Here is a 57,671-nt window from a genome sequence, read left to right as displayed (position 1 = left end):
TGGTGTCGGGTACATCTGGTGAGCCAGCAAGCTTCTCGCTAAGCCAAGCCACTTTGCTACCATCTGCTGATATAGATGGATGCAGAGCAAATTCTTGGAATTTGTTTTCGCCCTCGATATCGTCGGACAGTTTCTTTATATCGGTGCCATCTGTGTTGGCAACAAAGATTACTGCGTTTCCTGTTCTGGGAGAACGTTCCCAAGCTATCTTCGAGCCGTCTGCTGAAAGGGATGGAAAAGCATCATAAAGTTCCGCGAAGAAAGTAGCTGTGGCAGAATCATCCGTAATTTGTTTAATTCCTGTACCGTCAGTATTGGCAACAAAGATTTCTTCCTCTGAAACAGACTCTCCCACTTTAACCAGCCCACTCCAGGCTATTTTCGTCCCATCGCCTGAGAGGGAAATTTTACCGTGACCTGTAGCTACTGCACCTAGTTCAAATGTGGTAATTTTTGTGATGCCAGTACCATCAGTGTTGGCAACAAAAAGGTCAGCTTCCTGACCCCTATATTCTGTCCAAGCTACCTTGCTGCCATCGGCTGATAAAGAGGAGCCATTAAAGTTCGGATTAGTAACAGTATTGATTCTGAAAGGTGGATTTGAATTACCGACCTTTTTAACCCACAGTCCCTCTTCATCTGTCCACGCTACTGTCGTGCCATCGGTTGATAGAGCAACGTCATAGTGAGTAGTGCTGTTGCCAATATCAACTGTCAGGGGTGTTCCTACACCATAAGCGTTTGCCACAAAGACATCCCATGAAGAGGGATCTGTTGGGTCAATGTCTCTCCATGCGACGGCACGGGTGGGTAAAGCGGAATAGTCCACAACTAACTGGTCGGTTCCCGTTCCCCCATCGATCGTATCGTTACCTAAACCGGGGGTGAGGGTGTCGTTTCCGTCTCCGCCGTTGATGGCATCGTTGCCTCCACCACCATCTATGAAGTCATTCTGGGTGCTACCTGACAGAATATCTCCAAGTTCTGAGCCAGTTAGTTTTTCAATGGAGTGCAATACATCACCGGCTGCGTCTCCGCCGGAACTTTTACCAGATGTCAGATCGACGGATACTGCTTCACCGGAGGAGATATAGGAGACAGCATCAATACCCTCTCCACCATCAAGAGTATCGGCTCCGGCTCCTCCGGCAAGGTAATCGTCGCCAGAACCAGCCAAAAGTTTGTCATCACCTGCTTCCCCAGAAAGGCGATCACTTCCATCATCTCCAAAGAGGCGATCGCTGTTATCGCCACCTTTCAAATTATCGTCGCCGCCCTCACCAAAAAGCTCATCGCTGCCTGCACCACCGACCAACTGGTCATTCCCCTCACCGCCGTGGAGTGTTGCCGAGCCAGTCCCCCGATAGTACAGCTTATCGTCACCAACCTCGCCTGAAAGGTCTGCCGGAGTTTGGACGCCAGCCTGAATATTAATTAAATCGTTGCCAGCACCGCCGTTGCCAACAATCTTGCTGCTGACATTGTGCTTCTGCCTGGTCTCGAATGCTGATATGTAAACAACCCCGCCTGAATTTGGATCTGGCGAAATGGTGAATATCTCATTTCCATCGTTGAGATCGCCCCTAGTTCTAGCACTTGCATTTGGCCCCATATTCAGCCGCAACAGGCCACCGCCAACATCTTCCGCCAGCTTCAAACCTGTTTTATCATCGCACTTGGAATCAAAGCTGATTAGTGGCGGAGTTTTGGCCAGACCGATTTCTTCACGACCTCCTAAAAACTTATAGTAAGCGTACAACCCAGCAGTAACTTCACCGCTAGTCTTAAACAAACACAGCGGATCTTCTTTAATTTGCTCCAGAATTTTATTGACCCGAACCTTGCCATCTTTATTGTGCAGATTATCGTCCAGATCGAAGTTAACTTTGGTGCGAACGCTTGCTTCTACACCAGCACTAGCTAATACTGCATTGAGTTCGCCAGAGCCTCCAATCCCTCCAGTCAGACTAACTTCTGGAACCTCTTCAGTCGTTCCGTCGGGGTTAGTGCGGAAATCGTTCACAAAAAATCCGTTGAAAATATCAGCAGTTTTGCGACTATCTGCGAACTGCTTTAGCCCTTCTGTATCAAAGCCAAAAGCTAAATCGATGTTGGCACTAAGGTCAAAGCTGAAACGAGCTCCCAAAATATAAATGATGGGGTAAAACTGACTGTATCCCAACTTGAATTTCAGCTCCGGCATATCGTATGTAAACAAATCTGCCGTTTGCCCCAGCAGCAGCTTAAACGCATTCGTTGAATCGTTTAAGAGTGGAAATTTGAGTTGACCTGCCTTTGAGCTTTCAAAACTGCTGACCAAGTTTGTGGCTTTTGTTTCTCCTTTACTTTCTAGCTGCGATTTGATGTCGGGAATTCCCTGACTTGGGCTCGGCGATACATTTTTAAGGTCGGGGACCGATCGGATATCCGTGCTGCCTAAATTAAAGCTGCCAAGGTCAACAATCAGCTTGTCAGGGCTAGTTGAAATATCGTCGATTTTTTCAATCAAAACAGCGATTTCGCTGACGGCTTTTATGTACCCCAAATTGAAATCTGGATCGATAGCTGGTTCGATAGTTTCGATGATATCCAAGAGCGTAACATTACCATCCTTATCTTTATCTAAGGCAGCTTTGATAGCTCTGACATCAGAGAACCCCGGTAGCGGTTCTTCCAGCACTTTGATGACAGGTTGAATTGGATCTGTAACCTGCTTGATCTTTCCCAAAATAGGTTTCGCAAAGTCGCTGAAGAATGTACCCATATCCATCTGTACGTTGTTGAACGCAATAGTGGGTACATCGCCAAAACTGCTAGGATTGTCTGGATCTGCATTGCTGCTATTAAATCCCCAGTCAATATTGATGTCCGTACTAAGCGATGGCAGTACGGCAGACTCTTGAAAACTTGTGGCAGCATTCAGATTGATATTTGCTGAACCATTAAATTTGACATCTACGAGGCTTTTTAAATTAACTGATGGCAGTTCCGAAAAAAACAGTTGATTATCTGAGTCCTTTAAATCAACTGTAAAATCGCCGTTAAATTGGGTGCCTTTATCTTTGACATTGAGTTGCAGAAATCCCAGTTTGCCAGTTACCTCTAAGTTGGGAAGAGAGGCATTGAAATTAATTTTAAGTTCGTTGGCATTTGATGTATCGAAATAAAAGCCTTTAGTCTTATTGACACCAAAATCCAGATTTAAATCATAGCCAAGACCGATTTTGGCCTTGCCATTGATATCCAATTTCAAAGCTGGTAATCCAATCCCAGCATCCAAGGCTGTAGAGAATGAGTTAGCCGCCTGTTCTTTTTTGAGCCTTAAGTTAAACTTAACATCGTCGGTTGTTTCCACAAAGCTAATCGCCTGGTCAATTTCTTGGGCATCAACTTGACCATCATTATTCAAGTCGGGAAGCAACTTTAACCCACTGGGCCCCAAAGCTTCTGCTAGAGCTTGTTTGATTAGCTCCGGTGTTTTAGTTACTGCTGTATCGAGTTTTTCGTGCAGTTTATTGAGAACATCATCTTCAAAATTGCTGATAAACTGTACGCCACTTTCAGCGGAATTCTTCAGTTTATCTCCTAAAAGTGGCAATTTGTTCCCGTATACTCGGTTATTGACAGCAGCTTGAAGGGTATCTAGAAGAGCATCGAAACCTGTAATAATGTCTCCCAGATTTTCTCCGGTGTAAATTGTTGCTTGTTCAATCTGAAGAACTTGTTCATCTAAGGTAAGGGTAGCTGAATCATCCTCAGCTAAAAGCAGTTGTCGCTGTTGAGAGTTCAATGTTTCTCCACGCACTAATGCTGAGAAAATTGCCCCTTCATCTCCAGGGGTATCTGAGTTATTCAATTGCCAGTCTATTGAGTGACCGATTTCTTCTAAAATAACATTGGCGATCGCATCAATATTATTGGAATTTTCATCAAGAAACTCTCGCGATAGATAAATTGTGTTATTTGCTCCAGCAAAAGCTCCCTTGGCTCCATTAATTTCTGCTGAAGAGCGAATCTCTATCAAGGGAAGTTTTTCAAAGTCTCCATTCGCCCAATCTAGAGCTAAGCTTTTGGCAATATCAGCCTCAAAGTCGTTACCAAAAGCTAACGCCATCTTGGCAGTAAAATCAGCATCTGTTCCTAAAGCTGCGAGGAAGCTATGAGTTTTTTGTAGAGATTGCTCTAAACTATGAGTAACGGTAGTGCTATCTAGTGATAAATTCATACTGTTCACCTTTTCCCTGTAAGTATTTCCATGTATCTGCGATCGCCCTTTCTTTATCCAACTGACACAAGAGCGATCGCCCTCTACTATTCCAGATAATCAAGAAGCGTTCAAGAAGTATTTGGCTTTAGGTTTTTAGGAGAGCAACGAGCTCGATAATGACTGCGCTACATAGCCAAGCCCTGCAACAACGATGATGAACTTGGGTATAGCACACCACCGAGCAATCTGAGGCCAGGGACTTTTTACAGCGCCGCGAAGCATTTTCTCAAGCGCGAAATTTTCAGTTCGATCGAGTAGCGCTGCTAGCCATTGCGCCCAAGCCAGTAGAATCGCTAAGTTGTACTCCAAAGTTCCAGGCGCGTGCAGCCTATCAGCAGCCATCACACAGCCTAATGCGATCGCCGTTGAATAAGCCAGTAGAAAGAAATTATCCCAGTAAAGACTGCTTAAAGCCTCGTTGAGTGCCCCCTTCTCCCAGGAGGCAATAATGGCGCTAGCTTTCTCCTCATTGCCTGCCAATTCAAGAGAAAGTATACCGCAGGGAGCTTGTTCGGTTGTAAGCGATGGGTGGTTTGTCTTTGATGCCAATCCCAAAGTGAGAGCAACCAACAGTCCCAATACTAGCCAATCAGTTAAACCACTGGGGATTAAATGGAGTGGATGCCACAATTGCATTTTCTTGCCTCCTACAGTTCTGGTGTCACTCGTAGTACAGGATCGGGGCGTGGAGTTTCTTCGTCAATAAGAGACACATCACCCCAACCTTTCACAAAATCCTGAATGTATTTGACGCGAGCCAATGCTTCGTCGCACCAAGCCTCGGAGCGAGGGTAGGGATATTTATCATTCTTATGCTGCTCATTTTTATCCTGCTGCTCTTGGGCCAGCTTCTGGCAATCTAAACTCTTGTCTCGCAGCACCTGTTCCACCTTTGTCAGTTCAGTCTCCAGTAATCCCATCAGTACCTGAAAACGCACCCATTGATGATGTTCCAACTTAAAATCATTTACTATTTTTTCTCCAGCTATCTCCCCCTTTTCCATCACTCGCTTGATAATTTTCTTGTCCATAGACAAATTCAGTCCACCTTCAGCTTTATCTAAACGAACCTGCACCACCCGTTCCCTGTAACTTGGCAGCATTGATTGGGTGTTGTCGCGGTAGTTTTGCGCTGTTAACCAAATTGCCCGGATAAAATCGCTCAACTTGGAAATTTGTGCCCACACCTGAACAGGGGGATCGTTTGCCTTGGAAAGGTAAATTGATTTATAGAGTTCATCTCTATCCCCATCCAACGTATCTAATTGCCGGCCAAGGTTTTCTGTATCTGGATTGGTAACGACGCTGACAGCATCTGCCTGTATCTGAGTCTTATTTTCGTCCTTCTTAAATGCGTTGGGTGGCAGCGAGGTAAGGTTAATTCCAAAAGTCGGGCGGCTTGGCAACCACTCATCAAAAAGGTGGATCGGAAAGTTGCTAGAGATGCCTCCGTCACTAAACCAGTTCAGTTGCGAATACTGTTTCCAATCCTTTTCCTTGGTAAGATCGAGCTTTTTTTTGCCTTGGAAAGCAGCGCCATTAATTGTGTAGAGAGGAACGGCACCGATTAATATAGGAAAGCTGAGGCTCATCCGCATCGCGACTACCACTGGCAAATTGTCCGCTTCAGGCAAGAAATGAAAACCTTCAGGCAACTCCACGCTTTTGCTTCGGTAAGCACATCGCGTCATATATTCTACGACGTTCGACGGGAATAGCTTGGAAAACTCTTCCTTATTAAAAATAAAAGCGTGGTTTTTGAAAGGCAGTATATAGGGTTGATTGTGACTCAGGTTAGATGTCACCAGCTTGAGGTCAATGGGCTTTTGCTTTTGCTTTAGCTTGCCAAAGGTAAGTGGCTCACCGTTTTCATCAATTCCGGCAACATAGTTGATTTTTGCAGTCAGCCAATCGGTCAGCGCTTCTGGGCCTTTAGATGTGCGATTGTTTTTTCGCCCACTGCACATTCCAAAAAAGTTATTCGGCACTTTTTCAGTGAGGATGCCGTACAAATCGTAGACGCCAACACCCAAAGCGCCCATCCACCATCCTATCCAAGCCAACGGTACGCTTAGTAGCAGCAAGAGTATAATAAAGCTCCCTCCGCTTAAACTACCACCCGTCAACTGAGCCATTAAAAAAAATACTAGAAAAGAGAACCCTGATAAGAACAACGCCAGGATTAAACCGATCGCAAAGCCTCTAAGCGATCCAATTGCGAACACCCTCTGGTGTTTAGAGCGAAAAGTTTTGCGAAGAAATCGAGCAAACTGGAAAAAGCCCAAGAATTTTTGCAGCGGAGTTGACTCTTCCTGCTTTTCATGGTTGTTTTTTTTCGTTTCTTCTTGTTGTTTACTGTAAATAAAAACAGCCTCCAGGGTATCCATTAAGGGTTGGGTTTCTTCGGAAGGTTGAAATAGGTTGCGTAAGAACTTTTCTTGACTAAGTTGGTCGCTGATCTCCTTGAGCTTTGTAAAGCCTCCCGTGTCCCGTCCGTATTCTGCTGCTGCTGTAACTGCTGCTGCGATCGCTCCTGCAGAAGTGCCTCCAATACTACGAAACCGATACTTTTCTGCAAGCTTTAGGACAATCGGAGGATAAACAATTCCACTCGTCACACCCCCTTTCATTACCAAATCACATTCTTTTTTTTTCTTACTCAAAAACTCTGATTCTTCTGTTGTATTCAACAACTGCCTTGGCATTTTGTTTCTCCTTTTAAAAAAAATTGCTTGCGAATAGGTCGAGGCTACCCTAATAAATTATTGAATCAATCTAAGTTCAATAAATCTCTAACTTAGGAGTAAACTAAATCAACAAGGGTTAACTATATTCGCTTTTTTTGGTGTGTTTGTGAAACTTGCGATCGTACCCTCTTAAGATTGAAATTCACTGCTTAAATCTACCTTGATTCAGTGATAACCCGGATGCGCCGATCGCGTCTGTGAGAAATAGTTATAAATAGTTATAACTTGCGCGCAAAATATGCTATCATCTTGAGTATAATTGCTTAATCTTCTGTGCCGTCAAGCAGGAACCACCGCTTTTTCGCTCACACACCCGATAATTTTAAATAAATGACGATCGACGAAGCATTGCTTTTCCTCGACTCGGTTCTCAAACAACAGCATCTCAACGATATTCAGATATTAGTATTGCGACAGGCTTGGGAAGGACGCTCTTATTCAGAGATTGCCAAAAGCGCGGGTTACGATGCAGAATATATTAAGTTTGTTGGCTTTCAGTTATGGCAAGTTCTCAGTCGGCTATTCGGAGAAAAAGTCACCAAGAGTAATGTTCAGTCAGTTATGCGACGGAAAGCGCAACAGGCACAAGTAACCGTCGCACTACCAAATAGCCAAATTAGTCACAATATCAACGAACAAATCGATCGGAGTGGTGCGATCGCCGATCGAGTTACACCTGACGTAACAAAACTCAACAAAACCATTAATTGGGGAGAGGCAATTGATGTTTCTATTTTCTACGGACGTGCAGAGGAATTAGCTTTATTAGAACAGTGGCTAATCGGCGATCGCTGTCGCCTAGTGACGCTGTTGGGGATGGGTGGCATTGGTAAAACCTCTCTCTCTATCAAGGTAGCAGAACGCATCCAAGAACAATTTGATTATATTATTTGGCACAGTCTCTACAATGCTCCATCGCTCCTCGACTTGTTGGCAGAATTGATTCAATTTCTCTCGAACCAACAAGAAACAAATTTACCGGAAACTGTGGATGCTGGAATCTCGCGCCTGATGCACTATCTGCGACAGCATCGGTGTCTTTTAATATTAGATAACTTTGAGTCAATTCTACAGGAAGAAGAACGCACGGGTTGTTATCGACAGGGATATGAAGCCTACGGTCAACTTCTGCGATGCGTAGCCGAAATCAACCATAAAAGTACCCTGCTACTAACCAGTCGAGAAAAACCGATCGGTTTAGCAGCTAAAGAAGGTAAAAATTTGCCAGTTCGTTCATTACAACTGACAGGTTTAACAACCCCAGAAGCACAGGAAATTGTCCAAGATATTGCTTTTTTTCAAGGATCAGACTGCGAATGGGATATTTTGATATCCCACTATGCGGGAAATCCCCTAGCTTTAAAAATGGTTGCTCCAGCCATTCACGACTTTTTTGAAAGTAGCCTGACCAAATTTTTAGAACTTTTAAACCAAGGAACTTTAGTATTTGATGATATTCGGAACCTATTAGACCGACAATTCAATCGTTTATCAGATATAGAAAAAAAGGTGATGTACTGGCTAGCGATCGAGCGGGAGCCAGTCTCGCTGAGAGAGTTACAACAAGATTTAGTTTCAAAATTAACTGTCAAAGAATTACTAGAGGTTTTAGGTTCTCTCGTTAGACGTTCTCTCATCGAAAAAACCTCAGACGGCTACACTCAACAACCCGTCGTCATGGAATACATGACGGAACGATTAATCGAAAAAGTCTGCACTGAGATAACCAACAGCGAAATTGACCTTCTCAGAAGCCATGCTCTTCTCAAAGCTACAGCTAAAGAATACCTTAGAGATACGCAAGCTCGTCTTATCCTTAAACCTATTGCCGATCGACTGCTTTTTACTTTTGAAAGCCAGCAACTTCTAGAAAACCAACTCAAACCCATTCTGGCATCACTGCGCGGTAAACCAACACTAGAAACTGGCTATGCTGCGGGTAATATTATAAATCTATTGCGTCAGATGCAGCCAGATTTAAGCGGTTGGGATTTTTCTAATTTGACCGTTTGGCAAGCTTATTTACCCGATACGAATTTACATCAGGTAAACTTTGCTGGTGCTAATTTAGCTAATTCCGTTTTCGCTGAAGTTTTGGGAAGTGGTTTGTCAGTCGCTTTTAGCCCGGATGGAAAACTTTTAGCTTTGGGCGATACGAATGGTGAGATTCACTTGTGGCAAATGCCAGAAGCTAAGCTGCTGAGCACTAGCAAAGAAGACGGCAGCATCGTGTTATCCGCTGCTTTTAGTCCGGATGGGAAAACTCTTGCTACTGGCGGTAGTAACGGGACGATTCGTTGCTGGGATGTTAGTAGTTGGTCTATCCGTCAAATATTGCAGGGAAATACTAGCACTGTGCTGGGAGTTGCTTTCAGTCATGATGGCAAGATGCTTGCTAGTGGCATCGGTGATGGGACTGTGCGTTTTTGGGATTGGAGTAATGGACGATGCTTGCTAACATTGCCAGCACACCAAAGTCAGGCTTGGTCGATCGCATTCAGTCCTCAAGGTAAGATTTTAGTTAGTGGCGGTGATGACGGAACGCTCAAACTGTGGGATGTAGAGACGGGAGAATGCCTGAAAATGTTTGAGAGTGACAGCAGTCAAATTCGATCGGTGGCTTTCAGTCCAGATGGTAAAACGGTAGCCAGTGGTGATGATTCTGCGATCGACCTCTGGGATATTAACACGGGTGAAGTCTTGAGGATTTGCTCTGGACATTCACAAATATTGGTGTCTGTTGCCTTTAGTCCTGACGGCCAGATTTTAGCAAGTTGCAGCGAAGACCGCAGCGTGAGATTGTGGGAAGTTGCATCCGGTCAGTGCCTAAAAACACTGCAAGCACACACCAGTCGGGTTTCAGCCGTCGCGTTTAATCCTGATGGCAAAACTTTAGCTAGCACTGGTGAAGACCGCACGCTAAAACTGTGGGATGTTAAAACAGGTCAATGTCTGAAAACACTTTACGGGCAAAGCAATCCAGTGACATCGGTAGTTTTTTCACCAGACGGTCACAGCTTAGCCAGTAGCGATCGCGCCGTCAGATTATGGAATGCTAAAACAGGAAAATGTCTTAAAAGCTTACAGGATGGACAGACTAATCGATTGAAATCCATTGCCTTCAGTCCCGATGGACACTTGCTTGCAAGTGGATTCTATGACACTACTGTCAGGTTATGGGATGCTACGACTGGACAGTGCCTAAAAAGTTTACAGGGTCATTCAGCTTGGGTTTGGGGAGTCGCCATCAGTCCCGACGGTAAGACGTTGGCTAGTTTCAGTGGCGACCAGATTATAAAACTATGGGATATCAGGACAGGGCACTGTCTTTATACTTGCGCCGAACCAGAGGGCTGGGTGTTGGCAGTTGCGTTTAGTTTTTCAGGTCATATCCTCGCTTCTGCCACTGCTGATAATACGGTGAAGTTATGGAATATCAGTACAGGGGAAGTTTGGAAAACTTTTACCGGACATAGCGGTTGGGTTTGGTCTGTTGCCTTTAGTCCTGACGGTAATATCCTGGCAAGCAGCAGTAGTGACAGTACCATCAAATTTTGGGATATCAATACAGGAGAATGTCTGACCACCCTAGAGGGACATGACGGTATTGTGTCATCTGTAATGTTCAGTCCTGATGGTACACACTTGGCGAGTGGCGGTCATGACCAAACTGTACGAGTGTGGGATGTTAGCACGAATGAGTGCTTGCAAGTTCTGCGGGGACACGACAATTGGGTGTGGTCGGTTGCTTTTAGTCCAGATGGTCGAATTCTAGCCAGTGCCAGCCAAGATGAGACGATTAAGCTTTGGGATGCAGTAACGGGTGAGTGTAGCAAAACCTTGCCTGTTCCCAAACCTTATGAAGGAATGAATATTGCAGGTGTTAAAGGTTTAACTGAGGCGACTATTGCGACGCTCAAAACACTGGGGGCAGTTGAAGTAAGTTGATCGTGACTATAGCAATCCTAAATGATTCAGATACATTTGTAGGGGTAGTGCCCCCGTGCCTACCCCCTATCTATCGGGCAACCACGGGGGGATTGCCCCTACAATAATTATGCAAATGATTTAGGATTGCTATAATACCAAATCCGGGTTTACTACCCCTTTTTTTTTGTATTATTTGTCATTGCGAGGAACGAAGCAATCGCAGAGACTAAGCGATTGCTTCGTTCCTCGCAATGATATCAACTCCGCTAGCATCGTCGGGCGTAAAATCGAATCAACAGTCAATACTCAACTATCATTCAGTTTTTCGACTCCAAGTTAACAGTCAACAGTCAACAGTCAACAGTCAACAATAATTCCGGTGCAACCGGAATTGATATGACGGAGGGGTAGTCATGATATTAAACCCGGATTTGGGATCGGGCGACTACATTGGAGGGGGTGGGGCGTCTTGAATTTTAGCCAGTGCTGCTTTCATTTCAGGAGTGGCTAGCAATTTTTGGGTATCTGCGATCAAACGATCGCCCCAGAGGTTTTCTTTGAGATATTCTAGGGTAGCATACCGTTTGTCGAGTTTTAGAGCTGCTTCTCCCATCGCTAAGCCTTTTGCTTTGTCGCCTTTGCCGTAGAGTGCTACTGCTAGAGCTAGCATTGCTTCGGCTGCTTTGTCGTCGATCGCGATCGCTTCTTGCCAGCGTTTGATGGCGCTATCAACATCTCCCATTTCGTATTTGACTAATCCGATATTGTTGACAGCCGGCCAAAGATTTTTTTCTAAAGCAAAGGCTTTTTCGTATTGGGCGATCGCCTGATCGAACCGCTTCAGCTTATAAAAAGCATTGCCTAAATCAAATAATGCACCGGGAGTGTCTGGTTTTAGTTTTAATCCTGCTTGCAAATATTCGACTGCTTTCTCGTAGTTCGTTTTCCGAAAATGAGCTTCTCCCAAGACAAATTTAATTGATGGATTTTCTGGCGACAGAGATTGAGCTTGCCCCAAAGCTTCAATGCCTTTGTCAAACTGCTCGACTTGAAGGTACAAGCTACCTAACAAAGTCCAAGTTTGAGCATTTTTGGGGGCTAACTGTGTGGCGAGTTCGGCTCTGGGTACCGCTAGTTGGTACTGCTGGAGTCTGGCTAGCTGGACGGCTTCTTCTGCAAGGCTCAAGGCCGTTTGTTCGAGTTGGGCCGAGTCGATTTGCAGGGTGTAAGGCAGGAGTGCCTGTGCAACAGCAGGCTCGGGCATTGCCCCCAAACCGAGTGCGAGTAGCAGAGATATTAAAGGAATGCGATTAGGCACTGTACAGCCCCAGAAAAAAATATAAGGGTTTCTCGATCGCCTATAATAACTCATATTTTTGAGTTTTGATATTGCTTCTTGACTCGCAACACTTCTGGGTTTTCATTTAAATACTTCTCAAATTATGTTGGCACTCAGGATAGCCGTTTTTCTTCACTATTTTATAGACGACTGAGAAGGTCACTACAAACAAGCTAAGTTATGAGCTATTATAAAGTTGAATCAGTTAATAAATAAGGCTTCGCGGTTGTCAGTTAAAGCTCTACAAAATTCTGTTTTAGCTCATAAATAATAGTTTATTTTTACTGATTTATAAACGAGTTAATTCCGCACTACAAACCTGGTAAATCCTTCATTTTCACGAGCTTGAGTGAGTTAATAAAGCCTGTTGAATTTTATCTAACAATTGTGCTGCCGATAAGGAAGAAGGCAAAATTTTGGCTGATACTTCTTGCAGTAGAAAGTCGATCGCCTCTGATTCCGAATTTACAGCATACCGATAATCCCAGACTAAAATTGGCAGTTTTACTGCCATTTGGCGCAGGTTCGATAGCGCCTGCAACATAGCGGGGGATTCTGAGGGGGCATCTCGCAAACACAGCAAAACTAAGTCAACGCTTTGATATTGCAACTGCTGCAAAACTTCTGTCCAGCAGGGAGCGATCGACCCTCGAAATCCTGCGGTGTGGATGTACTGGATCAAAGCTTGAAAGTTGGGAGTAGAAAACTGGGAATTGGGGAGGGGAATCTCGGCATTTGTCGATCGATCGCAATGTTCCAATTCTTCCGTCGGGTTCCCCCCAGAAGTTCGGTGCAAATCGGGTAACGTCGAAATGTCGGCAAATAAAATGCTGGGCTTCCAACTCATGCCAGCAGCGACTTGAATCACTTGCCACAATGCACTGGCCACCAACCCGGTACCTGAAGTTTCACTGTCGTCGGGACTGCGGGTAGCCAAACAGGGAAATACCGACAATCCTTTGACTTGATTTGCCAGTTGCGTAGTAGTGGGTTCTAAAGTAACCAAGGGGAGAGAACCCAAATTTCGAGACCGACTTAACTGTTCGATAAAAGCTAAGGGGTTTTGCAGTTGACTTGTACCATCCAAGACGATCGCGTCTGGCCGCCAAATTCTTGCCACGAGTTCTGCTTGGCCGAGGTCGTCTGCTTCTAAAACCCGGCAGTAGTTGGGGTTGAGCAGTAAAGCGGAACCTTGAGACGAACTGTTTTGCGGGCTGAGCCACAACACGGTTAAAGAACTCTTCACTTTGCCCGTACTGGCATTACTGTGGCCGATCAAGTCTGTCAGCAGCCGCCGCAAAGCGGGTTCTTCCACCGGCAAGCTCAAAAAGCCTTCGGCTCTGTTGACACTGGCCCGTTCTTTTTCGCCTCTGGTGGCCGTGACGATCGCCGGAATCGATCGGGTATCCGGGTCACTCTTGAGCAGCGTCAGCACGTCCCAACCCGACAGCAGTGGCAGCAGCGGGTTGAGGAAAATCGCTTCGGGACTGAACCTGCGAGCTTTTTCCAGTGCTTCGGTGCCGGAACGGGCGACTATTACTTGGTAGCCCAAACCTGAGATGACGTTGGTTAAATCTTCGATATATTTGGGAACGGCTTCGACTATTAATACTAAACGAGAGCGAGAATTGGCGATCAGAGTCGGATATTGGGATTTTAATAATTCTTCCTCAGCGGCTCCCGGTGCGGAGACTTCTTCGCTGCTGTTTCCCGGAGGATTTGGTGGCAGCAGCAGGGTAAATTGAGAGCCTTGGTTTTCGGAGGAAATAAACGAAACGTCTCCGCCGTGCAGCCGAGCTAGGCGTTGAGTCAGTACCAGTCCCAGTCCGGTTCCTTGAAAGCGCCTGGTGAGGGGGCTTTCTAGCTGTTGGAATTTCTGAAAGATCAGGTGCTGTTTGTCGGCGGGGATGCCGATGCCAGTGTCCCAAACAGTGAATGCGATCCAGCCTTCCCAAACATTTACTTTCAATCCGATTTTGCCGCCGAGTTCGGTGAATTTTAGGGCATTGGAAAGGAGGTTAACCAGCATTTGCCGCAGCCGCAGTTCGTCGGCAATTAAGTGGCTCAGTCCCGGTTCTATTTCGAGTGTAAATTCTATTTGGGCAGAGGGTTCTGCGTTTGCTGTACCGTCCGTTTGGCTCGCGCCGGGAGGGTTTTTTTCTTCTTGCTGTTGCAGTTGTTTTGCTTGTTCAAAGGCTCTTTGGCAGGTTGATGCTATTTCGACCGGTTCGGGAATTAGTTCTAGCTGCCCGGTTTCCATCCGGGTCAAGTCTAAAATGTCGTTAACTATTGTCATCAAATGCCGCCCGCTTTTATGGATTAGTTTGGCGTAGCGTGTTTGGCGGTCATTGAGTTCTCCGATCAATTTATCTTTGAGGAGGCTGGACAAACCGAGGACGGCGGTGAGCGGGGTTTTTAGTTCGTGGCTGATGCAGGATAAAAATTCGTCTTTTAGTCGGTTGAGGTGGATTAAATCTGCGTTTTTCGCTGCTAGTTCTTTGGCCACTAAATGTTCTTCGGTGACATCTTGTCCCATTACTAAAATTAGCTGGTCTGAGAGCGGTTGTTTGACAAATTGCCAGATCCGTTCTTGACCTTTTTGTACAGGGCATTCGCAAATATAGGTATCTGGTTTGCCGGCGGTGGGGCACCAAGATGGAGCGGTTAAGGTTGAGGGGGAGGCGGCGGCGTACAAGGGCAGCGGGCAACTGGTGGCTGCTGTTGAATCGCCATCGCCTGATCTACTTGCTCCTACTACGCTCCTGCACTCTTTGGTGATGGCCTCTAACTGCACGCTCTTGTATTCGCTTGTTAAATGGCTTGGTTTACGCGGCGAGTGTTTACCCAAATTTGCTGCTGGTTCTGGTACTGGTTCGGGGCCTGCTCCCAGCAAAACCCGCCACGCTGCGTTTTGGCTGACTATTTGTGCGGTAGGGGTTTGCAATCTCAGGGGCAGGGGCAGTTTTTCTAGGAGTTGGACTAGGGAGTTCAGGTTTTCCGAAGGTTTCAATCCTGCTTCTAGAAAGCGCACTTGAGCCTCTAGGGCCGTGGCGAGGGCTTCGGAAACCGGCCTTAATTCGATTTCTTTGACGGCTGTTGCCTGCTCTGTGAGGCTGCTGAGCGAGCTGCTGTTAAGTGCGGCGAATTGCAGCAGGCTCAGGCTGTCTAGCATTCCTAAAAATTGACCACTGGCATCTGTGAGGGCGATCGGGTTGTTTGATGAAATGCCGGCGGTTTGACGGTTTGGCAGGGCTGGGGTGTTCTGTTCCTGTGTTTGCAGGTATTGCCAGAATTCCCTGACGCTCATAGCGGCGGGTAATGCCCTGACTGGTTCGATCGCGATCGAGCTTTCTGACAAAGGTTGCTGCCCATCGTTTGTGCGATCGGCTCCCCAAGCCCAAAGGCTGCGGAGGTACACTAATCCCAGCGGCTGTAACTGTTCGTTGACTACTGCGACTCGATCGCAGTTGCAGGATCTGAAAATTGACTGCAGCGATTCTAGCGCGGCAGTTTGGAGGCACAGCGGCACTGGCTCGATAAAATTTTTGATACTGGCGGTGGTGAGTGGCATAACAAACCTGAGAGTCTGCTCGCGAGAGCAGTAATATTTTTGATGCTCAATGTAGCTGCGAATTTCTGTATCTTATTTGTTTTATATCAGTTCCCTATCAGGCTGGGTATCTGCACCGAGACCGGGGAGTTCGATGCCTACGCCTGATTTGAGGCGACTAGCAATTATTTTAAGGCTTAAGCTTAATTGCAGAAATCACGCTCAGGGTGCTTGACACAACAACCAAGGAGTACACTTTGATTCTTCCTCTGCTAGAAGCGCATCACTTATTTTGCGGTTAAGATTGGTTAAAATAAATGTTGAGATGATTGTTAAAATGTTAAGTTTTTTGTAAAGGAGATATCAACTCTGAGCGATCCAGCACTTTCAGGCAACTTAGGTGGTGCACCTACAGCTTTGCTTCCTCAACTGTCTATTGGTATTTTTGTCCGCTCTGAGGAAATCGCAGCCTCTGCGATCGAGCTTTTGAGAGGCGATCGCTATGCTTTAACGCACATTAAGTCGGCCGTGGAGCTTTTGGGGTTCCTTAAGCACAATTATCACCTTGATTGTTTGGTTTTGGAGGTGGATGGGGATCTGCGATCGCTTCTGGGCAAGCTGCAAGAACGATCGATCTTTTTGCCTGCTGTGATTTTTTCGCCTCACGCGCAGGTAGATGGCACGCCCGAAGCAGCATATTCAGATGGTTTTGAGGCGGCAGCCAGTACCGCCAACCAGAGTCGAGACGAAAGCTGTGCTTTTTTTTATCACCCTGCTGAGGTGCAACTAACAATCGCTCGATCGAGCGAAATAGCTGCTGGTATCGATCGGGCGATCGCACAATTTCTGAAACTTTCAACTCCGGTTCCTGTCAATTACCAATCCGTAACAATCGATGCGACAGCCCAATTGACTGCTCAAAGTTTGCTCAGCCGACAGCAGCGGCGGCTGGCAGAAAAATTACGGGAGCGATTAGGATACTTAGGTGTGTATTATAAAAGAAATTCCCAGATTTTTTTGAAAAATCTGTCGGGTCCAGAGAAGCAAAAGTTTTTGGAGCAACTCAAGTCAAGTTATCGCGACATCGTTTTGAATTATTTTTCTCAAGGTAGTGCGGTCAACAATCTAATAGATGAATTTGTGAATTTGGCTTTTTTTGCTGACGTTCCCGTGACTCAAATTGTAGAAATTCACATGGAATTGATGGACGAGTTTGCTAAACAGCTAAAATTAGAAGGGCGCAGCGAGGAAATATTGCTGGATTACCGTTTGACCCTGATTGACGCGATCGCTCATATGTGCGAGATGTATCGGCGATCTATTCCGAAAGAGACATCTCAAGGTAGAATGTAGAAGGGATTCGGCCTAATTTAAGAAAGAAAAGGTAGAAGGTAGAATCTAACAAAAAAGAAAGGAGCCGACCAAGGACCGCGCCAGCGCGAGGCTGAAATTCTTATAAAATAACAAAGAACAGCGGATTTAAGACAAATAACCACTACAACTAACATCTGACAACTAATACTCAACATTTAAAAAAGTTCATGAGTCCTCTGAAGAAAACCTACGTTCTGAAGCTGTACGTTGCGGGGAATACTCCCAACTCAGTGCGAGCTTTGAAAACCCTAAAGGACATCCTAGAACAAGAATTTCAAGGAGTCTACGCGCTGAAAGTCATAGATGTTCTCAAAAATCCTCAGCTAGCAGAAGAGGACAAAATATTGGCAACCCCGACGCTCGCCAAAATCCTGCCGCCGCCGGTGCGAAAAATTATTGGCGATTTGTCCGATCGCGAGAAAGTTCTGATAGGATTAGATTTGCTCTATGAAGAACTTCGCGAAGAAGACCTGAATTCATAAGATAATCAGGTGAGAGTCAGTCGATTTTAGATTTGAGACTTCGGTTTGACGTGAAACGTTCGGCGAGCGCGAGCGTCGAAGCGTCGAGTCGCGCGATCGTCGAACGATTTTAGATTTTAGATTTACTCAACAGATGAATCGGGGAGGTTGAACAAAAGTCTAAAATTTTTATCTTTCCACGACAGGAGTACGTGGGACGGTATCGGTTTTTGGGCGGGGTCATTAGTCAGCAGTCAGCAGTCATTAGTTATTGAGCAAGAGCCAAAACTAAAAGCTGGGTACAAAGACTCATGATCGGCGGTTAATGAGTGACAACTAAAGAATACTGAGAGTTGACAAAAATCGACATGAATGAAATTAGTCAAACGGTTCAACGAAAAGGATTGGTAACGCCAGGAGTTGAAAAAATTCGCACGATGATTGAGGGTTTCGATGACATCAGTCACGGCGGAATGCCACTCGGCAGAACAACCCTAGTCAGCGGCACGTCAGGAACGGGAAAAACTTTATTTGCCGTACAATTTCTCTATAACGGAATTACCCATTTTGACGAACCGGGAGTGTTCGTAACTTTTGAAGAATCTCCGACAGATATTATTAAAAATGCTTGCAGTTTCGGTTGGGATCTGGCACAGTTAATCGAGGAAGGCAAGCTATTTATTTTGGACGCTTCCCCCGATCCGGAAGGTCAAGATATCGTAGGAAATTTTGATTTATCAGCCTTAATTGAGCGAATTCAGTACGCCATTCGCAAATACAAAGCCAAGCGGGTTTCTATAGATTCGGTGACAGCCGTATTTCAGCAGTACGACGCTGCATCGGTGGTGCGCCGAGAAATTTTTCGCTTAGTTGCCCGCCTCAAACAAGTCGGAGCAACTACAGTTATGACTACGGAACGGGTGGAAGAATACGGCCCGGTGGCTCGGTTTGGGGTGGAAGAGTTTGTGTCGGATAATGTGGTGATTGTTCGCAACGTATTGGAAGGAGAACGCCGCCGCCGCACAATGGAAATTTTGAAGTTGCGCGGTACAACTCACATGAAGGGCGAATATCCTTTTACTATGACTAATGACGGAATTAATATTTTCCCATTGGGGGCGATGCGATTAACTCAAAAGTCTTCAAACGTGCGGGTTTCTTCGGGCGATAAAACTCTCGACGAGATGTGCGGTGGCGGTTTCTTCAAAGACTCAATTATTTTGGCTACGGGTGCAACGGGAACCGGCAAAACGCTATTGGTGAGCAAGTTCTTGCAGAATGCTTGTATGAACGGCAATCGGGCGCTGTTGTTTGCCTATGAAGAGTCGCGGGCTCAGTTGTTCCGCAATGCTTATTCTTGGGGCATTGATTTTGAGGCAATGGAAGAGAAAGGACTGCTGAAGCTGCTGTGCACTTACCCGGAATCGGCGGGTTTGGAAGACCACTTGCAGAGTATTAAATCAGAAATTGCTGAGTTCAAACCTTCTCGAATTGCTATAGACTCGCTGTCGGCGTTAGCTAGGGGTGTCAGCAATAATGCTTTCAGGCAATTTGTGATCGGAGTGACAGGTTTTGCGAAGCAGGAAGAAATAACCGGGTTTTTCACAAATACAAGCGACCAGTTTATGGGTGCTCATTCGATTACGGACTCCCATATTTCTACGATTACTGACACGATTATCATGTTGCAGTATGTAGAGATTCGAGGAGAAATGTCGCGGGCAATTAATGTGTTTAAGATGCGCGGTTCGTGGCACGACAAAGGAATTCGAGAATACACAATTACTGAAAGAGGGCCACAAATTAAAGATTCGTTCAGTGGTTACGAACGGATTATCAGCGGTTCTCCTAGTCGGATTACGATTAATGAGAAGAGTGAGCTATCGCGGATTCTCCAGGGTGTGCAAGGTCAAGACGATGAGGATATTTGAGAGTTAGCAGTGATTGGTCGTTAAAAGTAGGTTGGGTTGAGCTAGGAAACCCAACTTTTTTAATTTGAGGAGTTTGTGAAGTTTTATAGCAACCGCGACAATGTTTGGGAGGTTCTTAAGTGCTGAAATATGAGCTTTTATTGCCTTCTTCATCAGCGCCTTTTGCTGTAGCAATCCCACTAAATAGGTTGTGGTAAAAATCTAGGGGTAAGCTGTTGTGCCTCTAAATTGTATATTTCAATGACATCTCAAAAATCATCAAATCCTGTCCCAATCCGATTCTCGAACATACCAGAAAATCTTTCTGGCCTAGCAGCTTAGTCCCGCGTCGTGCCTATCCCTACTACTCCTAGATTAGCGGAACCACGGGCGATTGTTTTTACAAAAATATTAAGACTAATTTTATGATCAAAAATCATTACCTTGGCGATCGCAAATCTCTTGAATTGTGCTGGGAAAGCCAATACTTGCTGTAGGATCAACCTCAGCTCGATTGGCAAACAGGTAGCCTTGCTGGTGTTAAAGTTATAGTAGGAGGGCATTCTCCTGAACTAGGTTGGATTCATCGCCATCGATGTATTCCCCTCGCTGAAAAAACTGGATTGATTTGGCCCGAAGAGCAAATGGATTTTAGAGCAAGCTTGCTGGCAATATCAGCAGTGGCTAGCAGCAGGACTAATTCTTCCTGATATAGCGGTGAATCTGTCGGCACGTCAACTCACCCAACCGACTTTAATCGCTAAGAGCGATCGCATTGTTGATCGCACCGAAAAGAAACCGAAATATATCTAGCTATAGATTACGGGAACGGCAATGATGCTTAATGTTGACATTACCTACAATCTTTTGAGCCAATTATCGGAGCATGGTATGGGGATTTTTGTCGATGATTTTGGGACTCGCTATGCTGCTTTTAACAATCTGAAAAAGGTTCCCGTGAAGTCGCTCAAATTTACTCGCTTATTTGGGTGCGATTTAGCCAGCGATCGAGCGATCGCTCAATTGCCAAAGCCCTAGTTGCAATGGCACATCGCTTAAATCCGATCGCAATTGCCGAAGGAATTGAAACCCCAGCGCAATGGCAATAGTTACAAGCATCGGTTGTGAAATCGGGCAGCGTTATATGTTTAGCAAGCCTGTCAGTGCTGAGGTTGCCACTCAATTAATCCGACATCCTGAATTGTTGTCTACCACTCTTTGGGATAAGCAATCCTCCCTCATAAAAGCGCGCAAAAGTCTTATAATCAATTTAATGCTCGTGTTGCTCAAATGACTGAAAAAATTTTCTTACGGAATAATATAAAATTGTTTGGACAAGGCAGCCAGACCATGATGTTTGCTCATGGATTTGGGTGCGATCAAAATATGTGGCGTTTCGTAACACCGGCCTTCGAGAAGGACTACAAAATCATCCTATTTGATTATGTAGGTTCGGGACAGTCGGATATTAGTGCCTACACTCCTGAACGGTACAGCCACATCAATGGCTATGTTCAGGATGTCCTCGATATCTGTGAAGAATTGGCCTTGACTGATGTGATTTTTGTCGGCCATTCTGTCAGCAGTATGATCGGCCTTCTGTCCTCAATTCAAGCTCCTAATTACTTTAAGCGCCTGATTTTCGTAGGGCCTTCACCCTGCTACATGAATGATTTACCAAATTATTACGGAGGGTTTGAGCGCCAAGATATTGAGGATCTCCTCGATATCATGGAGAAAAATTACATTGGTTGGGCAAGCTTTATGGCGCCAATGGTGATGCAGAATCACGAGAGTCCTGAGTTAAGTGAGGAACTTGAGGCAAGTTTTTGTTCCACCGATCCGGTGGTTGCAAGTCGCTTTGCCCAGGTGACTTTTTACTCTGACAATCGCAGTGATTTACCGAAGGCCCCAGTACCTTCACTGATATTGCAATGTACTGATGACATGGTAGCTCCCACCGAGGTAGGGCATTATCTCCACCGCCACCTGCCTAAAAGTACGCTACGGCTGATGAAAGCTACGGGACATTGCCCGCACCTGAGTCATCCACAAGAGACGATCGACATGATTAAGGAGTATTTGAGTGTACCTCATACTACCTGAGTTGTATGGCAAACATGACCTATCAGATAGACGAGCTACTAAACACGTCACCCTGTGGATTCCTCTCGTTTGCTGACGATGGTACCATCCTAATGGTCAACGCCACATTAGTGCAATTACTCGGACACGAACCCGATGAACTGCGGGGACAGAAGATGGAATCCATTCTGCCGATCGCCAGCCGGATTTTCTATCAAACCCATTTCTTCCCCCTGTTGAAGCTCCACGGTAAAGTAGAGGAAATTTACTTCTCATTAAGGTCGAAGGAGGGTAGTGAGATACCCATGCTGATCAACGCTGTGCGTCGAGAGAAGGGAGGAAGCTTCATCAACGATTGCATCTTGATCTGTATCCGCCAGCGTATCCTGTACGAAGGTGAAATTATTAAAGCAAAAAAAGCAGCCGAGGCAGCTATTCTCGCCCAAAAGCAAGCGGAAATCGCCCTGCGGAAACAGTACGACAAGGCGATATTACTTCAAGAAATTACTCAACACATCCGTCAATCTCTTGATTTGTCTACAATTTTTGAGATTGCTTCCCAGGAGATTCGCGTGTTTCTTGATGCCGAGCGCGTCGGCATATTTAAGTTCTATCCTGACAGTAATTTTGGATATGGTGAGTTTGTTTCAGAATCCGTAGGCGAAGGATGTAAATTGGTAAGCAAAAATCAATTTAACGACCCGTGTGGTGGTGAACCATATCCTGATTCATATCAAGAATGGAGAATGCAGGTAGTTGAAAATATCAATAATATTGACCTTCAACACTGTTACCGCGCTCTTTGGAAACAATTTCCGGTTCGGGCTAATTTAGTTGCGCCGTTGCTCAATGGACAAGATTTGTGGGGGTTGTTATGTATTCATCAATGTTCTGCTCCTCGGCAATGGGAAGAATTTGAAATTGACCTTGTTAAACAGATTGCTAATCAGTTAGCGATCGCAATTAAACAAGCGGATATTTTTCAGAAGTTGCAGAAGGAATTGGTAGAAAGGCAGCAGGCTCAAGCGCGCATGAGAGAAATTAATCAACAACTGGCACTCTCTAACGAAGAACTAGCCCGCGCTACTCATCTCTTAGAACAAGTGGTAAATATTGATGGGTTGACTCAAATTGCTAATCGCCGCTGTTTTAATGACCGCTTAGAGCAGGAATGGCAGCGGCTATACCGGGAACAAAAACCTATTTCTCTTTTGTTGTTTGATGTGGATTATTTCAAACGCTATAATGATTGCTACGGTCATCAAATGGGGGATAGTTGTCTGTTCAAACTTGCTCAGACTGTGCAAGAAGTGGTCTACCGTCCGGCGGATTTAGTGGCGCGTTACGGCGGAGAAGAATTTGCCATCATTTTGCCTAATACAGATATTGAAGGAGCGAGTTCGGTGGCCCAACGGATTCACGCTGCTATTCAAGCTTTACATATTCCTCACAAAACCTCTGATGTGAGCGATGTAGTTACTATTAGTATGGGTATCGCCAACTTGATTCCGATTTCGGAACTATCATCGGCTGACTTGATTGCGATCGCCGATCGTTCACTCTACCGTGCCAAGCAACAGGGGCGCAATCAGTCCGCGACCTGCGACTACAGCGGCGATTCGATTTTTGACACTGACGCTTAAATCACATTGACACCGAGGACAAAAATTTGTCCCCGGTCTCTCAAAATCAGTCATAAAAAATACTCGGTAAGTGGGAAACGAGCGTGGCTTCAGCCCGCTCGTGGAAAACGACACGGCGATTTCAATCGCCTTGAATCCCCTTGCGGGGTTAGAGGGGTATGGTTGCCCCTCTATGGAGATATGGTTGTCTCCGAGTCCCTTTCGGGTAATGTTAGCTTCGCCAAGGTTATAAGAGCTTTTTAGACCTGCAACACTTTCGAGCGTGACTTTAAGACTGTTTAATTGCTTCGGACAGAGCGGAAAACTAGCTTCGCATTCGCCGGTGTCGTGACTCAAATAACGTAGTCAGTTAAGACTTAAGCTGGTCAGAATAGCTTGTAATTTCTTACAAGCTCAGTGGCTTTAGCCCTGAGTTCCTGACTCTATAAATTTAAATGAGCACGGAGCGATTGGAAAACTCCGCTCCGACCGTCGCAGAATTTCCAGAGCCAGCCGACCTGCTCAACCAGTTAAAAGCGCGACGCAAAAAGTCCGGCGCAAACTTGGCAGATATGGAGGTGGTTTTGGAGATACTTGGAACAGATGGGAGCGAAATTTGAGCGGAAAATAGGACTATCGGTAATACAATTAACCTGAAACCCTTACTCCGCAAAAGACATAGAAAGTGAGCACGGAGGGATTTGAACCCCCGACCCTCAGGACCGGAACCTGATGCTCTATCCACTGAGCTACGTGCCCTCGACTTTTTAGAGTATAACACGTCTTGCGGAAAATGGCGAGTGCCGATCGCAAATTTCCTGGCCGGCCTCCAAACCGCTTGACCCATGCGGATTAAACTCGCCCGTGCGATCGAATATCAGGCAGTTCTCGCAGCCAGAGACTGCAACTTTTACCTAAATGGTAACAATAATACGACAATGGGTAAAATAATAGCCATTAATCGAGCAAACATTAGGTTCACATTCGATCGGGGTCGATCGCCTGCCATAGCTAAAATAGCCCGCATCAATTTCCCCTAGCTAACCGGCAGTAAATAAATGGTGCTGCAGTTAAGACAGGTTGTGCAAATACGGCTCTAGACTAAGTTCACCAAACCCCTCAATCTTATGGTTTCTAAAATTTTAGACAAATTACCGCTGCGAACTGTTCTCATAGTTCCATTTATACTGCAAATAGTGGGAGGCGTGGGGCTCGTAGGATATCTGTCTTTTAGAAACGGGCAAAAAGCAGTTAATAACCTTGCCAGTCAGTTAATGAGCGAGGTGAGTTTGCGTGTCGAGCAAAACCTGCAAGTTTACCTGACTACTCCCCATCAAATCAATCAAACCAAGCTGGATGCTGTCAAGCTCGGCTTGTTAAAGATGGAAAACTTATCAGCTTGGGATAAATATCTTTGGCGCCAAGTACAATTATATCCCTATATCAATTTTACCTCCGTTGGCAACAAGCATGGAGATTATAGATGCGGTCAACAACTTTCTAACGGCTCCCGAATGATTAATGTGATAGACCCATCTACTGGGTTTAATTTTAATTCTTACAATACGAACGCTCTCGGCGATCGCACTACAATTACCACCCTTGCCAAAAACTATGATCATCGGCAACATCCTGCGTACCAAAAAGCCGTCAAAGTCGGCAAACCTACTTGGAGTTCGGTTTTTGTTTCCTTACTAGAACCGACATTACTTATCAGCGCTATCCAACCCGTATACACCTACAAAAATCAGCTAGAAGGAGTCTTATTTGCTGCTTTGCGTCTCGACCATCTTGGGAGATTTCTCAACAGTCTCAAAGTTGGCAAATCCGGTCAAACATTTATTATAGATCGCCAGGGTACTTTGTTAGCAACTTCCACAACAGAAAAACCGTTTCGCACTAAAGGTAATGAAAGACAATTGTTTAAAGTGGAAGAAAGCAGCAACCCTTTTACTCAAGCGACAGCTAAATATTTGACTGCCAAGTTTAAAAAATTAGACCAAATTAAAAAATCCGAGTTATTGAGCTTTGACATAGATGACAAGCGACAATTTTTAAAAGTCTTGCCGTTTCAAGACGGCAAAGGTTTAGACTGGCTGATTGTCGTAGTTGTTCCCGAAGCAGATTTCACCAAAGAAATCGATGCTAATACCCGCACAGCGATTTTGCTGTGTTTCGCAGCTTTAGGAGTAGCTGTGGCGATTGGCATTCTGACTTCTCAGTGGGTAACAAATCCTATTTTGAGCTTAAATATAGCAGCCAAAAATATTGCTAAAGGTGAATGGGACAAAACAGTAGAAAGCGAACGTTCTGACGAATTAGGGGAATTAGCGAAATCATTTAACAGCATGGCTCAACAACTGCAACAATCTTTTGAAACTTTAGAACAGCGAGTGCAAGAGCGGACGGCAGAATTGGCTGTAGCGAAAGACAAAGCGGAAGTAGCGAACCAAGCTAAAAGCACTTTTCTTGCTAATATGAGCCACGAATTGCGATCGCCTCTCAATGCAATTCTCGGCTTTTCCCAACTGATGACTCGCAGCCAAACTCTCTCCCCAGAAGATCAAGAAAATATTAGCATAATTAGCAGCAGCGGAGAACACCTGCTCACCCTGATTAATAACGTACTCGATTTATCTAAAATTGAATCGGGGCGCACCACCCTAAATTCCAAAAAATTAGACCTTTTCCGCCTGCTAAACGACTTGGAAGATATGTTTCAAATCAAAGCAGATGACAAGCACCTGCAGTTAGTTTTTGAGCGCAGTCTCGATGTGCCACAGTACGTAGAAACGGACGATTTAAAATTGCGACAAATCTTAATTAATCTGCTCAATAACTCTCTTAAATTTACCGATGAAGGCAGTGTAGCGGTAAGAGTTAGCAAGCAGTCACTAGGCAGAAATCAGCAGGCAGAAGGGGGATTTTTTTATCCATCTGAAGTATCAAATGATACTGAAATCTCCGCAATCAATGGTATCAAAATATCTCAATTCAGTCCGTCGAACAACCAGATCATTGCCACCCAAAATGACGATTCAGCTTCTACCTCTTCCTTCTTTCTTCATTTTGAAGTCGAGGATACTGGATCCGGTATTGCTACCAATGAATTAGACGATCTTTTTGAACCTTTCGTGCAAACCAAGACAGGCAAAGATTCGCAAGAAGGTACCGGCTTGGGATTGCCCATCAGTCGCAAATTTGTAGAATTAATGGGCGGCGAAATGAGCGTCTGTTCTGCTGTGGGTAAGGGAACTAATTTTAAGTTTGACATTCAAGTTATTGCGGTCGAGGCGACTGATATTGAAAGCCCAAAACCGAGCAGGAATGTTATTGCCCTGGTTCCCAACCAACAGACCTATCGAATTTTGATAGTAGACGATAAACCGCTCAACCGCCAACTGTTAATTAAAATCCTGTCTCCTCTGGGTTTTGAACTAAAAGAAGCTACTAACGGTCAAGAAGCTATTGAGATTTGCGATAGTTGGGAACCGCATCTCATTTGGATGGACATGAGAATGCCTGTGATGGACGGCTACGAAGCTACGCAATACATTAAAGGTACTATTAAAGGTCAAGCTACACCTATTATTGCGCTGACAGCGAGCGTTTTGGAGGAAGAACGGGCAGTTATTTTATCGGCGGGCTGCGATGCTTTTATGAGGAAGCCTTTCCGGGAAGCCGATATTTTTGATGCTATGCACAAACATATCGGAGTGCGCTATATTTATGAAGATGCGGATCAAACGGATTTATCGGCAATCAAAGAGGGCGATCGCGCTATGAGTGCGACTGATTTCGTAAACTTGCCTGATTCACTGGTAGCTGATTTAAAGCTAGCTATACTGAATGCAGATATGGAGTTAATTAATACCTTGATAGAGCAAATTCGATTAAAGGATGCAGTAACGGCAGGTGCGATCGCAACTTGTATAGAAAATTTTGAGTACGACAAAGTTTTAAATTTAATTTCGGAAGCAATATCACATGAATAACGACATTCCTAGCACCGATCGCGGTAATATTTTAGTAGTTGACGACACCCCAGCTAATTTGCGGCTGCTAGCCGGAATTTTGAATAGCAAGGGTTATAAAGTGCGCCCGGTACCTAGTGGCGACTTAGCCCTTTCGGCGGCAAAAGGTATGCCTCCAGATTTGATTTTGCTGGATATTATGATGCCCGAAATGAATGGATATGAAGTTTGCGAAAAGCTCAAAGCTGATGAACGAACTTGCGACATTCCGGTGATTTTTATTAGCGCGATTAATGACGTACTTGATAAGGTCAAAGCCTTTGCAGTGGGCGGGGTAGATTATATTACCAAGCCCTTTCAGGTGGAAGAGGTTCTAGTTAGGGTAGAAACCCATTTAGCAATGTGCCAGTTGCGAAAAAGACTCCAACAAAAAAATAATGAACTTACAGTTACTTTAGACCAACTGCAAGCTACTCAGAATCAATTAGTGCAATCAGAAAAAATGGCGGCATTAGGGCAACTAATTGCCGGCATTGCTCACGAAATTAATACGCCGCTGGGGGCAATTCGGTCGTCTATTGGAAATATTACCAGCTTTTTGGATAACAATCTCGAAAGTTTGCCAGTTTTTTTTAAAGAACTGTCAGCCGAACGCCAGCACGATTTCTTGCGCTTGATGTACAGTTCTAGTCAACAAAATTACTCTTTATCTACGCGAGAAAAACGGGTATTGAAAAAAGGCGTGAAGCAGGAACTAGAGTCGGAAGGCATTGACAATGCGGACAGCATTGCTAGCATTTTAATCAATATCGGATTGCAAGGAAATCTGCAAGAATTCTTGTCGTTGCTCAAAGATCCTGACAGCGAAAATATTATAAAAACAGCCTACGAGTTTGCTAGCATTCACAGAAGCGCCCGAACCATCGCTACCGCTACTGAACGCGCTGCAAAAGTCGTCTTTGCTCTAAAAAATTATGCGCGTTACGATGTAAATGGGGAAAAAATACAAGTGAATATTACGGACGGAATTGAAACTGTATTAACTCTTTATCAAAACCACATCAAGCAGGGTGTGGAAGTCATCAGAAACTATCAAGATCAATTGCCTGTGGTACTGTGTTATCCCGACGAACTCAATCAAGTTTGGACAAATTTAATTCACAATGCCTTACAAGCGATGGACAATCAAGGAACTTTAACAATTGACGCGGTACAACAAGATACCAGCGTGTTGGTCAAAATTATTGACAGCGGTAAGGGAATTCAACCAGAGATTATTCGGAAAATTTTTGAGCCGTTTTTTACTACCAAACCTGCGGGAGAAGGCAGCGGGTTGGGATTGGATATTGTGAAAAAAATAATTGAAAAACATCAGGGTAAAATTGATGTGGAGTCGAGGCCAGGTAAAACAGCATTTACCGTGTCTTTGCCGATTAATTTAACTGAGTAGGTAAAGCGCCGCAGAGCGAAGTCTGGGGCGAAAATTTGCAGTCTAGCCACGCAGAATGTAGAATTTGGAAAACGGTGTGCAGCCATGAGGGTTCACCCTGCCACACTAAATAAGGAAACTAGCGATGTCTAAATCAGCAATTTTGTGTGTGGACGATGAAGTAGGGGTGTTGGAAAGTCTGGAAATTGAACTGCAACAGGCATTTAACGGTAAATATCTTTGCGAATTTGCTGAAAGTGCTGCCGAAGCCCTGGAAATTATTGAAGAGCTATGTGAAGCTGATGTTAAGATTTTAGTAATTGTCTCTGATTGGTTGATGCCCGGAATGAAAGGAGATGAGTTGCTGATTAAAATTCATCAAAAATATCCGCAAATTGTGAAAGTAATGCTGACAGGACAAGCAGACAAAGAAGCAATCGAACGCACAAAAGCTCAAGCAAATCTTCATGCTTTCATAGAAAAACCTTGGCAAAATCAAGAATTAATTGAAGCAATTAAGTCTGGTCTAGCAAATTTATGAAAAAACCAGTCATTATTTGTGTCGATGATGAGCAGACTATACTTGATAGTCTGGAAATAGACCTGCTAAAAGCCTTTGAAGATAAATATTTAATTGAAACGGCCCAAAGTGGCGAAGAAGCTTTAGAGTTGCTGTCAGAACTTTTAGCAGAACAGTATGAAGTTCCTTTGGTGATTTCGGATCATATCATGCCTAGTATGAAAGGAGACGAACTATTAAGCAGAGTTCATGCTATCTCGCCTAACTGTCTCAAGATTATGCTGACGGGGCAGGCAGATTTGGAGGCGGTAGCCAATGCTATTAACTATGCTAAATTGTACCGATATATACCTAAACCTTGGCAATGTGATGACTTAAAATTAACTGTCACTGAGGCTATATATAGATATTTTCAAGATAAAAAATTAGCTGAAAAACAAAGAGAACTTCAGGAAATGAATGAGGAGTTGGTAAAATTAAACCGCAAGCAGGCGATGCTGATTGCCAAACTCCATGAAAACGAAAGTCGCTTGACGCAATATCTAGAAGCTATGCCATTGGGCGTATGTGTACTTGATGCAAACGGGCAATCTTTCTACGCTAACAAGAAAGCGCGGGATGTATTTGGCAAAGGCACTGTGCCGCATATTAATTCAGAGCAAAAAGCAGCAATTTATCAATTCTATAAAGCAGGGACTAATCAGAGATGCCCCGTGGAAGAATTGCCAATTATGCGGGCGCTTCGGGGCGAACATGTGCGGACTGAGGGTGTAGAAATTCGTACAGCTAATAAGATTATTCCTGTAGAGAGTTGGGCAACTCCAATTTATGATTCTACAGGCGACATTTCCTATGCGATTATTGCTTTTAGTGACATAAGTGAACGCAAGGAAGCTGAAGAGGCGCTAATTCAAGCTGAAGAGAAGTATCGCGGGATATTTGAAAATGCTCTAGAAGGTATTTTTCAGACGACGCCAGACGGACATTTTCTCAGTGCGAATCCTGCTCTGGCGGAAATTTACGGCTACGATTCTGCGTCAGAATTGATAGAAAGTATTAATGATATTCAGCAGCAATTGTACGTGGAACCGAACCGCCGTCAAGAGTTTCTGGCGCTGATGAAACAGCACGGTACTCTGTGTGAGTTTGAGTCTCAGGTTTACTGTCGAGATGGCAGCATTATCTGGATTTCTGAGTATGCGCGCACCGTTTATGATGCTAACGGTGAAGTGCTTTACTATCAGGGTTTTGCTAAGGATATTAGTTTGCAGAGACAGGTGGAAGTGGAACGAATCAGGTTTACTAATGATTTAGAAAAAGCTTTGGCGGCCCAAGAAAAGTTAAATGAGGCACTGTCAGAAAACGAAAGCCGATTGACTCAATTCCTGGAAGCGATGCCGGTGGGACTATTTGTTGTCGATGGTAATGGTAAACCTTTTTACATGAATTCTTGGGGCGAAAGGATACTAGCCGAAGGTTTAATTTTTGATGGGGCTACTGAGCAATTTCCTGAAGCTTATCATTTTTACGACGCTGGAACTAATCAATTGTATCCGAGGGATAGCCAACCGATTGTTCGGGCGTTGCGGGGAGAATTTGTGCGTATGGACGAGCTAGAAATTCGTGGGTCAGATCGGATTGTGCCGATCGAGGTTTGGGCGACTCCAATCTACGACGAACGGAAAAACATAGTTTACGCTATCGCCGCTTTTCAAGACATCACGGAACGTCTAGAGGTAGAAACCGAGCGCCGCCAATTCACAGACGAGTTGCAAAAAGCTTTAGCTGCAGAAGAAAAATTAACAGATGCTTACGGGCGGTTTGTACCGCACGAATTTCTCCACTTTCTGGGATATGAAAGTATTCTGGAAGTCAAATTAGGCGATCAGGTGCAGAAAGAAATGTCGGTGCTATTTTCAGATATCCGCGATTTCACTTCTCTTTCGGAAAGGATGAGTCCCGAAGAGAATTTTCAATTTATTAATGGTTATTTGTCGCGGATGGAACCGGCAATTACTGACAATTTTGGTTTTATTGATAAATACATTGGTGATGCGATTATGGCGCTGTTTAATGGCAGTGCGGACGATGCTGTGAAAGCTGGAATTGCAATGCTAGAAGAGCTTAACGAGTATAATATTATTCGTAATCAGGTCGATCGCCCGCCGCTGCAAATTGGCATAGGAATCAATACGGGTTCTTTGATGTTAGGCACGGTGGGCGGCCAAAGTCGCATGGACAGCACGGTGATTAGCGATGCGGTAAACTTAGCCTCCCGCGTGGAAAGTTTGACGAAAGAGTATGGAGTTTCGATGTTAATTACTCACAATACTTTTATACAGTTGAACGATATTTATGATTTGAGGTTGATCGATCGCGTAACAGTTAAAGGCAAATCGCGAATGGTAACACTTTATGAAGTATTTGCGGCCGATCCGCCAGAGTTACGACAGAAAAAGTTAGAGACCAAGACAATCTTTGAGCAAGCTTTGGTACTCTACAATAGTGACAACTGTGTCGAAGCTAAAAGATGGTTTTCGGCCTGCTTGGAAATCAACCCTCATGATAAGGTAGCTCAAATTTATATGGAGCGGTGTCTGAAAGGAGCGATCGCTCCTGCATAATACCATTTTATATCATGTCCGATCGATTGACCATAATATCCCGGCCAGGCGGGTTTTTGAGATTGTCAATTATTGGCAGATATTGTGGTGAACCCGCCCCTACCTGATGAATGGTAATCGACCGGACATGATATTAGAGTTTAGATTTGAGAATTGGCAATGATTTATTCCATAAGGGTTGGGAGTTTGCCTACAGTTGTATTCTTTTTTGAAACTGGAATAATCATTGTTTAGACAGGCAGGGAAACGCAAACTATGGTTTCTTGCTGTGGCAAACTTTCTATTTTAAATTCCCCTCCGTGCAATTCTACAAGGCGTTGAACAATAGCCAGGCCCAATCCCAAACCTGCTTGTTGGTAAAGTTTGCGATCGAACTGCCTGTAAGCTTCTAGCTGTGCAATCTGATCGGCAGTCAGGCCGCGGCCTTGGTCTTTGACAGACAGAATAAAAGTCTGATTTTCGACCAAACTGCTTAATAAAACAGGCGTTCCTTCTAAAGAAAATTTGAAGGCATTGTCCAATAGTTCTTCAACAATTTTTGCGAGTCTGACAGAATCAATAGCTACCGACGAATCTTGCAAGTTTAATTGTAAATCGTCTGTTCTATTCGCGTGTTTTGCTTGCTGCCGCGCTTTTTGACTCAGCAAAGATTTTACACAGCTAAATTCGCTGTTTCGCATCTCCTTGAGCCGTTCGGGATTTGTGGCTGCTATCTCCAGTTCTGCATACAGCAAAAAGTTCTGAATTAGCCGATACAAGCGATGACCCGAAGTTTGAATTTGACCGATCATCTCTAAGATATCTGATTCCTCTAAGACATGATATTCTGACAGAATTAGCTCAGAAAAACCCAGAATTGCATTCAAAGGAGTCCGCAATTCGTGGGGCAGCGACATACTAATATTAGTGCGTAATTCGTCTAGCGTCTTTTGAGATTGTCGGCTAATTGTTTTTTGTTTTTCCAGTCGAATAGCAATCGCTTTTAGCAGTTCTTGCGGCGTACAGGGCTTAGTAATGTAATCGTCAGCTCCCAGTTCCATGCCCGTGCGAACGTCAAGTTTATCGGCTTTGGCTGTGAGGAAAATAAACGGAATTGTGGCAGTCAAGGGTTCGGATCGCAAAGCTTTGATGACGCCGTGACCGTCTACTTCCGGCATCATCATGTCGCACAAAATTAAATCCGGGATTTTTTCGATCGCCAATTTGATGCCGACTTTGCCATTAATTGCTCCTATTCCTTCAAAATTTTCGGCTTCCAGCAACTCTAAAATATTCTCTCTAATCGCTTCTTCGTCTTCTATTACCAAAATCTTAGCCACGGTGATAGCTCCTTTTAGTTAGTAGTTTGTTGGAAAATTCTGGGTTCAGACACTTGATAAGTTTGTTGGTTAGGCGCTTAATTAATCGTTAAATCGCGGATATATATAGTTGATAATTCAGTTGTTATTGACTGGGAGGGCAAATTAGAGGCAAGGTAATAGTGAAAGTTGTGCCTTTTCCTTCTTGGCTGTCGATCGCAAGTTGGCCGCCGTGAAGTTCCACAGCTCTCTTCACAATTGCTAAACCGAGACCTGTTCCCGAAATAGTGCCGACATTTGGAGATCGGTAAAAAGTTTCTAATATCCGCTCTCGATCGGCATGGGGAATGCCGATGCCCTGGTCTTGAACTTGGAAAACAGCTTCTTTGTTTTGACAGTTGAGGTGCAAGGAAACTGTACTGCCGACAGGGGAATATTTGATGGCATTTGAGATGACATTTCCCAAGATTTGCTGCAGCAGTTTTTCATCCATTTGAGCCTCGCAGTTGCCGCCTTCATATTGAAAGGCGATCGGGTGTTGGTTGCTGTCGTTGAGTTGCTGCTCTTCTACCAGTTGACGGCAAAATTTTTCGAGGTTTAAGGAAACCGGTTGAAACTGCAAGGTATTGGCTTCGATTTTGCCAATTACGAGGATATCTTCTAATAACTCTGTCATGCGTTTAATTGCTAATTGAATCCGCACAAAATGAGTAGATTTTTTATCTTGGGACCACTGAGAACTGTAATCTTGCAGCAATCCAGCGGAAAATTGGATGGTTGTCAAAGGTGTGCGGAACTCGTGGGAAACCATTGTGACAAATTTAGCTCGCAGTTCTGAAAGTTCTTTTTCTCGTGCGAGGGCTTTGAGAATTTCCGCTTCTGCTCGTTTGCGATCGCTAATGTCACGGGCTTCCGCAATCAGCAGCAAAACTTGTCCTGTTTCATTTTTAACAGGTTTCAGTGAGAAATCAACAGTCATAATTTGGCCACTTTTGCCTAACAAGTCGATTTCGCTGCGGAAAAACTCGCCACGACTTGCTTTGCCGATCGCCGATTGCAATTGTTCGTAAACCTGTGGCGACTGGGCCCAAATCGCCATTTCCCAAATCGGGCGGCCCACAATACCCTCCGATCCCAATCCGGCAAAATCGAGGGCTGTCTCGTTCACTTCCAGCACAATTCCTTGGGGAGTCAGCAGCTTGGTTAGCTGAAACGAAGAGTCAAAAATCGCCCGAAAGCGGCGCTCGCTTTCCCGCAGCATTTGAAATGTTTGAGATCGTTCGATCGCGTACCGGATCGTCCGCACTAATAATTGAGTAGTAATTTGACCTTTAACAATGTAATCTTGAGCTCCCAAGCGAACTGATTCGAGGGCGATCGCCTCATCGTCCAAGCCTGTCATTACCACCATTGGCACATCAGGAGCCACTTCTCGCAGACGAGTTAGCGTTTCCAAACCGCGGCTGTCCGGCAAAGAAAGGTCGAGCAAAACTACATCAAAGGATTCTTTACACAGTTGGGCGATCGCCTCATGCAGGAACTCAACAGACACCAGTTCCCACTGGACGCCCACAGATACTTCTAACAGTTCTGCAAGCAAATCAGCATCAGCAGGATTGTCTTCTACTAACAGAATCTTAATCCACATAGCTTAGACGTTTTTGACTGTAAAATTTTTACTCTACCAATCTTAGGTTAAACTTTTTGGCTTTCCCTTACCATTTTCAACTTGAAAATTATTATTTGGGAACTGTCACCACCACCAGCCACCAATCCTCAATCCATCTCACCAGCTTAGCGACTTGACTAAAATCGATAGGCTTAGTGATGTAGCACCGGGCTGACAGGGCATAAAACTTGAGCATCTCTTCATCGGCTGCTGAGGTTGTCATAATTACCACCGGAATCATTTTTAACTTGAGTGCTGAGTAGATTTTTATCAATATTTCTCACCGTTTTTTGAGGCAAACTTAAGTTAAGCAGAATTAAATTAGGAGGAAAACGCGAACAGACAAGCCTTCTTTATTCAAGAATTATATTCCTGATACCATATCTTCTACTCTTATGCAAATTGTTAAAACTTGGCTGATCGCCAGCTTTTATAAAGTCCATTCAGCCTCGCTGAGTAAATCATCCACCAGCAGAATTTCCATAGGTTAAAAAATTTTAGAGCGCTCATAAGCAAAGCATTTGTTCGTTTAATTTAGAGGAAGTTTGACGACTGCCAGCCAGAAGTCCTCAATTAACCTGACTACCTTAGTAAATTCTACGAAGTCTACTGGCTTGGTTATGTAACAGTTGGCGTGGAGGGAGTAGGACTTAAAAATATCTTCGGGAGCTGCTGAAGTGCTGAGAATCACTACAGGAATTAATTTTAAGGCTGGGTCAGTTTTAATTTCTTCTAGCACTTCAATACCGCTTTTTTTGGGCAGATGCAAATCGAGCAAAATCAAATCGGGACGAGGTACCCTGAGATAGGGTTCTTTTCGGCGCAAAAACTTGATTGCTTCGACTCCATCCTCCACAAAATGCAAGTTATTCAATATTTTACCCTGACTGAGGACTTCTATTGCCAAATCGGCATCGCTGGGAGAATCCTCAATCAGCAGAATCTCTATAGGTCTAACAGTGCTTCGATCGCTCATAACCGGCGTATCCTTTAAAGTATAAAAACAAAATTGAATTTTGAGGCTTCAGGTACTAATTATAGGAATAGTGAAGTAAAACGTCGCTCCTTTTCCCTCTTGAGATTCCACCCAAATGCGCCCGCCGTGGCGTTCAACAATGCGCTTGCACATCGCCAAACCTATACCAGTACCGGAATATTGGCGGCGGGAGTGCAGGCGTTGAAAAATGATGAAAATGCGATCGGCATACTGCGGATCAATGCCAATGCCGTTATCGCGGACACTGAACACCCATTCACTCTCTTGCCTGCAGGCAGCGATATGAATCAACGGGATATCTTGGCGACAAAATTTGATGCTGTTGGCGAGCAAATTTTGGAATAATTGCACCAGTTGAAATTCATCCGCCATCACAGTTGGCATCGCGTCGCAGGTGATTACAGCTTTTGTTTCGGCGATCGCAATTTGCAAATTGCACATAGTTTGCTTAACCACAGCCTTGCAGTCCGCCTGCTCAAACTCCTGACCCCTCGTTCCCAGGCGCGAATACGCCAACAAATCGTTAATTAGCTGCTGCATTCTGGTGGCGCCATCGACAATATAATGAATATACTTATCTGCGCGATCGTCCAAATTTCCTTGATAGCGCTGGGCCAGCAATTGAGTGTAACTGGTAATGGCTCGGAGCGGTTCTTGCAAATCGTGGGAAGCCACATAAGCAAATTGTTCTAATTCCTCGTTGGAACGCTTCAAATCTTCTGTCAGTTGCAGCAGTTGCTGCTCTGCTTCTTTGCGGCTTGTAATGTTGTAAACCAAGGCGCAACAAGACAGCAGATTACCCTGGGAGTCCATGACTGAACTGGTAGACATATCAGTCCAAATATCTTTGCCGTCCTTGGTTTTGAATTTAAATTCGTGTTGTTCAGCAATACCTTGCTTGCGCCGATCGACATTATCAATAGCTTGTGGTTTTTCCGGTGCGTCCATGAAATCAAAAATCGACCGCCCGAACATTTCTACTTCACTATAGCCTAGCATTCGCGCCATTGCGTTGTTCACGTAAGTCGTGAGGCCATTTCTGTCAATTACCCAAATACCTTCTTTTGCTAATTCAACTATTTGCCTGTACTTGAATTCGCTTTCCTGCAAAGCAGTTTCAGTTAGTTTGCGCTCAGTGATATCTTTCATAAAACAGTGGTGGCCGTTAAATATCCCCTGTGCGTCGCAAGCTTTTACCATCGTTAATTGCTTATAAAAAAACGAGCTATTTTTTCGGACTCCTCTAGCTTCAACTTCTACTTTGCCAGAAATTAGCATTTCCTGATAAGCTGAGAGCATCATCTCAACATCGCCCGGATGTACGGTAAGCTGCCATTTCATGCCAAGCATTTGTTCCGGTTCGTAACCGCATTTATGAGCGTAAGCTCGGTTAACCTTCACGTAGCGCCCCTCAATATCCAGCCGCGAAATGCCTTCCACCGCATTTTGCATGGCATTGGTGAGGTCACGCAGCTCTTTTTCAGCTTGTTTGCGATCGCTAATATCCTGACCGATACCCAAAAAACCGTTAATATTTCCGTTACTATCAAATAAGGCAGTCACCGACAGCAGTACCGGAAACCGCGAACCATCTTTGCGAATGTAAGTCCATTCATTTTCGTCAGCGATTTTCCGGCGCGGCAAGGCAACAAAGGCTTCAATTCCCGGCTCTATTTTCACTCCCAATTCTTGAGAAAGAACTTCAGCTCTTTGAGCGACCTCCAGAGGATCGTGAATTATTTCTACCGTGACTTTCCCCACCACTTCTTCTAGCGAATAACCTAAAAGTTGCTCTGCCGCCCGATTAAATGTTTTAATTGTACCGTCGGGATCTGTAGAAATAATTGTGTAGTTAGCGCTATTAAGAATTGCATTTTGCAGTTGCGTCAATTCCAACAAAGTGAGCGCAATTTTTTCGCGGTAAGCTATTTCTTTTTGCAATTTGTGGTTAGAAATTTCGATTTGAGCCGTGCGCTCAGCAACTCGATGCTCCAGAGTTTCATTGAGCCGTCGATTTTCCTCTTCTACCTGCTTGCGTTCTGTAATATCAGTAATAGTACCAACATAACTTTTTATCTCCCCATTTTCTCCGATTTGACCGACAATTTGACCGAGTATCCAACTGATTTTAGTGTTATTAATGTCTAGAAAGCGGTACTCAGATTTAAACGGCAATTTCTGCTGCACGGCGCTATACCATTGAGAAAAAACCCGATCGCGGTCGTCTGGATGAATGCCTTGCAACCACCCTTTGCCCAAAGCTTCATCACAGGTAATTCCCGAAATTTGACACCAGCGCTCGTTGACATACAAGCAGTCTCCTCCAGCATCTGCATAAAATATTCCCACCGGCGAAGCTTCAGTTAAAGTTTGATAGCGAGCTTCCGTTTCTCGGCGTTCAATGATTTCTTTTTGCAGTATTGAATCGATCATCCCTAATTGAGTTGGACTCAGGAGAGTTAATGCTTGGGGAACGAAAGGAATTAATGCAAAAGCGGTGTAACCAGAAATCGCGGCGGTAATAATTTTCAGACTGCCAGAAACCCAATAAACAGGATGCCAAAGCGTCCAAACTTCCATTATATGAGTAGTGCCGCAGGAGATAATAAAGGCTGCAAACAGCCAAAAGATATTGCGGAAGGGCAAGTCTTTTCGCTGACCGATAAAATAATAAATTAACGAGAGGGGTATTGAATAGTAAGCCAGGGCAATTATAGAGTCTGACACTATGTGGAGCGCGACTAGCTCTCGCTGCCAAAGGTAACAGTAGCCTTGAGGAATATAATTGCCGGTGAATAACAACTGATTTAAAAAATTCCAAATCATAAACGGAATGGCAAATGGGGAAGGAGTAATTTAAGGCAATAACTTATAACTTATCTTAACTCTCTAAAATATACTGTTCTGGAGGCACGGGGGGCTAAAAACCCGGTTTCTTCATAAATGCCTCGTTGCCAAACCGAATATTGTTGTAGAAACGGGTTTTTCTTCGGTAAGTCTTAACTACCAGCCGGGAAGTCCCTCGGTATATTTAGAGGGGATTAATCTGAGCGCAGCGCGAAGTACCCCGAATAAATTACTCTTTGGGATGAAAGGCTCGTCGGGTGTAGGTACCCAAAGCGACAATTATTCTTTTATACCCCTTGATGCTCTGGAAATACTCTGATACTATATTAGCAAGTGGGGGTGGAACTACCTCACTATAAAAAGCCTTTGAAAAAAAGGAAAAAGAAGCCTCCGGTCTAACTGTACTCTGTTGACCGTCAGGTTTGTTCACTATAGCAATTCTCAATGATTCGCGAGCTGTAGCGAGCTCTAGGTTAGGTATAACTCATATGTTGCACCATTCTCAATCCTTTTATGGACAGGCAAGATGCCTGTTCCACAAGAGATGAATTTTCTTGTGGAACAGGCATCTTGCCTGTTCCTGACAATGGTGCAAGATGTGAGGTATGACCAAGTGAAACCCTAGATGCCGATTTGAGATTTTAGATTTTAGCTTTTCCTTTCTTCTTCCTTATCTTCTAAATAACTAAAGCCTTCTTCCATCAATCCGTTACATCTGTTACATCCGTCGAGCGAATCCGTTGCCGAACTTCCTTCTGCTATAAAAAATGGGGCGAGCTCCAAGCCCGCCCCACCAAAAATTATGCTGCTGCTATTAACCCAACAGCGCCTGAGCCTTAGCTACCACATTATCAACGGTGTAGCCAAACTTTTCTAAAGCAACGGGGCCCGGTGCAGAAGCGCCGAATGTGTCGATGCTGATGCTGTCGCCTTCGGAACCCAAATAACGTCCCCAGCCGAAGCTACAAGCTGCTTCAACTGCCAACCGTTTAGTAACAGCTTTCGGCAGTACAGATTCGCGGTAAGCGGCATCTTGTAAGTCGAACAATTCCCAGCAAGGCATCGAAACTACGCGCACTTTATTACCTGCGGCGCGCAATTTTTCAGCGGCATCAACGCAGAGGTAGGTTTCGCCGCCGGTGCCGATTAAAATGATGTCGGGAGTGCCGCCGTCGTCGGACAAAATGTAAGCGCCTTTGGCTGTTCCTTCGATCGAACTTCCAGCCAAGTTGGGCAGATTTTGGCGCGACAAAGCCATTAAAGTTGGGCGAGTGCGGCTTTCAACTGCCACTTTGTAAGCGCCGGATGTTTCGTTACCATCCGCAGGGCGCATTACCAACAAATCGGGAATTACTCGCAGAGAAGCGATGGTTTCCACGGGTTGGTGAGTGGGGCCGTCTTCGCCCAAGGCTACGGAGTCGTGAGTCATTACATAAATAACTCCAGCTTCCGATAGTGCAGAGAGGCGAATTGCTCCCCGCATATAGTCAGCAAATACCAAGAAAGTAGCGCAGTAAGGAATTAAACCGCCATGCAGAAGCATACCGTTGGCGATCGCACCCATGCCGTGTTCCCGCACACCAAAGCGCAGGTTACGTCCTTCGTATTGACCTTTTTGGAAGTCTTTTTCACCCTTAAGCAAAGTCATGTTAGAAGATGCCAAGTCAGCGGAACCGCCGATCAATTCAGGTAGCACACCTGCCAAAGCATTCAAACATTTTCCAGAATGATTCCGAGTCGAATCTGCCTTATCTTCCGGGTTGTATGTCGGCAAAACTTTATCCCAACCTTCAGGAAGTTTGCCGGCAACGCTGCGCTCATATTCTGCAGCTTCTGCAGGATATGCTGCTTTATAAGCATCAAAAGCTTTCTGCCATTCTTGCTCAGCTTGAGCACCGCGATCGACTGCTTTGCGGAAGTGTGACAAAGCATCTTCAGGAATCTCAAACGGTGCGTGTTCCCACTTCAAGAAATCGCGAGTTGCTTTCACTTCATCGGCACCCAAAGCAGCACCGTGAGCACTGTAGGAATTGCGCTTGTTGGGAGAACCGTAACCAATGACGGTGCGGACTTTAATCATGGACGGTTTGTCCGTGACTTTTTTGGCTTCTTCAATAGCTTTGTGAACTGCTTCTAGGTTAGTATCTTCGTCTAGAGCGGTATTGTCTACTGTAATAACGTGCCAGTTGTAAGCTTCAAAACGCTTGCCCACATCTTCAGTAAAGGCCAAGCTTGTGTCGCCTTCAATAGAAATGTGATTGTCATCGTACAAGGCAATTAATTTGCCGAGTCCGAGGTGTCCAGCCAAAGAACAAGCTTCGGCAGAAACGCCTTCCATGTGGCAGCCGTCACCCAAAATTACATAGGTGTAGTGGTCAACAATGGTGTGGTCGGGCTTGTTAAACTTAGCAGCGAGGTGAGCTTCTGCCATTGCCAAACCGACGCCATTAGCAATTCCTTGTCCCAGGGGGCCGGTGGTAACTTCTACGCCTTCGGTCATGAAGTTTTCGGGGTGTCCGGGGGTTCTGGATTCCCACTGGCGAAATTGCTTGATGTCGTCGAGGGTGACGCTATCGTAGCCGGTCAAGTACAGGAGGGCGTACTGTAGCATACAGCCGTGGCCGGCGGAGAGGACGAAGCGATCGCGATTAAACCACTTGGGGTTTTTGGGGTTGAACCGCATGAACCGATCCCACAGCACGAAGGCCATAGGGGCAGCGCCCATAGGCAGTCCCGGGTGTCCTGATTTTGCTTTTTCTACCGCATCGATGGCCAGAAAGCGGATAGAGTTGATGCAGAGTTCTTCGAGTGATTGGGTTGCAACAGCCATAATTCTGGTTTTTATATGTAAGAGAGAGTGTGTGTGGTCGATTCTGACAGAGGAGCGATGAGTCGAGTTCGATCGCTCGCGTTTCTGCTGTTCAGTTTCTGTGGAACTGCCGTGAGGCTGCACTACATATCATCTCACCTGTTGCGATCGACAGACAACTTAATTTTTTAATGTTTCGGCCGCTTTGTGCAGTCGATCGCAAATTGTTGTCTGCTGACTGTTGACTGTTGACTGTTGGGGAGAGGGAGTAGGAGGGATGGAGAGGATAGAAGACTTCCGTCAGGATTAAAACCTTACTGACCTTCCGCATCTGTCGATCGCCAGTGTGTCTAGATTATCTGACAAATTGGTCTATGTTGACCAGTTATGATAGAGTTTGGTGTTTCTGACATTTTGCAGCTCGATGGCGAACAGGCAAGATGCCTGTTCCACAAAGAGTGAATTTTCTTGTGGGGCGTTGCTTTGAGCAACGCCCGATCGCACGATCGCCAGAATAGTGCAAGATGTCAGATATTTGTAATTTTAATCAGGCAATAACTAATGACTCTCAGTGAAGCCGAAGTCCGCAGTCAAAAAGTAGACGAACTGCGATCGCAAGGCATAGAACCGTATCCCAGTGAATCCTACGCGCGATCGCACACAGCCAAGCAAGTTCGCGAAATATTTAGTCAGCCGGGAAAAGAACTCCAAAACGGAGAAATTGACCCCGAAGAAATTCCCCTGCGATTAGCCGGCCGCATCACTTCCAAGCGAGACAGCGGCAAAATTGGTTTCATCGATTTAAAAGACGCCACAGACAAAATTCAACTCAAAATCGAGAAAGCAATCGTCACCGGCGAAGTCGGTTTGAGCTTTGAACAAATTAAAAAATTGCTCGATGTCGGCGATTTTGTCGGCGTCGAAGGTATCGGCTGCCGCACCCCCAGGGGAGAACTTTCTATTTTAGTGAGGGAATTAAAGCTTTTATCAAAAGCTACCATTCAATTTCCCGATTCTTATTATGGAATTAACGACCCCGAAGTTTGCCGCCGTCACCGCGAAATGGATTTGGCAAGCAACCAAGATGCGCTCAACCGTTTTATGCTCCGCAGCCGCATCGTTCAAAGCATCCGTTCCTATCTCTGGCAAGCCAATTTTTACGAAATAGAAACCCCGACACTGCAAGCTATTTACGGCGGTGCTGCTGCTAAGCCATTCATCACTCACCACAATGCTTTAGAGGTAGATTTGTATTTGCGAGTCGCTCCCGAATTATTCTTGAAAAGGGCAATTTGCGGCGGTTTCGAGCGAGTATTTGAACTAGGGAAAGCATTTAGAAATGAGGGCATTGACAGCACCCACAATCCTGAGTTTACCTCTTTAGAAGTTTACCAAGCTTATGCTGATGTTTTCGACATTTTAGGAGTTGTCGAAGACGTGATATGTTTCGCAGCAGCGGCGGTATTTGGGGATGTCAAAGAAATTGAAAATCAGGGGGCAACGATTAGTTTAGAACGCAAGTTCGACTACAGCGAAAAATATCCCGGTTTCAGCGGCAAACACTGGCAAGTGAAAACGATGGTAGAAGCTGTCAGAGACGAGTTTGGGCTGGATTTTGACAGTTTGGACTTGGAAAGTGCGATATCCTCTGCAACCAAGCTAGAATTGCACCTGTCTAAGTTAGAACAACAGAGTTTAGGCTACGTGCTGTATGCAGTTTTTGACAAATTAGTTGTTCCTAAACTAATTCAACCTACATTCATCATCGACTATCCTGTCGAAGTCAGTCCCTTAGCAAAAGGACATCGCCGCAAGCCCGGATTTGTAGAACGTTTCGAGCTATTTATCAACGGTACAGAATACTCGAATGGATTCTCAGAATTGAACGATCCGAAAGAGCAAAGAAAGCGGTTTGAGGAACAGTTGGCGCAGAAAAATGCCGGCGATGACGAAGCGCATCCAATGGATGAAGACTTTATTCAAGCGCTATCTTTGGGAATGCCTAATTGTGCGGGAATGGGTATCGGCGTAGACAGATTGGTGATGCTTTTAACTAATACTCAAAGCATCCGAGATGCGGTGATGTTCCCGACAATGCGACCTGTTAAAGATTGATTCGTAATTTTTTGTAGGGGGGGTTTTACAAACAATATCTAACTCAAACAAACAGTCTCTATAAACCCGCCCCACCACCACAGATAACCTACATCAACCTTGATGTTTCTTTAATGCGGAAAATGTGCATTTTGATGGCGGGTTGGGAGGGGGCGGGTTTATATAGATTGTCAATTATTGACAGGTAGTTTGGGTGAACCCGCCCCTACAAGCCTGAATTTAACAGATTTGATATCACCGCATAAATGAACCGACAACACCGTTCATATCCTCAGCCAAAGGATTTCCCAAAGCCTTAAACTTCCACTCGCCGCCTTCTCGATAAACTTCTCCCATCAACATATTTAATTTTCCTTCATAAGATGGGTCATTTGACAAGCGATAGCGAGCGATTTCTTTCCCGGCGGCATCTACAGCCCTCACAAAAGCATTTTCTACCAGGCCAAAATGCTGTTTTCTCTCTTTTCCATCGTAAATATTTACGCCCAAAATAATTTTGTGATATTCTGCTGGCAAAGAACTCAGTTTCACCACTATTTGTTCGTCGTCTCCCTCTCCAGCCCCCGTGAGATTGTCGCCTGAGTGAACAACTGTTTTGTCCTTTGACTCCAAATGAGAGTAATAAATTACATCCTCTTTGTAGTTCTTTATTTTGCCATTTTCTCCCAGCAGCATAGCGTAGGAATCTAAGTCAAAATTTGCACCGCTGCTTCGCCCGAAAAGACCTTTTTTAGCTTGTGCAACATCCCAGCCCAAACCCATTGTGAGTTTGGACAAGTCGTATTCGCTTTTGCTGAGAACTATTGATTGTCCTTTGGTTAAGTTGATAGCCATAGTTTTGTGATTTTGTATGGTTTATAGTGGAGATGTTTTAGAAAGATTAAATCTTTCGCCCTTCTTTAATTGAATTCCCATCTGGTTTGTCACCTCATGAGTCTGATTGCTTAAAATCGAGGGAAACATTCCTGCTTCCGAATTTCCCCTCGATTTATTTAGCTAGGAGCGATCGACATTTTATGCGGCATACTTATCTACAAAGCTTTGCAAGCCGGAATTGTAGCCTTGTCCCACTGCTTGGAACCTCCACTCGCCATCTTTCTTGTAAAGTCGGCCAAATTCGATGGCAGTTTCCCGAGAAAAATCCTCATCCAAATCGTACTTCATGACTTCTGTGTTAGTAGTGGTGTCGTAAATCCTGATAAAAGCATTCCGCACTTGACCGAAGTTTTGCCTTCTCGATTCTGCTTGGTCGATTGTTACCACAAACACAATTTCTTGCACCGCCGGATCGACTTTGGTTAAATCGACTGTAACGGTTTCATCATCACCAAATCCTTCTCCGGTTCTGCTATCTCCCAGATGTATTACAGAACCGTCCGGCGACTCTTTGCTGTTGTAAAAAACAAAGTATTTTTCGCTGGGAATTTTTGCATTAGCCCCCAACATAAACACGGAAGCATCTAAGTCAAATGCTGCGCCTGTGTCTGTAGCATTGGTATCCCATCCCAGACCAATCCCGGCATTTTTTAGCCCCGGTGCTTCTTTAGAGAGATTGATTCTCCCGCCTTTTTCCAAATTGATAGACATTTGCCCTCCTATTCACAACATCACTGGCGTTACTACTAGCAATTATATCAAGTGTTATAGTAAGTTGACAATTTCCTTTTGGTACTCATCTATCGATTTTAGATTTTAGATTTTGGATTTTAGATTGGATAATTGAAGAAAGCGACCCTGCGGATGAATCGGGGGCCTGTACGCTGAATGCTTTTGGTTAAAGTAGCTTGACAAATTGCTGCTGATACTCATCCTCTGTGATTAGTTCGTGGGTATTTTCCACCCTGTCTAAAAACACGATTCCATCTAAATGGTCGTGTTCGTGTTGAAAAATTCGGGCCACAAAGTCTGTCAATTCTTGTCGGTGGAGTTTGCCGTCTCTACTGGTGTATTCTATCTCGATCGCCCTACTTCTCGGCACCAATCCCCGAATCCCCGGAATGCTCAAACAGCCTTCCCAGTCTTTGACTGTCTCTGTTGATGCAGCCACAATCCGGGGATTAATCATCGCTGTGGGTTCCATGTGGGGTGCTTGGGGATACCGCAGGTTGGGGCGCGATGCGACGATGAAAAGGCGATCGGACTGAGCCGCTTGAGGGGCGGCAATCCCCACTCCGTTTGCGTGCTGTACTGTAAATATTAAGCTGTCAATCAACTGTTGAATGCGATCGTCCTTAATATTCTCGACAACTTGCGATCGGCGGCGCAGCACGGGATTTCCTAATTGTGAGATTTGTAAGATTTCTGCCATAGTTATTGGTTAGTCGTTATTGGTTATTTGTTGTTACAGTTTTGTCGGTTGGGTGGAGGAACAAAATATAACTTACTCACTCAATAATTAATCCGTGTATCCGTGTCCAAATCCGTGTCGTGCTTTCCTTCTTATCCAACTTTTTGAACCGGCAAACTCCCCGGTTTAACAGTCAAATTAACTATTTGCCCGTTGCGGTTGATTTCCATTTGCAACAGCCCGCCAACCTTAGCATTTTGCACGAACTCCTGAACAGCTTCCGACTGAATAATCGGCTGATTATTAATTTTTTGAATCACATCTCCAGCCCGCAAACCGGCTGCTGCTGCGGGAGAATTAGGAACTACACTAACAATAGCCACACCCCGATCGACTGCAACTCGCAGGCTGCTGGTAGCATTGCTGTTAATTTGCTGCTTAACCTCTGGAGTCAGCGTCGCCATTTCAATACCCAAATAAGCGTGTTCGACTTTCCCCGTCGTAATCAGTTCCTTCGCCACCTGTTGCGCCGCCTGAATGGGAATCGCAAACCCCAACCCTTGAGCACCTTGAATAATCGCCGTATTCATGCCAATAACTTGGCCCGAAGCATTCAGCAGCGGGCCGCCGGAATTCCCCGGATTAATTGCAGCGTCTGTTTGAATAAAACCGATCCGCTTGTCAGGTACGCCGACATCAGAGCTCGATCGTCCCGTAGCGCTAATAATCCCCGCAGTTACGGAATTGTCCAAACCCAAAGGATTGCCGATCGCGATCGCCCATTCCCCAGGCAACAGCTTATCCGAATTGCCGATCGTCGCCACAGGCACATTATTCGCCTCAATCTTCACCACAGCCACATCCGTCACCTTATCAGCCCCCAACACCCGCCCCTGAAAGCTGCGGCCGTCCTTGAGAGTTACATTTACCGTATCGGCTCCCTCTACAACGTGAGCGTTAGTGAGAATCAGGCCGTCGGCACCGATGACAAAACCCGAACCAGTGCCCCGTTCGATCCCGCCCCGGCCGCCCGAATTCGGTTCTCTGCCAAAAAAATCTTCCGGCGACAGCCCTCTATTTCCCGCTTTCACCCGGCGCGAAGCATCGATCCGAACCACTGCCGGCCCAACTTTTGCCACCGCCGCCACAATAAAATTCACATTAGTCCCGTCGCCGGACAAGGAAGCCGGCGGCAAGACTTTCCTAGCTTGATCCTTTGTATTAGGAGGCAGTTGCAATTTCGGTTCCAGCGCCCTTTGTCCAGAATCGCCAGAATTTCCACGAAATTGAGAAACCGTCAGACGATCGCCCAACATGGCGGCCCCGGCTCCCGTTACCAGCAGCAATATGTAAATTGCCGGTTGCTTCCAAAATTTGCCAGTAGAACTCTTCATGGCCATGTTTTAAGGCTTTCCTGCCACATCTAAATATTTGCTGATCCGCTCCCCGATACCTGGCGCCGGACTGCAGAGCCGCCAAATTTTTGGGCGATGGCGTCGGGCCCTCGCCCGTGCTACGGCAGACTCCCTTAAACTTTAGCATCTGACGACTAAACTCTCTAAACTCTCTAGAGTAGAATTAATATCTTGAATGCCGATCGGCAGAGGTGAGCAGTGGACATTCCCCTCGAAAGTCTGTGGAATCAGATACTTGAACGTCTCCAGGTACAACTGAGCAGACCTAGCTTTGAGACGTGGATCAAAACTGCTAGGGCCGAACAACTCGAAAATAACTGTTTGATCGTCAGCGCCCCCAACCCCTTTGCTCGCAATTGGTTGCAAAAATATTACGTCAAAACCATTGCCGATGCAGTCTACGAAATTCTCGGCTATCCCGTAGACATTTACTTGACCATTGCCGGAGGAAACGAAACAGGTGGCAGCAGTGACTCCGCCATAATTTGGCCCTCCCCCATCGCCGATATGGAAAGCCACTCGCTTCACCCCCCCAAACCCGCCAATTTAAACCCCAAATACCTCTTTTCCCGCTTTGTTGTCGGTTCTAACAACCGCATGGCTCACGCCGCTTCCCTCGCGGTAGCCGAGTCTCCGGGCCGAGAATTCAATCCTCTATTTTTGTGCGGTGGCGTCGGTTTGGGCAAAACTCATTTGATGCAGGCGATCGGTCATTATCGCTTGGAAATTGACCCCAACGCCAAGATTTTTTACGTTTCTACTGAGAAATTTACTAACGATTTAATCGCCGCTATTCGCAAAGACAGTATGCAAACTTTCCGCGACCATTATCGCGCCGCCGATGTTTTATTAATAGATGACATCCAATTTATTGAAGGCAAAGAATACACTCAAGAAGAATTTTTTCACACTTTTAATACTTTGCACGAATCCGGAAACCAAGTAGTTTTAGCTTCCGACCGTCCGCCACAGCAAATCCCCCGCCTGCAAGAGCGTTTGTGCTCCAGATTTTCGATGGGATTAATTGCCGACATTCAATTGCCAGACTTGGAAACTCGGATGGCAATTTTGCAGAAAAAAGCTGAGTATGAAAATATGCGGCTGCCGCGAGATGTGATTGAATACATTGCTTCTAGTTACACTTCCAACGTTCGGGAATTGGAAGGAGCTTTGATTCGGGCGGTAGCATATCTTTCAATTACTGGTTTGCCGATGACCGTGGAAAATATCGCCCCGGTTTTGAATCCGCAAACTGAAAGCGTAGAGGCAACGCCAGATGCAGTAATTGCAGTTGTGGCTGAGGAGTTTGATGTTTCTGTTGAAGATTTGAAAGGAATTTCCCGCCGACGAGAAATTAGTCTGGCACGTCAAATAGGGATGTATTTAATTCGGCAGCATACTGGTTTGAGTTTGCCGAAAGTTGGCGAAGTATTCGGTGGCAAAGACCACACGACTGTGCTTTATAGTTGTGACAAAATTGCTCAGTTGCGGAACACTGACCCGAATTTGGCTCAAACTTTGCGTCAGTTGAGCGATCGAATTAATGTTGTCAGCCGCAAAACTTGAGAAGAAGTCAGTTGTCAGTTGTCGGTTGTCAGTTGTCAGTTGTCGGTTGTCAGTTGTCAGTTGTCAGTTGTCAGTTGTCAGTTGTCAGTTGTCGGTTGTCCGTTGTCAGTTGTCAGTTGTCAGTTGTCAGTTGTCATCACTCAACGCCGTCAACGCCGTCAACAGTTAACAGTTAACAGTCAACAGTCAACAGTTAACAGTCAACAGTCAACAGTCAACAGTCAACAGTTAACAGTCAACAGTCAACAGTCAACAGTCAACAATTCCCCATAATAGACAATCTTGCCTGTGGAAAAACCTGTGGAAAAGTTGCCTGCCGTTTGTGGAAAACTTTACTCGATCGCCCGAAACAGCTTTTGCACAAAAATGGGCGATCGACCGCACCAACTTTTCCACAAGTTTTCCACAGGTATTTATTACCTATAAGTGACGCCCAGCAAGCAGTTAACTTTTTTTTCCACAGTTTCCACAGGGCGATCGATACAAAAATAATTCAATAAATTAAAAAATACTAGCGATCCCTGCACACCCAACACAGATAGTTCGCGACGCGCGCTAACCTCAGAAACCGGGTTTCTTGGAAGATTTCTCGTTTTTACAGACAAAATTTTGCGTAGAAACCGGGAATAAGCGCCCAGGCTTAAGCCCTGACAGAGAAAAACCGACCCATCGGCTTTCTGTGATACCATTTGTTTCTGTTTCAAATCCGGTTAATTAACCTTCGTACCATGAAATTGGTTTGCACCCAAAGTGACCTCAACGCCAACCTCTCGTTGGTAAGTCGGGCCGTTCCCTCCCGCCCGACACATCCGGTACTAGCCAACGTGCTCTTAGTAGCGGATGAGGAAAATCAGCGGGTTAGCTTGACAGCTTTCGATCTCAGTTTAGGCATTCGTACCAGCTTCGCAGCAGAAGTGACTGGCGGCGGCAGTTTTACCATACCCGCTAAATTGCTTAACGATATTGTTTCGAGACTCCCAGATGGAGAGATTACTCTAGAAGACGAAGCGGGAGACACCGTAGCATATCTCACTTGCAGTTCTGGCAGCTACCAAGTTAGAGGCATGGGCCCGGAAGAATTCCCTGAATTGCCTGCAATAGAAGGCGGAACAATCCTTAAATTGCCACCGGAAGCCTTGATAGAAGGACTCAAAGGAACTTTATTTGCTACTAGCCCCGACGAGGCAAAACAGGTACTTGCAGGCGTGCATTTAAAGGTATTGCAAGATTGCCTGGAATTTGCAGCTACAGACGGCCACAGATTGGCAGTAGTTCAAACTGCCAATGAAAAAGCTGAAGGCGAAGAAACCCAAGAAGAATTTGAGGTGACAGTCCCCGCTAAAGCATTGCGGGAAGTAGAAAGAATGCTGGTGATGCGGCAGTGGACTGAACCTGTCACCTTGCATTTTGAACAGGGTCAAGTAGTGTTTGAATGGGCAGATCAGCGGCTGACAACCCGCACCTTGGAAGGGCAATATCCCGCATATCGGCAGTTGATTCCGCCGTCTTTTGAGCGGCAAATTACCTTAGAAAGGCGATCGTTCTTAGCAGCAGTAGAAAGAATAGCAGTTTTTGCCGACCAAAAAAATAATATTCTCAAATGCAGCATCGACGAGGAGAATCAGGAAATTACTTTGTCTGTAGATGCTAAAGATGTCGGCTGCGGCAAAGAGTCAATGCCGGCACAGATTTCGGGAGATAGCATAGATATTGCTTTCAACGTGAAATACTTAATTGACATTTTGAAAACTGCTCAATCCCCAGAAATTCAACTCCAATTAAACGGTGCTTTAGCCCCCGTAATTTTTCAGCCTTTAGGCGGAGTCAATGCTACATTCTTGGTAATGCCAGTGCAGCTTCGAGCGTAACCGATTGGTAGGGGCGGGTTTTACAAACAATCTCCGCCTAAAATTGCTCGTCTAATAAACCCGCCCCCGCTTGGGTGGTAAATCGATATCGACAAGACGCCCAGGCCTTCAAATCAATGGCAACAAAATTTCAAATTCAGTACCTGTACCGGGCGTAGAATGCAAATTTAACTTGCCTTTATGCTTTTCCGTAACAATTTGATGGGTAATTGCCAACCCCAAACCAGTACCTTTCCCGGCGGGTTTAGTGGTGAAAAATGTCTCAAAAATCCGCCGCTGAATTTCTGGCGGTATTCCCGGCCCGTTATCAGCAATTCGGATGGCTATCCAAGCGTTATTTGGATTTTTTTCCGCTGCTTCTGGGCAGAAGTCGCCGTTTTGGCTGGCGGATGATAGCTGTTTGGCATTTTGTCGTAGCTTGCGGGGCGGGACGCCATCGCCCCTAACATAATTTTGAATTAATTCCGAATTCACGCAGTCTCCGTCAGAACTGTCTATTACCTCGGTTTCAATAGTAATCGCCGCCATAAAACCTTTTTCTGCTTTTGCCTCTTCCAAAGCGTCGATCGCATTGCTGATGATATTCATAAATACCTGGCTCAACTGACCAGAGTAACACTTGACTAAAGGCAAATCACCATAGTTTTTAACTACATTAAACCCGTACTTCAGACGGTTTTTCATAATTAGCAGCGTACTGTCAATACATTCGTGGATGTTAGCTTGCTTCAAGTGGGTTTCGTCCATGTGAGAAAAGGTGTGCAGGCTGGTGACGAGTTCGGTCAGCCTCTGCGATGAAACTTTCATACTTTTGAGAATTTCCACCCAATCTTCTTGCAAGAAATCAAATTCTATGTGTTTTTTGAGTTCGCCAATTTTTTCGCTGTCACCCACAATGTCTTCGTAAGCAGACAGCAAATCCATGATGTCTTTCGAGTAGTTGGACAAAAAGCCGAGATTTCCGCTGATGCAGGTGACGGGATTTCTAATTTCGTGGGCGACTCCAGCTACCATCTGTCCCAAACTTGCTAGTTTTTCTGTTTGAATTAGTTGAGATTGAGTTTGCTGCCTCAGCAATTTTGTTGCTAGTTCATGAATGTTGGATTGGGCTACTAGCAGTTCGTGCACGTCTAGCAAACTATAAGTTTGAGGCGAAACTTGAACCACAATCGGTTCGTAAAGCAGTTCTTTAGATCGCAACAGCGACTTCCTCGCTGCATCCACAATTAAAGTATTGCTGGGAAAAATTAAACTCTCAGTTTCGGCAAAGCGGTACAAAGCCCTCACAGGTCGCTTTAAAAATAATTCTCGCCCAAAAGGACGGCTGATAAATTCTAAAAATCTCCGCCGGGAAATCATACCGGCAAATTCACCTTGATGGGTGACAATGACTCCCGGTAACAGCGGATTAGCTTCTAACATCTGGGAAATTCGCATTCCCCAATCCGTAGCTTCTACCTGAAAATCGTAAAGCGACAATTGTTGGAGAGTAGAGTCTAAACAAAGTTCTCCTAGGTCAGCCTCGGAGATGGGTTGGACGGGTCTTTCTACGCAGGAGGTATTCAACATAAATTTATCAGCACGCTTTTTTGGGTTCTATTTGCCAGCGACATTCAGCTACCAAAGGTCAACAGGTGACTTGTTGAGTGTTTTGACCGGCATCCCCCTGGCAAACTGCATTTTAAATTACACAAAAAACTGACTGTAGCAAGGAAAATTTTACCACTTAAAGTATTAGGCAAGATTGAGGATCACCGAGATAAATGCGCCCTGGTAATTATACCTGACTTTATTTTATACTGACTTGAGCGGTATTAACGCTTGGTTTAACTATTTAACTATTCATTAACCTTAAGTTATCGTCTTAACCTTTTGTTAATAAATTATTAGGCTGAGAAATATAATTGATTGATAATAGAAGAAAATCGGAATTGCCCGATCGCCAACACGATGTAGCCCGTCAGCAGACAAGTTAAAAGCACAAAGCTAGGGCGATCGCGTCCCTGAGTTTTAGCTTGCAATCGCGATGGCGGGACGCCTTGCAAGCTAGGGCATTTGAGGCCATGTCATCCCATCTCCCCGATCCGGTACTCGCAACCCCCCGTAACGGCCAGCCAGCGGCACACCTGCCAGTGGATCCCCTATAGGTTTGTCGTGAAAACTAAAGTCATCGCTACAAAGCAATTTTATAGCGATCGTTCGATGGCAGATAATATAAAAGAGTCAACATCAGCCGCGACCTGCAAAATTTGCCCTAGCAGTTGTTCTACAATCAACCATTCTTGACCGAAATATCCATCAAATCGGCGGCGGTTTGCTGGTGCAATTATTAATTGGCTGTACCAGGCGGATAGACATAAAAATTGAGTGCCATTCAAACAAGTTTAACGGCTCCCGATCATTCAACGCATCAGCATTGACTAAATTAGAACCTGTACAAATTTAAGCAAAAAAAGCCAAAAAAAATTAACTGAATCTTAAGCTAGTGCTGTAGTTTGGTATGATCGACAGGGGCCGTGTCAAAGACGTGTAACTAGGAAATTTACCAGTAGGTGATCGATGCAACCCGCCCTCACGAATCAGTTAAACAATGCTTTTACCCTTTTTCTCAGCTTGTTAGTAGAGGCAATACCTTTTCTGCTGCTGGGAGTTTTATTCTCAGGTTTGCTGCTGGGCTTTGTAGACGAACGCAAACTCGTATCGCGCATCCCGCGAAACCCGCTGCTGGCGGCTTTGATGGGCAGTTCGATCGGCTTTTTGTTTCCCGTGTGCGAGTGCGGTAACGTGCCCGTAGCCCGCAGGTTACTGATGCAGGGAGTTCCCGCACCAGCCGCGATCGGCTTTTTGCTGGCGGCCCCCACCATCAACCCCGTGGTAATTTGGGCGACTTGGACGGCATTTCGCGATCAGCCAGAAATTGTAGTTTTGCGGGTGGTATTTTCTCTGTTTATAGCCACAATTATCGGCTGGGTGTTCAGCGCCCAAAAAGACTTGCGGCCTCTGCTGCAACCTTCTGTAGCCCGCGCAATCCCCTTGCCAAAACCAGAGTTTTCCGAAAAAGAACTCGTCCAAGCTAACACTCCGCTGCTTTTGCAGTCGGGAACATTTATGCTGGGTCAGCCGGGGGGGGTGGTGCCGATCGAATCTTTGCTACAAGACGACTGGAAGCGATTACAAACAAGCAAAACAGAAAAAACCTCGAAACGTTCCTCCCTGTTCCACCGCGTTTCTAAAGAGCGTTTGCGCCTGCTTTTAGATACTATGGTACAGGAGTTGCGCGAATTGGGAGGAGTGTTGGTAATCGGAAGTGCGATCGCAGCCATCATTCAAGTTGGCGCACCCCGCGAACTAATTCTCAACCTCGGCCAAGGCCCCGTTTCCTCGATTCTAGCCATGCTGCTATTAGCCACAGTCGTATCGATTTGTTCTACAGTAGATGCCTTTTTTGCCCTGTCTTTTGCTTCCACATTTACCAGCGGTTCGCTGTTAGCCTTTCTCGTTTTCGGCCCGATGATTGACCTCAAAGGCATCGGTTTAATGTTGTCAATTTTTAAAGGTCGAGCAGTAGTTTACTTAATTGTCTTGGCCGCTCAGTTAACCTTTTTAATGACCCTTGCTGTCAACTTGCATTTAGGTTAATAATAAATTGAACCGGACTGACAACTAACGATAGATTCCCAATGACTAATGACTAATGACCAATGACTAATAACTAATGACCAATGACTAATAACTAATGACCAATGACTAATGACTAATAACTAATGACTAATGACCAATGACCAATGACTAATAACTAATGAATCTTAAAAAAATTAGCCCCTGGCTGGACGCCCTAGCTATCTTAGCCTGGGGAATACTGCTTCTTAAATATTGGATCACCGGCAAATTAAGCATTCTCATTCACCCCAATTACTTTGGCTTGACTCTAGCGGGAGGAATCGGCTTAATGGTTATTGGCGGTTTAAAAGCTTGGGAACTCTTAAAACTCGATCGCACCACAAAGCAATCGCGGACATCACCAGCAAATAACTCTCTCAGAACCACCGAAGTTGAACACGTTACTTTGTTTCCCCCCAGTATCGGCAGCACCTTAATGTTGAGCGTCGCATTAATAGGTTTACTAACAACGCCACGCACATTTACCAGCCAGACAGCATTAGAACGAGGCCTCACCGAATCCCTGCCCATCACCAGACTGCAACCCCAAGAATTTCGCAATAATACAAAACCAGAAAAGCGATCGCTCGTCGAATGGGTGCGGCTGTTAAATTTCAACCCCGAACCGGATATATACAGAGGTCAAAAAGTCAAAGTTCAAGGATTTGTAATTCATCCCCCCAACATAGCAGAACAATATATGTGGATCGGGCGTTTTATCATTACCTGCTGCGCGGCCGACGCCTATCCGATCGGGTTGCCGGTAAAATTACTGATCGGTCAAAGCCGCACCACCTTTGCCCCAGACAGTTGGCTAGAAATAGAAGGAGAAACGATCGTAGAAGAACTGCAAGGCAAGCGCAAATTAATCATTCAAGCATCCTCCCTCAAACCAATTCCTGAGCCCAAAAACCCTTATGATTATTAGATGTGGAGTAAGTATGAGATTAAATTTTACCTTTATTGTGGTGAGATGGACACCCCAGACCCGTCCTCCCTATGCAAATTAAGACAAGGTACAGTCAGCTATAAAAGTGGCAACACCATCCTGTAGGAGTTGCCAAAAACAAATTCAGCAACTACACTCGTCATTAGTAAATAAATTCTGAGTATATGTCATCAGGAAAAAAATTAGCAATCAAAGGTGCAGCCTGGACGATCGTCAGCTATGGAAGCAGTCAAATTATCCGATTTGGCAGCAACCTAATCCTGACGCGTCTGCTTTTGCCCGAACTATTTGGTCTGGTAGGTCTAGCCTACGTTTTCATCGTAGGGATCAACTTATTTTCAGACATAGGTCTAGGCCCAAGCATCATCCAAAATAAGCGCGGGGAAGATCCTCAATTTCTCAATACCGTTTGGACACTGCAAGTCATTCGCAGCTTTTTCGTTTGGATTTGTTTGATTATAATTACCAAGCCTGTTGCTATTTTTTATGGAGATGACCGTCTCCTGTGGTTGATTCCAGTAATAGGTATAACTTGCGTGATAGGAGGGTTCAACTCGACTGCTACATCCAGCCTCAACCGGCAGATGGCAGTCAAGAGAGTAGTATTTTTTGAGTTGGGCCTACAGATCGCTTCTACTACAGCGATGCTTGTCTGGGCCTGGTTTGATCGCAGCATCTGGGCGATCCTCGCCGGCGTCTTTACTAATAGTTTGGTCGAGTTAGTATGGAGCCATTTTTTAATTCCTGGCAAGTCAAACCGTTTTGCTTGGGATAAAGAAGCAGCTAAAGAAGTATTTTCTTATGGTAAATGGATATTTTTGTCTACGGCTTTGTCTTTCTTGTGTTCTCAAGCCGATAGACTCATCCTCGGTAAAATATTTACTTTAACAATGTTGGGCATTTACGGCATCGCTTTTACTCTCGGCGATATGCCGCGCCAAGTAATCCTCGCCCTTAGCGGCAAGGTGATTTTTCCCTCAATTTCTCTGCTAGCAGAGTTGCCACGGGAGGAGTTGCGCGCCAAGATACTGAAAAACCGCAAGCTACTTCTAATACCGTTAGCGGTAGGTTTAGCAATTTTTGTGAGCTTCGGAGATCAGTTAATTTTAATACTGTATCGGAAAGAGTATGCGGCGGCATCTTGGATGATGCCTATCTTGGCTTTAGGTATCTGGCACACCACACTCTACAATATGATGGGTTCTTGTCTGTTAGCCGTAGGAAAGTCTCAGTACCAAGCTATGGGCAATCTGCTGACTTTAGTGAATCTATGTATAAGTATACCGCTGGGATATCACTTAAAAGGTAATTTAGGTGCGGTGATTGCTATAGCTCTCGGCGACCTTCCTACCTATGCAGTAACTAACTACGGTTTGTGGCGAGAAGGACTAACTTGTTTTTGGCAGGATATTCAATTAACAGCACTGTTTGTAGGGGTGCTAGCTATTCTAATTTGGTGTAGAGTGGCTTTTGGTTTGGATCTGCCGATCGATAAAATATCACCGATGGATTTAATCCCAATCAATCCGCTGTTTCAGTAAACAAACCTGTTGAAAGTGCCGCGTGTCCAACCTAGTTAATATCTTAAGTTGCATTCAGTCCTGGAGGCACCACAAGTTTCAAAAACTAGGTTTGTTACGGAAAATAACTCGTTGCAGCAATTTACTGTGGTAAAAAAATGGCTTTTTGAGTGTTAGGAATGGGACCATAAGTGTAAAATTTAACAGGTAAAATTGGGCAGTTAATTTTCAGCAGAAAGTAGGAGAGAAAGATTGGTGAGTATTTTTAAGAAAAAAATTAATCCTTCACCCTTCGCTATTGGGCCATTCAAACAGCCGATCGACCGCACGGCCATCTTCCTCATGCTAGTGCTGAGCGTCTTAATAGGGCTGCTGCTGCTTAGCGGCGATCGCACGGCACCCAGAGTGCGAGAATTTACCTGGGAAAACAAACAAATCGGCGCCGAAGATACCGGCTTTATCCTCACATTCTTTCGCCCGATGAACCAGTCCACCGTCGAGGAAAACTTAAAGCTAGAACCCCCCCTCCCCGGTAAATTTAGTTGGGCTGGAAAGCGCATGGCTTACACCCTCAAAGATCCAGCACCCTACGGCGTTACCTACACATTAAAACTCGCTGGAGCAACCGACAAGTATTTCGGAGAAAAAAACCAAAATAAAGGAACGCTAATGCAACCGTTTAGCAGTTCCTTTCGCAGCCGCGATCGAGCTTTTGCTTACATCGGCGTCCAAGGCGAAACAGAAAGCAGATTAATGCTAGTCAATCTCACCAGCAGCGACTCGAAACCGATACCGCTGACTCCCAAAGATTTAGTCGTTACCGATTTTAAACCGTATCC

General features: G+C 45.1%; 39 protein-coding genes, 1 tRNA gene and 1 pseudogene (1 of these 41 running past the window's edge). 21 read left to right on the top strand and 20 right to left on the bottom strand.

Features of this window, described 5'->3' with window-relative positions:
• From QUA00_RS17035 to QUA00_RS36865, 3 genes are all read right to left on the bottom strand, one after another.
• A protein-coding gene (locus tag QUA00_RS17035; protein WP_333410338.1) for a hypothetical protein crosses the window boundary here: on the bottom strand, window positions 1–4,225 show its 5' portion. The gene continues 2,039 nt to the left of window position 1, outside the view; the window shows 4,225 of its 6,264 coding nt (coding positions 1–4,225); the start codon lies at window positions 4,223–4,225; the stop codon falls past the left edge of the window.
• Window positions 4,226–4,360: 135 nt separating this feature from the next.
• Entirely contained in the window at window positions 4,361–4,903 is a 543-nt protein-coding gene (locus QUA00_RS17030; protein ID WP_333410337.1) for a hypothetical protein, read from the bottom strand.
• Between the two features lie 11 nt (window positions 4,904–4,914).
• Complete coding sequence (locus QUA00_RS36865; protein WP_445305749.1) at window positions 4,915–6,972, bottom strand: patatin-like phospholipase family protein; 2,058 nt, start codon at window positions 6,970–6,972, stop codon at window positions 4,915–4,917.
• A 372-nt stretch (window positions 6,973–7,344) separates the two neighbouring features.
• On the opposite strand from QUA00_RS36865, the gene QUA00_RS17020 reads away from it, so the two are divergent.
• A complete protein-coding gene (locus tag QUA00_RS17020; RefSeq protein ID WP_333410336.1) occupies window positions 7,345–10,962 on the top strand; it encodes a WD40 domain-containing protein in 3,618 nt (1,205 codons plus the stop codon).
• 427 nt (window positions 10,963–11,389) lie between these two features.
• Here QUA00_RS17020 and QUA00_RS17015 read toward each other — a convergent pair whose 3' ends face one another.
• Together QUA00_RS17015 and QUA00_RS17010 are read right to left on the bottom strand one after the other, a co-directional pair.
• Window positions 11,390–12,262 (bottom strand): tetratricopeptide repeat protein, encoded by an 873-nt coding sequence (locus tag QUA00_RS17015; protein ID WP_445305751.1) that lies wholly within the window; start codon window positions 12,260–12,262, stop codon window positions 11,390–11,392.
• A 358-nt stretch (window positions 12,263–12,620) separates the two neighbouring features.
• The gene (locus QUA00_RS17010; protein WP_333410332.1) at window positions 12,621–15,854 is read right to left on the bottom strand and encodes an ATP-binding protein; all 3,234 of its coding nucleotides are present in this window, start codon (window positions 15,852–15,854) and stop codon (window positions 12,621–12,623) included.
• 396 nt (window positions 15,855–16,250) lie between these two features.
• Here QUA00_RS17010 and QUA00_RS17005 point away from each other — a divergent pair, with 396 nt between their 5' ends.
• The 7 genes from QUA00_RS17005 (at window position 16,251) to QUA00_RS16975 (ending at window position 23,905) form a co-directional block, all read left to right on the top strand.
• The gene (locus QUA00_RS17005; protein WP_333410330.1) at window positions 16,251–17,186 is read left to right on the top strand and encodes a circadian clock protein KaiA; all 936 of its coding nucleotides are present in this window, start codon (window positions 16,251–16,253) and stop codon (window positions 17,184–17,186) included.
• Window positions 17,187–17,374: 188 nt separating this feature from the next.
• Complete coding sequence (gene kaiB, locus QUA00_RS17000) at window positions 17,375–17,689, top strand: circadian clock protein KaiB (protein ID WP_006632119.1); 315 nt, start codon at window positions 17,375–17,377, stop codon at window positions 17,687–17,689.
• A 347-nt stretch (window positions 17,690–18,036) separates the two neighbouring features.
• Entirely contained in the window at window positions 18,037–19,599 is a 1,563-nt protein-coding gene (gene kaiC, locus QUA00_RS16995; RefSeq protein WP_333410328.1) for a circadian clock protein KaiC, read from the top strand.
• Between the two features lie 813 nt (window positions 19,600–20,412).
• Entirely contained in the window at window positions 20,413–20,616 is a 204-nt protein-coding gene (locus QUA00_RS16990) for an EAL domain-containing protein (protein ID WP_333410326.1), read from the top strand.
• A 312-nt stretch (window positions 20,617–20,928) separates the two neighbouring features.
• Window positions 20,929–21,684 carry an alpha/beta hydrolase gene (locus QUA00_RS16985; protein WP_333410325.1) on the top strand — a complete coding sequence of 252 codons (756 nt, stop codon included), beginning with the start codon at window positions 20,929–20,931 and terminating at the stop codon, window positions 21,682–21,684.
• A gap of 5 nt (window positions 21,685–21,689) precedes the next feature.
• Complete coding sequence (locus tag QUA00_RS16980; protein ID WP_333300685.1) at window positions 21,690–23,306, top strand: diguanylate cyclase domain-containing protein; 1,617 nt, start codon at window positions 21,690–21,692, stop codon at window positions 23,304–23,306.
• Window positions 23,307–23,740: 434 nt separating this feature from the next.
• Window positions 23,741–23,905 (top strand): hypothetical protein, encoded by a 165-nt coding sequence (locus QUA00_RS16975; protein WP_333103709.1) that lies wholly within the window; start codon window positions 23,741–23,743, stop codon window positions 23,903–23,905.
• A gap of 66 nt (window positions 23,906–23,971) precedes the next feature.
• On the opposite strand, the gene QUA00_RS16970 is transcribed toward QUA00_RS16975, so the two are convergent.
• Window positions 23,972–24,044, bottom strand: a tRNA-Arg gene (locus QUA00_RS16970).
• 86 nt (window positions 24,045–24,130) lie between these two features.
• Here QUA00_RS16970 and QUA00_RS16965 point away from each other — a divergent pair.
• From QUA00_RS16965 to QUA00_RS16945, 5 genes are all read left to right on the top strand, one after another.
• Window positions 24,131–24,325 carry a hypothetical protein gene (locus QUA00_RS16965; RefSeq protein WP_333306221.1) on the top strand — a complete coding sequence of 65 codons (195 nt, stop codon included), beginning with the start codon at window positions 24,131–24,133 and terminating at the stop codon, window positions 24,323–24,325.
• Between the two features lie 87 nt (window positions 24,326–24,412).
• On the top strand, window positions 24,413–27,280 hold the full coding sequence (locus QUA00_RS16960) for a response regulator (protein ID WP_333410322.1): 2,868 nt from the start codon (window positions 24,413–24,415) through the stop codon (window positions 27,278–27,280).
• Complete coding sequence (locus tag QUA00_RS16955) at window positions 27,273–28,709, top strand: response regulator (RefSeq protein WP_333410321.1); 1,437 nt, start codon at window positions 27,273–27,275, stop codon at window positions 28,707–28,709. The genes QUA00_RS16960 and QUA00_RS16955 overlap by 8 nt, the downstream gene beginning before the upstream one ends.
• 124 nt (window positions 28,710–28,833) lie before the next feature.
• Window positions 28,834–29,229, top strand: a complete 396-nt coding sequence (locus QUA00_RS16950; RefSeq protein ID WP_333103705.1) for a response regulator — start codon at window positions 28,834–28,836, stop codon at window positions 29,227–29,229.
• Window positions 29,226–31,832 (top strand): PAS domain S-box protein, encoded by a 2,607-nt coding sequence (locus tag QUA00_RS16945; RefSeq protein ID WP_333410319.1) that lies wholly within the window; start codon window positions 29,226–29,228, stop codon window positions 31,830–31,832. The genes QUA00_RS16950 and QUA00_RS16945 overlap by 4 nt, the downstream gene beginning before the upstream one ends.
• Before the next feature lie 230 nt (window positions 31,833–32,062).
• Here QUA00_RS16945 and QUA00_RS16940 read toward each other — a convergent pair whose 3' ends face one another.
• The 7 genes from QUA00_RS16940 to QUA00_RS16910 form a co-directional block, all read right to left on the bottom strand.
• On the bottom strand, window positions 32,063–33,151 hold the full coding sequence (locus tag QUA00_RS16940; protein ID WP_333410317.1) for a response regulator: 1,089 nt from the start codon (window positions 33,149–33,151) through the stop codon (window positions 32,063–32,065).
• Window positions 33,152–33,275: 124 nt separating this feature from the next.
• Entirely contained in the window at window positions 33,276–34,778 is a 1,503-nt protein-coding gene (locus QUA00_RS16935) for an ATP-binding protein (RefSeq protein ID WP_333410316.1), read from the bottom strand.
• A 91-nt stretch (window positions 34,779–34,869) separates the two neighbouring features.
• Window positions 34,870–35,073, bottom strand: coding sequence for a hypothetical protein (locus QUA00_RS16930; RefSeq protein WP_333410314.1), 204 nt, complete (start codon window positions 35,071–35,073; stop codon window positions 34,870–34,872).
• A gap of 255 nt (window positions 35,074–35,328) precedes the next feature.
• Window positions 35,329–35,775: a response regulator gene (locus QUA00_RS16925; RefSeq protein ID WP_333306226.1), complete on the bottom strand. Its 447-nt coding sequence runs from the start codon at window positions 35,773–35,775 to the stop codon at window positions 35,329–35,331.
• A 48-nt stretch (window positions 35,776–35,823) separates the two neighbouring features.
• Window positions 35,824–38,622, bottom strand: a complete 2,799-nt coding sequence (locus tag QUA00_RS16920; RefSeq protein ID WP_333410312.1) for a PAS domain S-box protein — start codon at window positions 38,620–38,622, stop codon at window positions 35,824–35,826.
• An 835-nt stretch (window positions 38,623–39,457) separates the two neighbouring features.
• Window positions 39,458–41,473: a transketolase gene (gene tkt, locus QUA00_RS16915; RefSeq protein WP_333145603.1), complete on the bottom strand. Its 2,016-nt coding sequence runs from the start codon at window positions 41,471–41,473 to the stop codon at window positions 39,458–39,460.
• A 91-nt stretch (window positions 41,474–41,564) separates the two neighbouring features.
• Window positions 41,565–41,783, bottom strand: a complete 219-nt coding sequence (locus QUA00_RS16910) for a hypothetical protein (protein WP_333306232.1) — start codon at window positions 41,781–41,783, stop codon at window positions 41,565–41,567.
• A 230-nt stretch (window positions 41,784–42,013) separates the two neighbouring features.
• On the opposite strand from QUA00_RS16910, the gene lysS reads away from it, so the two are divergent.
• The gene (gene lysS, locus QUA00_RS16905) at window positions 42,014–43,567 is read left to right on the top strand and encodes a lysine--tRNA ligase (protein ID WP_333306234.1); all 1,554 of its coding nucleotides are present in this window, start codon (window positions 42,014–42,016) and stop codon (window positions 43,565–43,567) included.
• A gap of 234 nt (window positions 43,568–43,801) precedes the next feature.
• On the opposite strand, the gene QUA00_RS16900 is transcribed toward lysS, so the two are convergent.
• The 4 genes from QUA00_RS16900 to QUA00_RS16885 form a co-directional block, all read right to left on the bottom strand.
• Entirely contained in the window at window positions 43,802–44,401 is a 600-nt protein-coding gene (locus QUA00_RS16900; protein ID WP_333205181.1) for a TerD family protein, read from the bottom strand.
• Window positions 44,402–44,581: 180 nt separating this feature from the next.
• Entirely contained in the window at window positions 44,582–45,154 is a 573-nt protein-coding gene (locus QUA00_RS16895) for a TerD family protein (RefSeq protein ID WP_333144279.1), read from the bottom strand.
• 187 nt (window positions 45,155–45,341) lie between these two features.
• Window positions 45,342–45,875, bottom strand: a complete 534-nt coding sequence (gene def, locus QUA00_RS16890; RefSeq protein WP_333410310.1) for a peptide deformylase — start codon at window positions 45,873–45,875, stop codon at window positions 45,342–45,344.
• A 131-nt stretch (window positions 45,876–46,006) separates the two neighbouring features.
• Window positions 46,007–47,248: an HhoA/HhoB/HtrA family serine endopeptidase gene (locus QUA00_RS16885; RefSeq protein ID WP_333306235.1), complete on the bottom strand. Its 1,242-nt coding sequence runs from the start codon at window positions 47,246–47,248 to the stop codon at window positions 46,007–46,009.
• 219 nt (window positions 47,249–47,467) lie between these two features.
• Here QUA00_RS16885 and dnaA point away from each other — a divergent pair, with 219 nt between their 5' ends.
• The 3 genes from dnaA (at window position 47,468) to dnaN (ending at window position 50,703) form a co-directional block, all read left to right on the top strand.
• Window positions 47,468–48,835, top strand: coding sequence for a chromosomal replication initiator protein DnaA (gene dnaA, locus QUA00_RS16880; protein ID WP_333410308.1), 1,368 nt, complete (start codon window positions 47,468–47,470; stop codon window positions 48,833–48,835).
• Window positions 48,836–48,853: 18 nt separating this feature from the next.
• Entirely contained in the window at window positions 48,854–49,108 is a 255-nt protein-coding gene (locus QUA00_RS16875) for a hypothetical protein (RefSeq protein ID WP_333410307.1), read from the top strand.
• 455 nt (window positions 49,109–49,563) lie between these two features.
• On the top strand, window positions 49,564–50,703 hold the full coding sequence (dnaN, locus tag QUA00_RS16870) for a DNA polymerase III subunit beta (RefSeq protein ID WP_333410305.1): 1,140 nt from the start codon (window positions 49,564–49,566) through the stop codon (window positions 50,701–50,703).
• Between the two features lie 108 nt (window positions 50,704–50,811).
• On the opposite strand, the gene QUA00_RS16865 is transcribed toward dnaN, so the two are convergent.
• The 3 genes from QUA00_RS16865 to QUA00_RS16855 all read right to left on the bottom strand — a co-directional run bounded on the left by QUA00_RS16865 (window position 50,812) and on the right by QUA00_RS16855 (window position 53,081).
• Window positions 50,812–52,272, bottom strand: coding sequence for an ATP-binding protein (locus QUA00_RS16865; RefSeq protein WP_333410303.1), 1,461 nt, complete (start codon window positions 52,270–52,272; stop codon window positions 50,812–50,814).
• 317 nt (window positions 52,273–52,589) lie between these two features.
• Entirely contained in the window at window positions 52,590–52,724 is a 135-nt protein-coding gene (locus QUA00_RS16860; RefSeq protein WP_333144286.1) for a hypothetical protein, read from the bottom strand.
• Between the two features lie 165 nt (window positions 52,725–52,889).
• Window positions 52,890–53,081, bottom strand: a complete 192-nt coding sequence (locus QUA00_RS16855) for a hypothetical protein (RefSeq protein WP_333410301.1) — start codon at window positions 53,079–53,081, stop codon at window positions 52,890–52,892.
• Between the two features lie 181 nt (window positions 53,082–53,262).
• Here QUA00_RS16855 and QUA00_RS16850 point away from each other — a divergent pair, with 181 nt between their 5' ends.
• The 4 genes and pseudogenes from QUA00_RS16850 to QUA00_RS16835 all read left to right on the top strand — a co-directional run.
• A complete protein-coding gene (locus tag QUA00_RS16850; RefSeq protein ID WP_333410300.1) occupies window positions 53,263–54,342 on the top strand; it encodes a permease in 1,080 nt (359 codons plus the stop codon).
• 160 nt (window positions 54,343–54,502) lie between these two features.
• Entirely contained in the window at window positions 54,503–55,291 is a 789-nt protein-coding gene (locus tag QUA00_RS16845) for a TIGR03943 family putative permease subunit (protein WP_333144288.1), read from the top strand.
• A gap of 185 nt (window positions 55,292–55,476) precedes the next feature.
• The gene (locus QUA00_RS16840; RefSeq protein ID WP_333144289.1) at window positions 55,477–56,853 is read left to right on the top strand and encodes an oligosaccharide flippase family protein; all 1,377 of its coding nucleotides are present in this window, start codon (window positions 55,477–55,479) and stop codon (window positions 56,851–56,853) included.
• Between the two features lie 234 nt (window positions 56,854–57,087).
• Window positions 57,088–57,671: pseudogene (locus QUA00_RS16835) on the top strand (hypothetical protein); the annotation flags it as partial.

Source organism: Microcoleus sp. T2B6, assembly GCF_036700475.1.
GTDB lineage: Bacteria > Cyanobacteriota > Cyanobacteriia > Cyanobacteriales > Microcoleaceae > Microcoleus.
Note: the sequence above shows the minus strand (reverse complement) of the source record. Positions and strands in the feature narration are given on the sequence as shown.

What these genes read in the sequence shown, in the direction of transcription:
- QUA00_RS17030 (WP_333410337.1), bottom strand. Translation starts at nt 4,903, where the DNA reads ATGCAATTGTGGCATCCACTCCATTTAATCCCCAGTGGTTTAACTGAT.
- QUA00_RS36865 (WP_445305749.1), bottom strand. Translation starts at nt 6,972, where the DNA reads ATGCCAAGGCAGTTGTTGAATACAACAGAAGAATCAGAGTTTTTGAGT.
- QUA00_RS17020 (WP_333410336.1), top strand. Translation starts at nt 7,345, where the DNA reads ATGACGATCGACGAAGCATTGCTTTTCCTCGACTCGGTTCTCAAACAA.
- QUA00_RS17010 (WP_333410332.1), bottom strand. Translation starts at nt 15,854, where the DNA reads ATGCCACTCACCACCGCCAGTATCAAAAATTTTATCGAGCCAGTGCCG.
- kaiB (WP_006632119.1), top strand. Translation starts at nt 17,375, where the DNA reads ATGAGTCCTCTGAAGAAAACCTACGTTCTGAAGCTGTACGTTGCGGGG.
- kaiC (WP_333410328.1), top strand. Translation starts at nt 18,037, where the DNA reads ATGAATGAAATTAGTCAAACGGTTCAACGAAAAGGATTGGTAACGCCA.
- QUA00_RS16990 (WP_333410326.1), top strand. Translation starts at nt 20,413, where the DNA reads ATGATGCTTAATGTTGACATTACCTACAATCTTTTGAGCCAATTATCG.
- QUA00_RS16985 (WP_333410325.1), top strand. Translation starts at nt 20,929, where the DNA reads ATGATGTTTGCTCATGGATTTGGGTGCGATCAAAATATGTGGCGTTTC.
- QUA00_RS16980 (WP_333300685.1), top strand. Translation starts at nt 21,690, where the DNA reads ATGGCAAACATGACCTATCAGATAGACGAGCTACTAAACACGTCACCC.
- QUA00_RS16975 (WP_333103709.1), top strand. Translation starts at nt 23,741, where the DNA reads ATGAGCACGGAGCGATTGGAAAACTCCGCTCCGACCGTCGCAGAATTT.
- QUA00_RS16965 (WP_333306221.1), top strand. Translation starts at nt 24,131, where the DNA reads ATGCGGATTAAACTCGCCCGTGCGATCGAATATCAGGCAGTTCTCGCA.
- QUA00_RS16960 (WP_333410322.1), top strand. Translation starts at nt 24,413, where the DNA reads ATGGTTTCTAAAATTTTAGACAAATTACCGCTGCGAACTGTTCTCATA.
- QUA00_RS16955 (WP_333410321.1), top strand. Translation starts at nt 27,273, where the DNA reads ATGAATAACGACATTCCTAGCACCGATCGCGGTAATATTTTAGTAGTT.
- QUA00_RS16950 (WP_333103705.1), top strand. Translation starts at nt 28,834, where the DNA reads ATGTCTAAATCAGCAATTTTGTGTGTGGACGATGAAGTAGGGGTGTTG.
- QUA00_RS16945 (WP_333410319.1), top strand. Translation starts at nt 29,226, where the DNA reads ATGAAAAAACCAGTCATTATTTGTGTCGATGATGAGCAGACTATACTT.
- QUA00_RS16935 (WP_333410316.1), bottom strand. Translation starts at nt 34,778, where the DNA reads ATGTGGATTAAGATTCTGTTAGTAGAAGACAATCCTGCTGATGCTGAT.
- QUA00_RS16925 (WP_333306226.1), bottom strand. Translation starts at nt 35,775, where the DNA reads ATGAGCGATCGAAGCACTGTTAGACCTATAGAGATTCTGCTGATTGAG.
- QUA00_RS16920 (WP_333410312.1), bottom strand. Translation starts at nt 38,622, where the DNA reads ATGATTTGGAATTTTTTAAATCAGTTGTTATTCACCGGCAATTATATT.
- tkt (WP_333145603.1), bottom strand. Translation starts at nt 41,473, where the DNA reads ATGGCTGTTGCAACCCAATCACTCGAAGAACTCTGCATCAACTCTATC.
- QUA00_RS16910 (WP_333306232.1), bottom strand. Translation starts at nt 41,783, where the DNA reads ATGCGGAAGGTCAGTAAGGTTTTAATCCTGACGGAAGTCTTCTATCCT.
- lysS (WP_333306234.1), top strand. Translation starts at nt 42,014, where the DNA reads ATGACTCTCAGTGAAGCCGAAGTCCGCAGTCAAAAAGTAGACGAACTG.
- QUA00_RS16900 (WP_333205181.1), bottom strand. Translation starts at nt 44,401, where the DNA reads ATGGCTATCAACTTAACCAAAGGACAATCAATAGTTCTCAGCAAAAGC.
- QUA00_RS16895 (WP_333144279.1), bottom strand. Translation starts at nt 45,154, where the DNA reads ATGTCTATCAATTTGGAAAAAGGCGGGAGAATCAATCTCTCTAAAGAA.
- def (WP_333410310.1), bottom strand. Translation starts at nt 45,875, where the DNA reads ATGGCAGAAATCTTACAAATCTCACAATTAGGAAATCCCGTGCTGCGC.
- QUA00_RS16885 (WP_333306235.1), bottom strand. Translation starts at nt 47,248, where the DNA reads ATGAAGAGTTCTACTGGCAAATTTTGGAAGCAACCGGCAATTTACATA.
- dnaN (WP_333410305.1), top strand. Translation starts at nt 49,564, where the DNA reads ATGAAATTGGTTTGCACCCAAAGTGACCTCAACGCCAACCTCTCGTTG.
- QUA00_RS16865 (WP_333410303.1), bottom strand. Translation starts at nt 52,272, where the DNA reads ATGTTGAATACCTCCTGCGTAGAAAGACCCGTCCAACCCATCTCCGAG.
- QUA00_RS16850 (WP_333410300.1), top strand. Translation starts at nt 53,263, where the DNA reads ATGCAACCCGCCCTCACGAATCAGTTAAACAATGCTTTTACCCTTTTT.
- QUA00_RS16845 (WP_333144288.1), top strand. Translation starts at nt 54,503, where the DNA reads ATGAATCTTAAAAAAATTAGCCCCTGGCTGGACGCCCTAGCTATCTTA.
- QUA00_RS16840 (WP_333144289.1), top strand. Translation starts at nt 55,477, where the DNA reads ATGTCATCAGGAAAAAAATTAGCAATCAAAGGTGCAGCCTGGACGATC.